A 56,431-nucleotide genomic window follows, 5' to 3' on the forward strand; every position below is an offset into this window, starting at 1 on the left:
TTGAACAGAATCTCCTGTTGGCGCTGGCTGAACGCGTCGTTGGACATGCCGACAATCACCCGGCCCAGGTAATCCGCCCGCGGCGCCTTGGGTTCGTTGAGATTGTCCTGGAAAAAGTCATTGCCCAGCTGGATATGTTGCAGACGGATCGGTGCCTGGAACACTTTCACCGACAGCGAATGGTCGTGCTTCTCCGACGGCTGTTCGACGTACAAGAGGATTTTCTCGGTGCTGTCCTGAATCTCCAGGAAGCGCACGTGCGGCGTGGCCAGTGTCGCGCGCAGCAAGCTGTCGAGCACATCGATGTTGCCGGAAATCACGCCGTATTCGGTGGCGGGGGCCAGTTGGTTGGCGATCAACTGACCGGTGTGGTCCAGCTCCTGGCGCAAATCCTGAATACGCACGAAGGTAAAGAAGCTGATCAGCAGCAGGGTCAGCAACAGCGCCGGGCCCAAGGTGATGAGCTGGGTGCGGGTATTGATGTCCCAACGACGACGCAAGGTCATGGGCGTTTTTCTCCTTCGGCCAGTCCGGCGGCGACGGCGACTTCGTCAACCTGTTCGATGCCCAGTGAGCGCGCGACTTGCGGGTTGCCCACGACTTTGAAGTGTTCCGGGTACAACGTGCGTGGCCAACTGGCCGGCGGATGGTTCAGCAGTCGGTCGAGCACGTCGAGCCAGTCAGCCTGGTCGCTGTAGGTGCTGGCCAGGCTGCCGGCCTTGACGAACCCGGCATTGGGGCCCACCAACGGCAGTTGCTGGGCATAGCTGCTGAGCAACAGGTTCTTCACGGTCTTGGGGTTGTACAACTGCGGGTCATCAAGGCCGAGCAACACATCACTGTTCTTGAACAGGTTCAGCAAGGGGCGACTGTCATTAATGTTGTCCCAGCGCTGCGGCACAATTTCCAGCCCCATGGGCGCCGCATACTGACGCAGCTCCTGCAGCAGGAATTCACTGTCGATGCCGTAAAGCACGCCGATGCGTCGGTATTGGGGCAGGATGCTGGCGATCAGCCTCAACTGGCGTTCCAGCGGCGGGTCGCTCCACAACAGGCTGATTCTGGCCGGATGTGTGCTGCCTAGCCGCTGGCGAGCTTGCAGGCGGCTGATGCGCAGCACCAGGGTCGGCGGGCCCTGAGCATCCTGCAGGCGCCAGTCAAGACCGGGCAGGTCCAACAGGATCAGGCGGGTGCTGGCTGGCAACTGGCTCGGCGCCGGCAAGTCTTTGAGCGGGGTGAAGGTCACATGGTCGTCGGGGCGGCGCTGGGCAAGGGCCTGGGCGAAGGCCTGGACGCCGGCACCGTCTTCGGCGGCGGTCAGCAGGATGTCGGCGCTCCACACCGGCGCACTCAGCAGCAGGCACGCCAACAGCACGCCTCGCCGCCAGAGCCGGGGAAAAAACCGCAGGGTCATCCGTGACTGATCGCCCATGTCAGAACTCTAACTCCGCGCTGAAGTAGAGCACGTGGCGACTGTCGTAATTGTTGTCGGCCCAGGTGGTGGGCTGGTTATCGAGGCGTTGTTGCAACATGCCGGCCAGCTCCACATTGGCGTTGCCCAAGGCAATGCGCTTGGCCACCCGCAGGTCGACCCGTTCGAAGCGATACCTGTTGAGCGCGTCGTCGCCATAGTAGAACAACGCACTGGACCAGCCCTGGCCCCATTCACGCAGCCAGCCGGCCGAGCCGCTGTTGCGTGCGGTTTGTGCCTTGTCCAGCGGGTTGCTTGAAGCGGCGTCGACGTAAGCATAGGTCAGCCGCAGGCGGTCGGCGTTGCTCATGCGCCAGTCGAACTGCGACTCGGCGCCGGTAAACCGTGCGCTGTTGGCGTTGCTGGCAATGTATTGGTTGTTGCGCAGTGGCGAGCTGATCATGTCGGTGATTTCGTCGTAGAACAGTTTCACGTCGACATTCAGCCCAAGGTCGGCAAAGAAGCCGTTGTAGCCCAGCTCGCGCGAGCGCATCAACTCTTTATCGAGGTTGCCGGGGCCTCGAGTCACCACAAAATATTGCCCGGAGTTTTGCCCATAGGCCGGGGAGCTGAGATTGGTGACGCGATAGCTCCAGTTGACGTTGTTCTCGAACATGTCCGGCGAGCGAATCGCCTCCGAATACACCGCGCGCAGGCCGTGGCGCGGGTTGATCAGGTAATTGACCGCCACCCGCGGCGTCAGCGAGTTGCCGCTCAAGTGGGTGTCTTCGTACATCGCGCCGCCTTGCAGCAGCCAGTGTTCGCTGGCGCGCCATTCCAGGTGGCCGAACAGGCGCCAGGTGGTGTCGTCGAGGGTGCCGTTGAAGTAAGTGTCGGAATCGGCGCGGTCGTAGCGATAATTCATGCCGCTGACCAGGCGCAGGCTGTCGGACAGGCTCAGGGTGTCCTGAAGCTCGATGTCATAGCGGCTTTCGCGGGTGCTTTGGTCGATATTGCCGCACACGCTCTGGCTGGCACCCTGGCGCCACTGGTCCAGCACCTGGTTGCCGAGTGCTTGTTCGGCGGCGGTGCCGGACGGGGCCGTGCCCTTGCTGTAGATGTCCATGTGGCGGGCCAACTGCTCGGCGTAGTTGGGGTTGAGCTGCCACAGTTGGGTCAGTTCCGGGCTGAACGACACCTTGGCGTCACAGGCTTTCCAGACCTGCTGGCGGTCCCATTGCTGGGCTGATCCCTGGATATACAGGCTGTGTTCGGGGTTGAACTCGACGTTCCAGCGCACGGAGCCGGCATAGTCCTTGGCCGTCACGTCGGAATTGGTGCCACCTTCGGTAATCCCGGCGAATACCGGGGTGTAGGTGTAAGGGCGCTGGTTGCTGCCTTCCTTGGCGTCGAGTTGCAAATCGAGGCTCTGCTGCGCGTTCAGGGTCTGGCTCACCGCCAGGCTGAAACGGCTGAGGCGGCGGCTGTCACGGCGGTCGGCGCCGACGGCGTCGCTGTCAAAACCATCGTCCTGTTGCCCGGACATCGACAGGCGCAAGTCACCGGTTTCCCAGCCCATGCCCTGGCTGGCATAGAAGTCGTTGATCCCACGTTCGCCACGGATCACTTTGACCCGCGAGCCGTGGCTGTTGGACGGCGAGCGCGTGAGGATATTGACCACCGCCATCAGCGCATTGGCGCCATAGCTGACTGTGTTGGGGCCGCGAAACACCTCGATACGCTCGATGTCTTCCATCGCCACCGGAATATCGCTCCAGTCCACCGTGGCCAGGCCCGCGCGGTACACCGAGCGCCCATCGATCAACACCTGCATGCGCCGCGCATCGCTGGCGCTGGTGCCGTGGTAGTTCACCGCCGCCTGGTTGCCGGTGGTGTAGCCGACCATCATCCCCGGCACCAGCCGCAGCAACTCGGCGATGTCCCGCGCGCCGCTGGCCTTGATCAGCTCGCTGTCGATCACGGTCATGCTGCCGGGCACGGCGGCGGCCGATTGCTTGAGACGCGTGGCCGTCAGCACCTGTGGCAGCGGCTGACTGTCCAGAAATAGGTCATCCGCCACGGCAGGCACACTGCACAACAGCATCAACCATAGAGATGAGCGAGGAGGAGGGCCCAGATACACGGCACGGCCTTGATAATTACGGATAGCCGCCCATGTTAACTGAGGTGGGGCCATTTGCCAGTCGTGGGCCGCGCAATTACTTCACCCAACGGTGGCATTTTCCGACAAGCGCGGGAATTGATACGGGGGCTGGCCGCAAGCGGGTCGCCCCGTATAATGCCGCCATCTCCACTGGTATGGATTAACGGATTGCATATGACTGAACAGCGCCCTATTGCGGTCCTGGGAGGCGGAAGTTTTGGTACCGCCGTGGCAAACCTGCTGGCCGAGAACGGCCACGCGGTGCGCCAATGGATGCGCGATCCCGAGCAGGCCGAGGCCATCCGCGTTCATCGGGAAAACCCCCGGTACCTTAAAGGCATCAAGATTCATGCGGCGGTCGAACCGGTGACCGATCTGCTGGCCACGCTGGCTGAATGTGACCTGTGCTTTGTTGCACTGCCTTCGAGCGCCTTGCGCTCAGTGCTGGCGCCTCACGCCGAACGCCTGGCGGGCAAGCTGCTGGTCAGCCTGACCAAGGGCATCGAGGCGCACACCTTCAAGCTGATGAGCGAAATCCTCGAAGAGATCGCCCCTCAGGCGCGCATTGGCGTGCTGTCCGGGCCGAACCTGGCGCGGGAAGTCGCCGAGCACGCGCTGACGGCTACCGTGGTCGCCAGTGAAGATGAAGCGTTATGTGAACGCGTCCAGGCGGTGTTGCATGGCCGCACCTTCCGCGTCTATGCCAGCGGCGACCGCTTTGGTGTCGAACTGGGCGGGGCGCTGAAAAACGTTTACGCGATCATCGCCGGCATGGCCGTGGCCCTGGGCATGGGCGAGAACACCAAGAGCATGCTGATCACTCGCGCACTGGCAGAGATGACCCGTTTTGCGGTGAACCAGGGCGCCAACCCGATGACTTTCCTGGGCCTGGCGGGCGTGGGTGATTTAATCGTGACCTGCTCGTCGCCGAAAAGCCGCAACTACCAGGTCGGTTTCGCGCTGGGCCAGGGCTTGAGCCTGGAAGACGCGGTCACGCGCCTGGGCGAAGTTGCCGAAGGCGTCAACACGCTTAAAGTGCTGAAGGCCAAGGCTCAGGAAGTCGGCGTGTACATGCCGCTGGTCGCCGGGCTGCACGCGATCCTGTTTGAAGGGCGCACCTTGAACCAAGTCATCGAGTTGCTGATGCGCGCCGAGCCCAAGACCGATGTCGACTTTATTTCCACCAGTGGTTTCAACTGAGGAACGCGCCATGAACGACCCCAAAGCGGCCCCGAAATACGAGTCCATTCTCCTGCGTATCCTGTGGATGCTGGTGTTTGCCCTGGTGTGGCAAGTCGCGCAGTTCCTGCTGGGCGCGCTGGTGGTGGTGCAGTTGGTGTACCGCCTGGTCTACGGCGCGCCGAACCTGGGCCTGATGAATTTTGGCGACAGCCTCAGCCAGTTCCTCGCGCAGATCGGCCGTTTCGGCAGCTTCCACACCGAGCAGAAACCCTGGCCCTTCGCCGATTGGCCAACCCCGCGTGCACCCGAGGGTGAAGCCGCCCACAGCGTGCCGCCGGCGCCGCACCCGGTGCGTGATGAAGAGCCAAAACTGTGAAGCTGTGGATTTTGCGTCACGGTGAAGCCCAAGGGCATGCGCGCACCGACGCCGAACGCAACCTCACCGAGCATGGCCGCGGCGAAGTGTTGCGCAGCGCCGCGCACCTGATCGGCCAGCCGATCAGCGCCATCCTCGCCAGTCCGTATGTGCGTGCGCAGCAAACTGCCCACTTGGTGCGTGACGCCTTGGGGTTTGAGCCGCAGATTCGTACCGTGCCGTGGTTGACGCCTGAAAGCAGTCCGTTGCAGGTCTTGGAAAAGCTCGACACCGATGACAACGTGCTGCTGGTCAGCCATCAGCCGTTGGTGGGCAGCTTGATCAGCTTTTTGCAGCATGGTCATTTGCGTCAGCCGCAACCGATGCACACTGCCAGCCTTGCGGAGCTTGAGGGGGATTTTCCGTTGGCGGGGTTGATGAGTCTGGTTGGTGTGAAGAACCCGTAGGGGCGGGGGGCATATCCGTTGCTGCGGTAACGGCTTCGTAGGGTTCCGCTCTTACAGCGTTCACTTTTGGCAAACGCCCGGAATGCCGGCCCAGCCAAAAGTAACCAAAAGGTCTGTGCCCCACCCCTGGGCACCTCGCCTGGGCTCGGCCAGCGTGTATCTGATGCTGAGATCCAAATGTGGGAGCGGGCTTGCTCGCGAAGGCGGCGTGTCAATGACACATAAGCTGCCTGACCCACCGCCTTCGCGAGCAAGCCCGCTCCCACAAGTTGACCGAGTGCATCTGCCGGCACCGCACGGCTTTGCCTTTCTGTAGGAGCTGGCTTGCCTGCGATGCAGGCACCTCGGTGTATCAGTGACACACAATAGATGCCATCGCAGGCAAGCCAGCTCCCACATTTGATTGAGTTCAGCTTCCAAGATCAGGTCGGCTGTCAGACCGCCTCGCTTCCGCTTTTGATCTAACCACTCAGGTCGGCTACCAGGCCGCCGTGCTTTTGCTTTTGATTTTGATCTTAGGCGCCCCGTTAAACCACGCTGGCCGAACGCAGGTTTTGGAGCGTGGGTAAACCGGCAGGACGCCGGTTTAGCCGTGTTGGGCCATGGATGGCCCATCGCGGCGGCCCACGCTCCAAAGCCTGCGTGAGGGCACACCGAGCCTAAGCGAGGTGCCGAGTGGTGGGGCAAGAGCCTTTTGGTTACTTTTGGGCTCTTTTCAAAAGTGACCCGCCGTAAGGGCGGAACCCATATCCGCCATCACCTAAATAACGGATATACCCCAGCAACCCGTAACAACCCCAAAAAAAACATGCGTAACCCCCAAAGGCTCCAAGGATAAATCACCCCCCAGTGTGTGCTATACAGTCAACCAAGCAAGTGCTTGGTTGGCTATGGCCGGATCACAAAGGAGCGCGTCCCATGCCCGTCGCTTTTCGTTTGCCGTTGCAGGTCTTCTTCGAACGTGAAGCGCGACACCCGCGCAAACCCTTTCTGGTGCAACCCATCGGCGCTGGCGAGGTGCAGACCCTCACCTGGGGCGAGGTCGGCCACCAGGCCCGTTGCGCCGCGCATTGGCTGCGTGCCCGCGAGCTGCCGCAAGGTTCGCACATCGCGCTGATCTCAAAAAACTGCGCACACTGGATTATCGCCGACCTCGCGACCTGGATGGCCGGGCACGTCTCGGTACCGCTGTACCCCAACCTCACCGCCGACTCCGTCGCCCATGTGCTGACCCATTCCGAGGCGGCGCTGGTATTGATCGGCAAGCTGGATGACTGGCCTGCGATGGCGCCGGGTATCCCCGCCGGGCTGCCGACCATCAGCCTGCCCCTGTGCCCGGCCGGCGACTTCGATTACCGCTGGGCCGACCTGCAAGCCTGCTCGCCGATCCAGGACAACCCTGAACCTGGCACCTCAAGCCTGGCCACCATCGTCTACACCTCCGGCACCACCGGCTTGCCCAAGGGCGTGATGCAGACCTTTGGCGCCTTGGGTTTTGCCGCCACCCGTGGCACCGAGTTGTTCGGCCTGGGGGAGGGCGACCGGTTGCTGTCCTACCTGCCGCTGTGCCATGTGGCCGAGCGCATGTTCGTGGAATTGGCCTCGATCTACACCGGGCAAACCGTGTATTTCGCCGAGAGCCTCGATACCTTTTTGGCGGATCTGCGTCGGGCCCGGCCAACGGCGCTGTTCGGCGTGCCGAGGATCTGGACCAAGTTCCAGATGGGCGTCTACAGCAAGATCCCGCAAAAGCGCCTCGACCGCCTGCTGCGCCTGCCATTTATCGGCAAGCGCGTCGGCCATAAGGTCCTTGCGGGGTTGGGCCTGGATGCCCTGCGCATTGCGTTGTCCGGGGCGGCGCCCGTGCCCGAAGCGTTGCTGCGTTGGTATCAGCGCCTGGGGCTGGATGTGCTGGAGGTGTATGGCATGACCGAAAGCTGCGGCTATTCCCATGTGTGTCGCCCCGGCCAGCAGACGCTCGGCTGGATCGGCCTGCCGTGCCCTGGCGTTGAAGTGCGTATCGATGCGTCGGGCGAAGTGCAGGTGCGCAGCGGCGCGACCATGCTCGGCTACTTCAAGGACCCGCAGAAAACCGCCGAGACCCTGACCGATGATGGCTTTCTGCGTACCGGCGACAAAGGCGAACAGGACGCCGACGGCCGCCTGCGCCTGACCGGGCGGCTCAAGGAAATCTTCAAGACCAGCAAGGGCAAATACGTGGCCCCGGCACCGATTGAAAACCGCCTGGCCGAACATGCACGCATTGAGCAAGTGTGCGTGGTGGGCGATGGCCTGACTGCGCCGATCGGCCTGTGCGTGTTGTCCGCCGGGCCTCAGGACCGAAACGCCCTGGGCAGCAGCCTCGAACGCTGGCTGGAACAGGTCAACCAGGCACTGGATAAACATGAGCGCTTGCGCCAGCTGGTGGTGGTGAAAGACAGTTGGGCGGTGGAAAACGGCTTTCTCACGCCGACCCTGAAAATCAAACGCACGGTGATCGAGTCGACCTACGGTGCCGAGCTTGCAGTTTGGAGCGCGCGCAAAGAAGCCATTGTGTGGCAGGATTAGGGTCGTAATAAAACCAATAAGGACACCTTCATGAGTTTGTGGCGCACCCAACCGAATATCGAGCAACTCAACGCGAGCCAGAAAAACACCATTGGTGAACTGCTGGACATCCGCTTCGAAAGCTTCGACGACGAGTCCCTGACCGCCAGCATGGTGGTCGACCATCGCACCCATCAACCCTACGGCCTGCTGCACGGCGGTGCGTCGGTGGTGCTGGCTGAAAGCGTCGGTTCCATGGCGGCTTACCTGTGTATCGATGCCAGCAAGTTTTATTGCGTGGGCCTGGAGGTCAATGCCAACCACCTGCGCGGTGTGCGCAGCGGGCGGGTTACGGCGGTGGCCCGGGCGATCCATATCGGCCGTACCACTCAAGTGTGGGACATTCGCTTGACCAGCGATGAGGGCAAAGCCAGCTGCGTGTCGCGCCTGACCATGGCCGTGGTACCGCTGGGCGAGAACCCGCCGGCGCGATAGGCGTGGCGTGAGTGTCATCATTCCTGGCGGTTACAGTCATTGCTGTAACGGCCGGGCATGGTGACAATCAACTTCTGTTTTTGCAGATGGATCCGGTATGTCGCAGCACGTGTTTTTTGCCCACGCCAATGGCTTCCCTTCGGCCACTTACGGCAAGTTGTTTGCCGCCCTGGCCCCGGAATATGCCGTGGCTCACCTGCCGCAACACGGTCACGACCCCAGGTTTCCGGTGGACGACAACTGGCAGAACCTGGTGGACGAGTTGATCCACCATCTGCAGTTGCAGCCGGAACCGGTGTGGGGTGTGGGCCATTCCCTGGGCGGTGTGTTGCATTTGCACGCGGCCATGCGCTGTCCGCAGCTGTACCGCGGCGTGGTGATGCTCGATTCGCCGGTGCTGACCCGCGCTGACCGCTGGGTGATCCGTGCCGCCAAGCGTTTCGGCTTTATCGACCGCCTGACCCCGGCCGGGCGTACGCTGGGCCGCCGTGAAGAATTTGCCGACCTGGAGGCCGCGCGCAGCTACTTTGCCGGCAAGACGCTGTTTCGCGGGTTCGATCCGGAATGCTTTGACGCGTACCTGCAACACGGCTTGCAACAGGTGGGCGATCGCCTGCGTCTGCGCTTTGATCCGGCCACTGAAATCAGCATCTACCGCGGCGTGCCTCACACCAGCCCTGGCCAGGTTCGTCAGCTGAAGGTGCCGCTGGCGGTGGTGCGCGGCCGTCAAAGCCGCGTGGTGATGCGTCACCATGCCAGCGGCGTCGACCGCCTGCCGATGGGCGAAATGCTCACCATGCCCGGCGGCCATATGTTCCCCCTCGAACGCCCGCAGGACACCGCGACCTTGATCAAGAACCTGTTTTCCCGCTGGGCAGCCCGCGAGCGCAGTTGCGCATGAGCACGCCCGTCGAAGAAGTCCGCCTGAGCCTGCCGCACATCGAGTTGGCGGCGCATCTGTTTGGTCCCGAAGACGGTTTGCCGGTGATCGCCCTGCATGGCTGGCTCGACAACGCCAACAGCTTTGCGCGGCTGGCGCCGAAGCTGCACGGTTTGCGTATCGTCGCCTTGGACATGGCCGGTCATGGGCATTCGGCGCACCGTCCTGCCGGCGCCGGTTATGCCCTGTGGGATTACGTCTTTGATGTGTTGCAAGTTGCCGAACAGCTGGGCTGGAAACGTTTTGCATTACTTGGCCACTCCCTCGGCGCCATCGTCTCGCTGGTGTTGGCCGGTGCCTTGCCGGAGCGAGTCACGCACCTGGGGTTGATCGACGGCGTGGTCCCGCCCACCGCCGCGGGCGAGAGCGCCGCCGAGCGGCTGGGCATGGCGCTGCAGGCGCAACTGAACCTGCAGGACAAGCGCAAACCGGTCTACACCTCGCTGGATCGCGCCGTGGAAGCACGCATGAAAGGCGTGGTGGCGGTCAGTCGCGAAGCCGCCGAGCTGTTGGCCCAGCGCGGTTTGATGCCGGTGCCGGGCGGTTACACCTGGCGTACGGACAGCCGCCTGACGCTCGCCTCGCCGATGCGCCTGACCGATGAGCAGGCGATGGCTTTCGTGCGGCGCGTGGGTTGCCCTACACAGCTGGTGGTCGCGGCTGACGGCATGCTGGCGAAACATCCAGAATTGCTTTCTCAGCTACCTTTTACGGTGAACACGCTGCCCGGCGGCCATCATTTACACCTTAATGATGAGCCCGGCGCGCTGCTTGTTGCAGACTGTTTCAATCGGTTCTTCCACGCGCCTTGACTTGACGCGGGCAACTGCCGAGGCTGGGCGGATTGAAAGGGAGTCAACCATGAACGCTATGAACACTGCTGCGACCTCTAATGGCCAGGGCTCACCGATCCGATGAGCCTGCGCAAAGGATGTATCCGTGCCCTCGGGCTGTGCTGTTTCAGCCCTTTGGTGTTCGCCGCCGACCTGCCGGGAAGCCAGGATTTACCTGCCGTGGCCCGTCAGACCGATGCGCAAATCGTCGATTACCGCCCCGCTGAAGAAAAGGAACGCATCTACCCGATGGGCGCGATCCGCAAGATCAGCGGCCAACTGCGTTACGAAGGCCAAGCCACAGCGCGTGGCCAGACCACCGCCATCACCTATGAGCTGCCCGCCGAGCACACTTCCAGTGCCGCGTTTACCGCGACGCGCGAAGCGTTGCAGGCCAAGGGCGCGCAGCTGTTGTTCTGGTGCCAGGCTCGCGATTGCGGCGAAAGCAGCCTGTGGGCCAACGAAGTGTTCGGCAACGCCAAACTGGTCGGCGCCGATGGGCAGCAGGAATACCTGCTGCTGCGTCTGGCGGCGCCGCAGGACAATTCCCTGGTAGCGCTGTACGGCATCACGCGCGGCAACCGTCGCGCCTATCTGCATGTTGAACAGCTCGACGCCAGCGCGCCGCTGGGGAGCTTGCTGCCCACCTCGGCCACCTTGCTGCGTGAGTTGAAAAGCACCGGCGAACTGGACTTCCCGGCGTTGGGCGCCGAACCCGACGCCACCTGGCTGACCCTGATTTCCCGTGGCTTGAACCTCGACGCCACCTTGCGCGTCAGCTTGACCGGGCCGACCGCCGAAGCCTGGCGCCAGGGCCTGATCGACAGTGGCGTGCGCGCTGCGCGCATGGAAACCGGCAGCGGTGACGCTAAGGGTTTGCACCTGCATCTGATACGCTGACCCGCAACAGGGCGAACGGACCCGCGCCGTTCGCCTAAGCTCTCTTCCTACAGCCTTATTCTCGAGATACCCGATGCTCAATAACGATCGCCTACTGGTGCAAATCCTGCTGCTGGTGTTGTTTGGTGCCAGCTTCTGGGTGATGGCGCCGTTCTGGTCGGCGCTGTTCTGGGGCGCGGTGCTGGCGTTTGCCAGCTGGCCGCTGATGCGTTTGCTGACCCGCTGGCTGGGCGGCCGGGAATCCCTGGCGGCGGGCATTCTGACCCTGGGCTGGATGCTGCTGGTGGCGGTGCCACTGGTGTGGCTGGGGTTCAACCTGGCCGACCATGTACGCGACGCGGTGGGCCTGATCAAGGATATCCAGGTTGACGGTCTGCCGGCCGCGCCAACGTGGCTGGGTTCGATTCCATTGGTCGGTGAGCGCCTGGTGGCCACCTGGGACAGTATCGACCAGCAGGGCGCGGCGTTGATGGTCAGCATCAAGCCGTACCTGGGCCAGGTCGGCAACTGGTTGCTGGCGCGCAGCGCGCAGATCGGCGGCGGTATCCTCGAACTGACCCTGAGCCTGGTGTTCGTGTTTTTCTTCTACCGCGACGGGCCGCGCCTGGCGACGTTCGTGCATCGCCTGCTGGAACGCTTGATCGGCGACCGTGCCGGTTACTACATCGAGTTGGTGGCCGGCACTGTGCAACGCGTGGTCAACGGCGTAATCGGTACCGCCGCCGCTCAGGCGTTGCTGGCGCTGATCGGCTTCCTGATCGCCGGCGTCCCGGGCGCACTGGTGCTGGGCATCGTCACCTTCCTGCTCAGCCTGATCCCCATGGGGCCGCCGCTGGTGTGGATCCCGGCCACGGCCTGGCTGGCCTGGAAGGGCGATTACACCTATGCGGTGTTTCTCGGTGTGTGGGGCACGTTCATCATCAGCGGCGTCGACAACGTGCTCAAGCCGTACCTGATCAGCCGCGGCGGCAACCTGCCGCTGGTGATTGTGCTGCTGGGCGTGTTTGGCGGGTTGATCGCCTTTGGCTTTATCGGCCTGTTTATCGGCCCGACCTTGCTGGCGGTGGCCTACAGCCTGCTGACGGATTGGAGCGCGACACAGGCGCAAGTGCGTCGCGAAGACAAACCCCTTTAAGCCCTCGGCAACCGCATCACGGCGGTCAGGCCGCCGCCTGGGGTTTCCTCCAGGCTCAGGCTGCCGCCGAGGCGTTCCACCGCTTCCTTGGAAATCGTCATGCCCAGGCCGACGCCGCCGGAGTTGCGGTTGCGTGAGCCTTCCAGGCGAAAGAACGGTTCGAATACGGCCTCACGTTTATCCGCCGCAATCCCCGGCCCGTGGTCGATCACACGGATGACCAAGGCTTCGCGGCTGTCGCTCAGTTCCACCCGCGCCGTACCGGCATAACGCAGTGCATTGTCGATCAGGTTGTTGAGGCACGAGCGCAGTGCCATCGGCTGCACCTGCAACGGCGCGCAATTGCCCGCGAACTGCACATCAGAGCCCTGGTCCTGGGCGTTTTCGCTGAGGGATTCGACCAGCGCCTGCACGTCGAGCCAGTGCCGGGTTTCGCTGGTGCGCTGTTCGTGCAAGTAGCTCAGGGTGGAGTCGAGCATGTCGATCATGTCGTCCAGGTCCTGGCGCATCTGACCTTGCAGCTTGGTGTCTTCGATCTGCTCCAGACGCAGCTTGAGGCGTGACAGCGGGGTGCGCAGGTCGTGAGAAACGGCGCCGAGCATGCGTGCACGCTGGCTGACTTGCTCGCGAATGCGTTTTTGCATCAGGTTGAAGGTCGATGCAGCCTGGCGCGCCTCGCGAGGCCCTGACTCATTGAGGGGTGGGCTGTCGAGGTCGAGGCTCAAGCGTTCGGCGGCTGCGCTCAGGCGCTGGATCGGCCGGCTCAGCAATTTGGCGCCATACCAGGCGGCAATGATCAGCGAGATAAACTGAAACGTCAGTGGCACCATCGGGCCGCCGAACCAGGGGCGATGGTGCTTGGGCAGCGGCTTCATCGTTCCATCCGGCTGCTCGACAAAGGTTTCCTGAGGCGGCGGCGGTGGCGAGCCATAGTGGTGAAACCAAAAGAACGCCAGCACGTGGGCCAGCACAATGGCCACCAGCAATACGCCGAACAGCCTGCCGAACAGCGTATTGAAGGTGGCGCGCATCAGCCGATATCCCGCGCGTCAAACAGGTAGCCTTCGCCGCGGACAGTCTTGATCAACTGCGGTGCCTTGGGGTCATCGCCCAGCTTCTGGCGCAGGCGCGAAACCAGCAAGTCGATGCTGCGATCAAACGCCTCGATGGAACGGCCGCGCGCGGCATCGAGCAATTGTTCACGGCTCAGCACGCGGCGCGGGCGTTCGATAAACACCCACAGCAGACGAAACTCGGCGTTGGACAGCGGCACCACAAGGCCGTCGTCGGCCACCAGCTGGCGCAGTACGCTGTTGAGGCGCCAGTTGTCGAAACGGATGTTGGCGCGCTGCTCGGTACGGTCATCGCGTACCCGGCGCAGGATGGTCTGGATGCGTGCCACCAGCTCGCGCGGTTCGAAGGGCTTGGACATGTAGTCATCGGCGCCCAGTTCCAGGCCGATAATGCGGTCGGTGGGTTCGCACCGCGCGGTGAGCATCAGGATCGGGATGTCTGATTCGGTGCGCAGCCAACGGCACAGTGACAGGCCGTCTTCGCCCGGCAGCATCAGGTCGAGCACCACCACATCAAAGGTTTCAGCTTGCATGGCCGTGCGCATGGCGGTGCCGTCGGTGACGCCGACGGCGAGAATATTGAAGCGCGCCAGGTAGTCGATCAGCAGTTCACGAATCGGTAGATCGTCATCGACGATCAGCGCACGGGTGTTCCAGCGCTTGTCTTCGGCGATCACCGCGCCTTTTTGCTCTTCGTTTACAGAGACGGTAGGGGTATGCATAGTGCGATCATCTGCCTGGGTTGTTGCTGTCAGCATAGGCGCCCAGCTCCATGGCTGGAAGTGCTGGACGGGCGGTCATGTGCGCGAGGCTAGACGTGGTGCGTGTTGAGGGCATGTCGTGAATGTATCAGCCTTGACACAATTGCGCTAAATGCCGGGTTACGGGCGCTCGATCAGTATTTTACCGATCATCGGATCCCGCAACGGCGCCGCTTGCGCTACAATCCGCGCCGATTTCGACTTGCCTGAGAGCCCATTCCAATGTCCGTCTGCCAGACTCCTATCATCGTCGCCCTGGATTACCCCACTCGTGACGCCGCACTGAAGCTGGCTGACCAGTTGGACCCCAAGCTTTGCCGGGTCAAGGTCGGCAAGGAACTGTTCACCAGTTGCGCCGCCGAAATTGTCGGCACCCTGCGTGACAAAGGCTTCGAAGTGTTCCTCGACCTGAAATTCCATGACATCCCCAACACCACCGCCATGGCAGTCAAGGCCGCGGCTGAAATGGGCGTGTGGATGGTCAATGTGCATTGCTCCGGCGGCCTGCGCATGATGACGGCCTGCCGTGAAGTGCTGGAACAGCGCAGCGGCCCGAAACCGCTGCTCATTGGTGTGACCGTGCTGACCAGCATGGAGCGCGAGGACCTGGCCGGCATCGGCCTGGATATCGAGCCTCAGGAGCAGGTATTGCGCTTGGCAGCGCTGGCGCAGAAGGCAGGTCTTGATGGTCTGGTGTGCTCGGCGCTGGAAGCCCAGGCCTTGAAGACCGCTCACCCGTCGCTGCAACTGGTCACTCCAGGCATTCGCCCGGCGGGCAGTGCCCAGGATGACCAGCGGCGCATTCTGACGCCGCGTCAGGCGCTGGATGCGGGTTCGGACTACCTGGTAATCGGTCGCCCGATCAGCCAGGCGGCGGACCCGGCGAAAGCCTTGGCGGCAGTGGTCGCCGAAATCGCCTGATGACGGTGATTTAAAGCAGGCACTGCCACGTGTGGGAGCTGGCTTGCCTGCGATGCGAGCGACTCGGTGTCTCAGTGATACCCAGTTGTTGCTATCGCAGGCAAGCCAGCTCCCACATTGACTGTGCCCACATTGGGTTTGATGGTGTGTCAGTTAACTTTCAGCACCAACTTCCCGAAGTTCTCGCCGTTGAACAGCTTCATCAGTGTTTCTGGGAACGTCTCCAGCCCCTCGACAATATCCTCCTTGCTCTTGAGCTTGCCCTGCGCCATCCAGCCGGCCATCTCCTGCCCGGCTGCGGCAAAGTTTGCCGCATGGTCCATCACCACAAAGCCTTCCATCCGCGCACGGTTGACCAGCAACGATAAGTAGTTGGCCGGGCCTTTCACGGCTTCTTTATTGTTGTACTGGCTGATGGCACCGCAAATCACCACCCGCGCCTTTAACGCGAGGCGGCTGAGTACGGCGTCGAGGATGTCGCCGCCGACGTTATCGAAATACACGTCCACGCCTTTAGGGCATTCGCGCTTGAGGGCGGCTGGCACGTCTTCGCTTTTGTAGTCGATGGCTGCGTCGAAGCCCAATTCATCCATGAGGAATTTGCACTTGTCGGCGCCGCCGGCGATGCCGACCACGCGGCAGCCTTTGATCTTGGCGATTTGCCCGGCAATGCTGCCCACCGCCCCGGCGGCGCCGGAGATCACCACGGTTTCGCCGGCCTTGGGCGCGCCCGTATCGAGCAGGGCGAAGTAGGCGGTCATGCCCGTCATGCCGAGGGCGGACAGGTAGCGCGGCAGCGGCGCGAGTTTGGGGTCCACCTTGTAGAAGCCGCGCGGTTCGCCGAGGAAGTAATCCTGCACGCCCAGCGCGCCATTGACGTAGTCACCGACTGCAAATTTCGGGTTGTTCGACGCAATCACCTTGCCCACGCCCAGCGCGCGCATCACTTCACCAATGCCGACGGGCGGAATGTAGGACTTGCCCTCGTTCATCCAGCCACGCATGGCCGGGTCCAGGGACAGGTATTCGTTGTGCACCAGCACTTGCCCATCCCCTGGCGTGCCCACCGGCACTTCCTGATAGGTGAAGGTCTCCCGTGTCGCCGCGCCGACCGGGCGTTTGGCGAGCAGGAACTGGCGGTTGGTCTGGGCAGTCATGGCAAAGGACTCTTTAGAAATGAACCCCAAGTGATAGACCTCTAACGGCCTGAGAGCAAGGTTGCGCGAGAGGCGCGAATGCCCGCCGATAGGCCTGGTTGATAGTGAGGCTGGTGGCCTTATCACTGCGATTCATACACAGCCAACCGGCCTTCTGATAGTGCTGACGCGCCCGTCCTGCGGTTGGCTAGACTCGGCCCACGGCTATTTTCCCCACAGGACATCCCCATGAGCATGACGTTTTCCGGCCAGGTCGCCCTGGTCACCGGCGCCGCCGCCGGTATTGGCCGCGCCACCGCGCTGGCATTTGCCGCCGAAGGCTTGAAAGTGGTGGTTGCCGACCTGGACGTGGCGGGCGGCGAGAGCACCGTTGCGCTGATTCAACAGGCGGGCGGCGAGGCGTTGTTTGTGCGCTGCAACGTCACGCTGGAAGCCGATGTGCAGCAGTTGATGGCGCAGACTGTCGCCGCCTATGGTCGGCTGGACTACGCCTTCAACAACGCCGGGATCGAGATCGAGAAGGGCAAGCTGGCCGACGGCAGCCTGGATGAGTTCGACGCGATCATGGGCGTTAACGTCAAGGGCGTGTGGCTGTGCATGAAGCACCAATTGCCGCTGCTGCTGGCCCAAGGCGGCGGGGCGATCGTCAACACCGCTTCGGTGGCGGGGTTGGGGGCAGCGCCGAAGATGAGCATTTATGCGGCGTCCAAACATGCCGTGATCGGCCTGACCAAATCGGCGGCCATCGAATACGCGAAAAAGAAAATCCGCGTGAATGCGGTGTGCCCTGCGGTGATCGACACCGACATGTTCCGGCGTGCCTATGAAGCCGACCCGCGCAAGGCTGAGTTTGCCGCCGCCATGCACCCGGTCGGGCGCATCGGCAAAGTCGAGGAAATCGCCAGTGCGGTGCTGTACCTGTGCAGCGACGGTGCCGCGTTCACCACGGGCCAGGCGTTGGCGGTGGACGGTGGCGCGACGGCCATCTAGGACTCGGCGCCACTGCCTATTCGAAAAGGCCAGGGGCGCTGTGGGGCGTTTCCAGGGCTGGCACAAGGCCTCGTCAGAATGTGTATCAGTAGGTAAATAATTCAATAAAATCAATACTTTAATAAATTTCGGCGACAGGTCGAACCCGGCTTCTGTGCTTAACTGTTTGGGGTTGAATAACAGACAGTTGAAGTGAGTGGCTCATGGATTTAGGCATCGATCGACAGGCCCTTGTACCGGTGGTGCAGCAAATCGTCAGCGCGGTGGCGCAATGGATTCGCACGAGTGGGGCGAGCCCCGGGACGCGCTTGCCGTCCATCCGGCAATTGGCCCTCGACAACCTGCTCAGTCAATCCAGCGTCATCGAAGCCTTTGAGCGAATGGTGGCGCAGGGGGTGTTGGTGGCAAAACAGGGCGCGGGGTTTGTAGTGGCCCAGCCGCCGGTTTCCCTTGAAAGCCACTGGTATGAAGGCGCCGAGCTGGGCTGGGGCGCCTATGTCGATGGCCCGTTGGGCGAGTTGAAACTGGGTTGCGGCTGGCTGCCGGACGCCTGGCGCGAAAGCGATGACATTTGTTACGCCATACGCGAGGTCAGCCGCACCGACACCGCCGGGCTGTTCAACTACAGCACGCCGCTGGGGTTGCCGGCACTGCGTGAGCAACTGCTCAAGCGCCTGACGCAGATGAAAGTGCCCAGCAGTCTCGACTGTATCCTCACCACCCATGGCGCCAGCCATGCACAGGACCTGCTCATACGGACGTTGCTCAAGGCCGGCGATACGGTGGTGGTCGAGACGCCCGGGTATGCCAACCTCTACCGTCAGTTGGAGCGCCATGGCGTCACGCTGCTGCACGTCCCGCGCACGCTGGGCGGCCCGAATATCCCGGTGTTGGAGACGCTGCTGAAAAGCCATCGCCCCAAGTGCCTGTTCATCAACTGCCTGTATCACAACCCGACCGGCACCAGCCTGTGCCGCGTCGTGGCCGAGCGCCTGCTGCAATTGGCGAGCAGCGAAGACTTCCTGATTGTCGAAGAGGATGTCTACGGCGACTTGCAGCACGCCAGTTGCACAAGGCTGTCGGCGCTGCCCCATGACGGTCGGGTGATTTATATCTCGAGTTTCTCCAAGACCCTCAGCAGTGCCCTGCGCGTGGGGTATCTGAGCGCCAGCGCGGCGATTATTGCGCCAATGGTGACGCTCAAAACGCTGACAGGCATCGGCACGTCGAGGTTTGCCGAGGCGGTGCTGGCCACGCTGCTGGCCAATGGCACCTACCGGAAGTGGGTGCAGCGCCTGCGCAAGCGCTTGAACACACAAATGGCCGCGACCCTGCAGGTGCTGGAGGACGAGGAGTGGGAGGTGTTCGCCGTGCCCGCCGGGGGCCTGTTTGTGTGGGCCCGGCCCGGCAGGGGCGATCATTCACGCTTGCTGGCCTGCGCCCGACGGCTCGGTGTGTTGTTGTCGCCAGGGGCGCTGTTCAATCCCAAAGGCGAACACAGCGACTGGCTGCGCATCAACGTGGCCTATGCTGCTGACCAGCGGGCGCTGGCGTTGTTCCGTGCCATGGGGCCTGCCAGATCGACCTCGACCATTCTGAAAACGACGGGCATGTAGCTTTTTGCCATTATTGTGGCGCCAACGTCTTGTGCCGCTGGCTCGTCGTTGCGAATCTCGCTGCATGGAAACCGGGCTCGATGGCATCTGCCATTGCAAGAGGATTCAAGTGCAATGATTTCAGGCGTGCAACGACGTTTCGCCAACCTCGGTATGGCGAAGAAACTGGGCTTGGGTTTCGCTTTGGTGCTGCTGTTGACGGCGCTGGTGGCGGCCATTGGCGTGTGGTCCCTGCAAACCGTTGGCCAGCGTTTTGAAGGCCTCAAGGCCATGTCATCGCTCAACAGCGGCTTGCTCAAAGTGCGCCTGATCGAGCAGGACTACGCGCTGCACGCCGACCCCAAGTCTGTCGATGCCCTGCATGAAAGTGTCGATGCGCTGGCGGCGATGGCCGCCAGCCTCAAGGCTCGGTCAGCCACGAATGTGCCAGTGATGGGCGATGTCGAGCAGGCGTTGGCGGCGTATCGCAAGGCATTCGACGAGTTTGTCGAACTGACCCAGACCAAGGACCTGGCGCTGGAAATGGCCAGTTGGTCGGTGTCCAGTGTGGCCAATAACCTCGATGTGCTGCAGGCCGGCCTGGCCGACGATGGCGCCTATGGCCTCAAGGAAAGCCAGGGCAAGGACGGCGCCGAGTTTATCGAACAGGCCGGGCAGGTCAGCCAGGTCTCGCGGCTGATGTTGCAAGCCATGAATGAAGCGCACGTGCGCCTGGATCAGAGCCGCAAGGCCGATGCCGACAACGCCGAGCAAGGCAAGATCGAACAGGCTGACCAGGCTTTGGCGCAAGTCGAGCAGTTGAAAACCTCGGTCAAGGATGCGGGTTACCAGACCGTGCTCAATGAAGTCTCCGGGCATATCGCGGCATTCAGCGAAAAACTCGGCGAGTACACCGGGCTGCTGGCCCAGGAAAAAGTCGTCTACAAGCAGTTGCATGACCGCGCCGACCAAGTGGTCAGCCGGGTCAACCAGGCGTACGACGCCGAAGACCAGTCCATGCAGGCGCAATTGAAGAAAAGCGCGTTGTTGATCATCGGCTCCTCAGCCCTGGCGCTGCTGGTGGGCTTGATCGCGGCGTGGGTGATTACCCGGTTGATCGTGGCGCCGCTGCGCACGGTGATCGCCGTGGCCCAGCAGATTGCGTCCGGCGACCTGAGCGGGCGGATGGAAGTCAGCCGCCGCGATGAAATCGGCCAGTTGATGCAGGCGATGCAGCAGATGGGCAGCGGCCTGAGCCAGATGGTCAGCGGGCTGCAAGCGGGCATCGAACAATTGGCCAGTTCGGCGCATTCACTGTCCAGCGTCACTGAGCAGACCAATGTTGAGGTCAGCAGCCAGAAGGAAGAGACCGAACAGGTTGCCACGGCAATGAACCAGATGACTGCCACGGTGCACGACGTGGCGCGTAACGCCGAAGAGGCCGCGCAAGCCGCGCAGACCGCCGATGACAAGGTCGACAGCGGTCAGCAAGTGTTGCGCCAGAGCCTGCAACGGATTGAATTGCTCGCGTCCTCCAGCACCAGTGCCAGCGCGAGTATCGAAAGCCTGAGCGCGGAAATCCAGAATATCGGCACGGTACTGGGCGTGATCAAAAGCGTGGCCGAACAAACCAATTTGCTGGCCCTTAACGCCGCCATCGAAGCCGCCCGCGCCGGCGAGCAGGGCCGAGGGTTTGCAGTGGTGGCCGATGAAGTGCGGGCGTTGGCCAAGCGCACGCAGCAATCGACCGAGGAAATCGAGCGTCTGGTCAGTACGTTGCGCAGCGCGGCGCAGTCGTCGGTGCAGCAGATCCAGCAGAGCGGCGAGCTGGTGAAGTTGGCGGTCAGCGATGCGCTGGAAACGGAGAGCGCGTTGGGCAGCATTGCTGCGGCGGTGTCATTGATCCAGCAAATGAATCAGCAGATTGCCGCGGCAGCCGAGGAGCAAAGCTCGGTAGCCGAAGAGATCAATCGCAGCGTGACCAGCATTCGTGCGAGCGCCGATCAGTCGGCGTTGAGCATGCAGGGCAATGCCGCGTCGAGTATCCAGCTGGCGCAGTTGGGGGCGGAGCTCAAGGGCATGGTGGGGCACTTCCGCCTTTGATCGCAGCGGGTGAGCCGCGATCAAAGGGCAGGGCGCCGATCAGGCGTGGTTGGCGAGGAAGGTCAGCAGCGCTTCATTGACGAAGTCCGGGTTTTCCCGGGCCGAGATATGCCCCGCGTCGGGAATCAGCGTGAGGCTGCAGCCAATCAGTTCAGCCATTTCCTGTGATTCGGCGGGCGGCCGCGGTTTGTCCTGCTCGCCGCACATCACCAGCGTGGTGTCCGAGTCCAGGCGGGGCAACTGGTCCAGAATGTTCTCGCGGCTGAAGATCAGGCGGCCCAGTGGCACGATGCTGTTCAGCAGGCGCTCTTTGGGTAAGGCCTGCAACGCCTTGCGAAAATCCTGGTACAGGGCCGACTCGCGGTCGATGCCAGGGCGGAAGAAAATCGGTGCAACCACATCCAGCAACGGCTCGGGGATGGCGCCGGCGTCTTCGATCATCTTGAACAGCGAGAAGTAATACTGGCGCGTGGCGTCGGGCTCGGTGCCCAGGTAGGTGTCCATCAGCACCACGCTGTTGATGCGCGCCGGTGCCAGCAACGCCAGGCGCGCGCCCCACATGCCGCCGACCGACAGGCCGACCAGATTGATTTGCGCGATATCCAGCTGATCCAGCAGCGCCAGGGCCTGGCGCGCGAGGTCGTCGAGGGAGCGGGTTTGCGTCGGCAGCGGGCCGGACTCACCGTGGCCCCACAGTTCGGGCACGATCACGCGGTACTGTTGCGACAGGGCTTCAATTTGCGGGGCCCACATGTCGCGGTCCCACAGGTAACTTGAACCCAGCAGGACGACCGGGCCGGTGCCCTGGTCGACATAGTGCAGCGGTTGTCCATCAATCACGGCAACAGGCATAGCAGGCCTCTAACTTCACGGAGTGAGGGGCACTTTTTTACGCTAGTCGGGGGCGGGCGGATAGATGCAAAGTGATGGCATGTGGCGACCCGAGGCCGCCACATGGGGCAGGGGATCAGTCGTAGATGACTTTCTTCTTCCATTCGGCGTCGGCGTCGACGACTTTCAGGCCTTCGGTCAGTTCGTTGACTTCGTCTTCGGCCGGCTTGCTGTTGGTCAGCACCGTGGAGTTGGCGCGGGCCAGTTGCGATTCCAGCAGTTGCAGCTGTGCACTGTAGAGCACCGGCTCCGGCTGTTTGCGCAAATACTGCACGCCACGCTCGAACGCCAGGCGTGCCTGGCCAGGCTGGCCTTGTTGCAGGGCGTGCTGACCCAGGTTGTTGAAGAACTCAATGTGCAGCAACACCAGGATATGGCGAATTTCCTTGATCCAGTGCTTGGCTTCGTTGGTCGGCAAAAAACCGTCCTGGGCGGCACGGGTCACTTGACCGTGCAGCGCCTCGAGCAGGAAACGCACGTCCTTGGCCTTGGCTTCGGTCTGGATCGGCGCGGGCGGGTTGGCCACCGGGATCGATTCGCCCTGGCCGATCAGCGCGTTCAGCTCAGCGATCCGCGCCTTGAGCGGCGCGCTGGACTTTCTGAGGTTCAACAGGCGCTGGGTGACGTTGAGTTCCAGGCGAGTCAGCAACAGTTTGAGTTTCGGGGTCATCAACTGGCCGGGGAACGTTTCGGTGATCTCACCGCAACGACGCAGCCGATCGTTAAGCTCGATTTCGGTGCGCTGCTTTTCCAGTTTGTTGTTTTCCACCACGTGGTTCATGTAGCCAATGGCGATCAGTATTACGATCCCGGCTATTACCAGCAGGGTGATCATGAGTGGTGTCACCGGTGTGACCTCTTTATAGGGTTTGCTGTGGAGTGTAGTGACTGGGCCATCCGACGGATAGGATTGTTCGACCAGTTGCCCAGGTAGTTTCTTCTATATAGGTAAGCGTTCCCTGCGTGGATGCACATTGCCATCATTTGCCTGGGCGAACTATAGCGCCTTGTCGGGCGCCAGAATATAGGCGTCAAAGCCCGGACGGGCACAATGCCCGCAAAGGCCTGGAAAGCAGGGCGAAGTCATTGATTTAAATAAATTTATCCTTGGGGGTTGACGACCTTTCAATCCATCCATAGAATGCGCGCCACTTACAGCGTAAAGCACACAGCGAAACGCGGTAGGGAGTGAATGTTGTACGTGTGTCCCCTTCGTCTAGTGGCCTAGGACACCGCCCTTTCACGGCGGTAACAGGGGTTCGAGTCCCCTAGGGGACGCCATATGCGGGAATAGCTCAGTTGGTAGAGCACGACCTTGCCAAGGTCGGGGTCGCGAGTTCGAGTCTCGTTTCCCGCTCCAAATTTAAGCAGTGTGGCCTTCGGGCGACACTGAGTGAAACCAGGGCATAATCTTCGGATTTAATCTCTGGGCACTGAAATACACACCATGTGTTTCAGTAGCGTGTCCCCTTCGTCTAGTGGCCTAGGACACCGCCCTTTCACGGCGGTAACAGGGGTTCGAGTCCCCTAGGGGACGCCATTTGCGGGAATAGCTCAGTTGGTAGAGCACGACCTTGCCAAGGTCGGGGTCGCGAGTTCGAGTCTCGTTTCCCGCTCCATATTTAACGAAAACGCCGATCAGTGATGATCGGCGTTTTTGTTCGTGTCGCTTTTTTGCCTGCAAAACACACCACGCGTGTAGGCCATGTGCTGATGTGCGTAGGAATAGTCTGTAATCAATGTCGGGTAGCTGTGTACCTGTTCCGCTGTCTCTACTCTGGCCAGCCCATTTTCCTTGTTTACTTCAAAGGACTGTCCAGATGCTTCAGCTCGATTTCTATTCAACCCTGGTCGCTGCCTCCCTGGTGCTTTTATTGGGCCGTTGGCTGGTGGCCCGGATTGGCTTTCTACGTGCCTACAGCATTCCGGAGCCGGTAGCCGGCGGCCTGTTGGTTGCCGCTCTGCTGCTGGCGTTGCGTGCGCTGGCGGATGTCGAGGTTCGCTTCGACACATCCTTACAAACCCCATTGATGCTGGCGTTTTTCGCCACGATTGGCCTGAACGCAGATTTCGCCAGCCTGAAGCGAGGCGGGCGCGTGCTGGGTATTTTCCTGCTGGTCGTGACGGCCCTGTTGGTGGTGCAAAACGCCATGGGCATCGCGTTGGCCAAGGCGCTGGGGCTTGATCCATTGATGGGCTTGCTGGCGGGTTCCATCACCCTGTCGGGCGGGCACGGCACGGGCGCCGCATGGGGCGCGGTGTTCAGTGAGAAGTACGGTGTTGCCTCCGCGTCTGAGCTGGCAATCGCTTCGGCGACCTTTGGTTTGGTGCTCGGGGGCTTGATTGGTGGCCCGGTCGCGCGCTTGTTGATCAAGCGCGTCCAGGTGCCTGGCGTTGAACACTCGCAGCCGCGGCGGCCCAAAGGCTTTGAGCGCCCCGATCAGGAACGCATGATCACCTCGTTTTCCTTTATCGAAACCCTGGCCCTGTTGGCGATCAGCCTGCAGGTTGGCACGTGCCTGAATGGTGTTATCCAGGGCACCGCCTTCGAGTTGCCCACCTTTGTCTGCGTGCTGTTTGTCGGCGTAGTGCTGCGCAATGGCTTGTCGGCGCTGGGTTGGCATCAGGTGTTTGAGCGCGAAGTGTCGCTGCTGGGTAACGTCAGCCTGTCGTTGTTCCTCGCGATTGCCCTGATGTCGCTCAAGCTCTGGGACCTGGCGGCGCTGGCGTTGCCGATCGTCATCCTGCTGGCTGCACAGGCGCTGTTAATGGCCCTTTTCGCGATTTTCGTAACGTTTCGGGTGATGGGCAGCAACTACGATGCGGCGGTGCTGGCGGCCGGGCATTGCGGTTTCGGATTGGGCGCGACACCCACCGCCATTGCCAATATGCAGGCGGTGACACAACGCTTCGGCCCCTCGCAGATTGCCTTTCTGGTGGTGCCGATGGTGGGGGCGTTTTTCATCGACATCACCAATGCGGTGGTAATCAAGCTGTTCCTCGCGCTGCCGTTTCTCGGCACGGCGGGCTGAGGGCCGCGCCTTCAGCTCACCGCGTAGACGTCCTGTTTTGGCATGAAGAAACGCGCAAAGAGTTCGGACTGGGACTTGATGTTCAGCTTGGTGTAAATGTTGCGCCGGTGCACTTTCACCGTTTCTGTCGACAGGGACAGTTTGCCGGCGATTTCTTTGTTGGAGAACCCGCTCAACAGCAACTTGAGCACGTCCTTTTCACGCGTTGTGATCTGGCTGCCCAGTTGAACAATTGCCTGCGACCAGGGCGGTGTCTCATTGAGGTTTTTTTCAACGTCGATCTCAAAGCACATACGCTGGTGCATCAATGCCAGCACCCAAGGCTTGATGATATCCAGTGTGGTGATCTGTTCCGGGCTGTAGCGCACGTTACTGCCAAATGAAATACACAGCGTCCTGTCCTCATCGAGCTGAACGTTGTACTGCACCTCATCCACCGAGACGTACTGGGCGAAATACTGATGGTAATACTCGGTGGTCAGAAAGTGCTCCGGCGCTATGTCTGACAGGTGAAAAAAGCCACTCTGCGGGTTTTCCCGGTTGGCGATGTAGAACGGGTCCAGCAGGTACAGCCCTTTGAGGTAGCGCTGAGTCAGGGCATCCACGTCCTCGGCATCGGCCACTTCAGTAAAGCTGATGACGTTGACTTGTTGGTCGCTGAAAACCAGGACAACCCAGTTGTCGATCTGCACATATTCATTCAACACGCGAACCAGCGAGCTCCAGAAAGCCGGGCGATTGAGCTCCATGATCAACTTGCCGGCCGATCGGTGCCAGGCCAGGTTATGAAGGTCGAGTGACATGTTCTACCCCTTTAGGGTTAGGCGTTCATAGGCGCGAGCTAAGTACTTGTAGGTATTTACTATTCGACGACGCCGGGTATATTCACCTCCCAGCGGATGCAGGCCATGAAGGCCTGTCGTTTTTGACAAGGATAGTTATATGAGTCAATCACATTTGCGAGCCATTTTTTTGGCCTCGCTTGTCTGTGCGGGTATCAGCGCGCCCGCAGCGGCGGCGCAACCTCAGGTGAATCTGTACAACTGGTTCGGGTTGATCGCGCCAGAGACGCCCAAGGAATTCGAGCAAAAAACCGGCGCGCGCATGCACGTGGATGCCTTCGACAGCGCCGAGATCATGCAGAGCAAAGTCATGGCCGGGCGCACGGGCTATGACGTGGTTGTCGCCACCTCCAATGTCCTGCCCGGCCTGATCAAGGCAGGCGTGCTTGCACCGCTGGACCGCAATCAACTGAGCAACTTCTCCCATATCGACCCAGAGATGTTGGCGCTGCTTTCGGTGAATGATCCGGGCAACCGCTACGCCGTGCCTTACCTGTGGGGCACCACCGGGATTGGCTATGACGTTGATAAAGTCAAAGCCGCGCTGGGTGACAACGCCCCGGTGGACAGCTGGGACCTGATCTTTAAAGAAGAAAACATCAGCAAGCTCAAGTCCTGCGGCGTGGCGATGCTCGACTCGCCCAGCGAGGTCATTTCGATCGCGTTGAATTACCTCGGCCTGCCGAGCAACAGCCAGAACCCTGAGGATTACCAGAAAGCCCAGGCGCTGCTGTTGAAAATCCGTCCCTATATCCTCTACTTCGACTCATCCAGAACCGACGCCGACTTTGCCGATGGCAATATTTGTGTGGTCGTGAGCTGGGCGAGCGGGGCGCTGACGGCGCAGGCCATCAATGAGAAAAACAACACCGGGCGCGAAATTGCCTACAGCCTGCCGCGAGAGGGTGGGTTGGTGTGGTCGGAAAACTTTGTGCTGCTCAAAGATGCGCCCCATGCCAAGGAAGGTCTGGCGTTCATCAATTACATGCTTGAACCGCAAGTGATTGCCAAGAGCTCGAACCACACGCTTTACCCGAACGCTAACAAGGACGCCACTGAGTTCGTCGAGCAGAAGCTGCGCGACAACCCGTGGATTTATCCTGACAAGCATACGGTTGCCACCCTTGTTCCGCTTGAACCACTACCGTTGAAGTTGGAACGAATCCGCACGCGCGTGTGGACCAAGGTCAAGAGCGGTACGTAACCCCGCTGGGTCTTCATCTTTATTGGCGGAGGGCTTACATGGCTATTTGCAAAAAAACCAAAGCCGACACTTATCAATTAGTGACGCTGATAAAGATGGTTGAGGCCTATGAGGCGCAAAGCACCCACGGCCTTACGTCACTGGGTAATCAAGAACAACTGCTGAACCGCATCGAGGCATTGCTCCATAAACATGATGGGGAGTCGCTCGACGAAAGTCGATCAGCGCCGGCGTATGCACGGGGTCATAACGTCCCAGCGTTATCCGTCGGCAGACCAAGGGGCTGTCGCAGCGTTTTCAGGGAGGAGAAAAATCATGCGCCAAGCGGCTGACCCATACGTTTTGAAGCCGGACGAATACCAGGCTTACAAGGACATCGAAGAACAGATCGGCCATTGCACGCCCGAGCAAGCCTGGGCGATGTATTACGTCTCGAGCGGGATGGTGCGCGAGTTCATCACGCTGGCGGTGATGGAGCATATCGGTCGCGGCAATCGGGCGCTGTTGCTCGAGTTTCCCGACCTTGCCCGGCTTCAAAACAGCGGCCATGGCGCGCTCTAGGTGGTGTTGATGCGTGCATGTGATCAACGCCTGCTCATCACCTTTGCCAACCGCAGTGTGGCTTCCCGGATCTCATCCCGATCAAGCGAGGCGAACCCCAGGCGCAGGGCATTTTCCGGCACATTCAGCGGTGAAAACTGACGCGCACTGCGCACCACCACGCCCTGGCCCGGGCTGCGGCGAGCAACTGATCGACGTCGGTTTCATCCTGGAAGCGAACCCAGAGGGCCAGGCCGCCTTCTGGCTCGCGCACCTGGATTCGATCGCCGAATGCGCTGTGCAAACAGCTGTGCAGCACCTCTCGACGCGCCACGTATTCTTTCGAAACACGGCGCAGGTGCTTCTTCAATTCCCCCTGATTGATCAGGTCCGCGAGCATTTTTTGTGCAACCGCGTCGGTGTCGCCTACCACCAGTGCTGCGCTGTTCTGCAGCACCTCAATCACGCTGGCCGGAGCCACCACATAACTGCAACGAAACGTCGACCCCAACGCCTTGGATAGCGAGCCGATGTAGATCACATGGCGTTGCGCGCCATCACTGGCCAGCGGCAAATAGGGCCGCCCGTTGAAGTGATATTCGTGGTCGTAGTCTTCTTCGATCACGCAGAAATTGTGCTGCGCCGCCAACGCCAGCAGGTGTTGCCGACGGGCCGCATGCAGGCTCACCGTGGTGGGAAACTGGTGGTGCGGCGTGAGGTAAATCATCCTTACATCATGTGCGTGACATAACTGCTCGATGTGGTCCGTGCGACAGCCTTCATCGTCCATATCGACGGTGATCAAATGCGCGCCGAGCTTGCGGAAAATTTCCCATGCCGGCGGGTAACTCAGGCGTTCCACCAACACCACATCACCGGGTTTGATCAGCAGGCTGGCCGTCAGGTACAGCGACACCTGTGTGCCGGGCGTGAGGCAGATATTCTCGGCGCTGACTGTCAACCCGCGATTGTTGCGCAGCATCTCTGCCAGCGCGCAACGCAATTCATAGCCGGTGCCTTCGCTGCCGTAGCGCACCGAGTTGGACGCAAAACTGCTGCGCAGGGCATTGCGGTAATAGCGGTGTAAAACGGCCTGGGGCAGCAAGCGGTGGTCGCAGGCACCGTTATCGAAAAACAGTGCGTCATGCCGATGCTGCAGCGCGATGACTTGGGCATTCTGCTCGAAATACGGCACCACTGGCTGCGCCAGCAGTGGTGGCGCAAAGGAGTGCTGCGCGCGGCTGGACGCGGGCGTTGGCGCCAATTGCGCATTGACGAACGTGCCCCGGCGCGGCTCGCTGATCAGCCAGCCTTTGGTCGATGCTTCCTCGTAAGCCAGGATCACCGTCTTGCGGTTGACGTCGAGTATCTGCGCCATTTCCCGTGTGCCCGGCAGCAGCGTGCCGGGCGGCAGCCGTCCTTCGAGGATGGCCTGCACCAGGCCTTCGGCAATCTTGCGATAGGACGCCTGGGGCGTGCGCTCGTCGAGCTTGAGCAGCGGGCGCCATTTACGCATCTGGACCATGTGAAGTATCCAAAACTGGAGGTTTTAATGGGCCTAGTCTAGCGCAACAATCAAGCCTCACTGACCCCCGAGGTGCTTATGAACACACGCCATGTCATCGAACTCGCCCCCTCGGGGAAAACTTTTGAAGCCGGAGATGAGCTGTTGCTGGACGCGATGCTCGCCAGCGGCCTGTCTGTGCCGTTCTCGTGCCGGCGCGGCGCCTGTGGTTCGTGCAAGGTGGTGGTCACGCAAGGCCACTACCGCGCCAAGCAGCTGGCGCCGGGCGCACCCGCGCCGTGCTACCCGCTGGCAGCGAATGAAATGCTCTTGTGCCAAAGCCACGCCTGCGCCGACATGCGCCTGGAGATTCCCGGTTGGTCGCTGGACACACCTGCGCTGGTGGTCGAGGCGACGGTGCTGAGCAAGCGTGCCCTGAGCCCCGACATTATTGAGTTGGTGGTGATGCCGGACAGGCCGTTGGCCGTGCGGCCGGGCCAGTACCTCAAGTTCCGCCTGGTCGATGGCGACTCGCGCTGTTTCTCGATCGCCAACCTGCCGGCCGACGGCGATGGGCGCCTGGTGTTTCAGATTCGTCGGGTGCGCGGCGGGCTTTTTTCCGAGACCCTCCTGGACAGCCTTGAGGCTGGCGATCTGTTGGCACTGGAGGGGCCTTTTGGCGCCTGCACCTGGCAGGACGATGACGATGCGCCTGTGGTGCTGTTCGCCACAGGCACCGGCTACGCGGGTATCAAACCAATCCTGCTGAGCGCGTTGAAGCAGGATGTGGAGGTGACGTTTTACTGGGGCGGCGCGCAGGCGGCAGACTTTTACGACCGCGTATTTCTGGATCAGGCGGTCATCGACCACCCGCGTTTTCACTGGCACCCGGTATTGGCGGCGCAGGGCAGGGTGCAGGAAGTGGCGCTCAGCCATGGGCACCGTTGGGAGTCGGCTCAGGTGTATGCCTGCGGTAACGGCGGCATGATCAGCCAGGCGCGTGCCGATTGCCTGGACGCGGGTTTGCCGAGCCATCGTTTTGTCGCCGAAGCGTTTGTACCCACTGGCCAGTCGAGCGCCGACACGCTGCTCAATGGACTGGATGAAACCTGGGAAAAAGTCGGCCCTCGGTACTCGCTGGACGGCATGCTCGCCGCGCGTGAAAAAACCATCCGCGCCCTGGCAGCGATTGCCAGCCAGCTCAAAGTCGGCATGACCACCGGGGAGGCCCTCGACATGGCCGCCGAGCAATTGCAGGCCATGGGCGCCTCCCACACCTGGCACCCGACGTACATTCGTTTTGGCGACGACACGGTTCGCCCGCCCAGGGAAGGCATTGACCCACTGCGCACGCTGCGTGCCACCGATATCGTGGTGGTCGACCTCGGCCCGGTGTGGGACGGCTACGAGGGCGACTATGGCGACACCTTCGTCTTCGGCGAGTCAGCGCTGCACCGCGATTGCTTCAAGGTCTTGCATGAAGTGTTCGATGAAACCCGCGAGGCCTGGATGCGCGGCATGACCGGCTGTGAGCTCTATGACTTTGCCGAGGAACGGGCCGTTTCCAAGGGCTGGCGGTTGTCGCGCAACCTGGCCGGCCACCGTATTGCGGATTTCCCCCACGCCTTGTTCGGCAACCAGGAATTGGCCGCGCTTGAGATCACGCCGAGTGAAATGGTGTGGGTGCTGGAGATCCAGCTCTGCCACCCCACCGAGCCGGTCGGTGGGTTCTTTGAAGATATCCTGATGCTTGAGGCTTGAAGGGCTACAGCGCAGCCCGCCATGGCCGCAGCCTGGGCATGCCCGAGAGCAACCGCCGGGTGGAGGCGCAAGGCTCGGTGCGTAGCGAACTGAAGGTGCCGGCGAACAAGCCTTTTGCCATGAACTTCCAGAGTGAGGGCTATGTGTCTGGCGGCAATGCCTATAGCTGCAGGCAAAGCTTTCACTTCACCCCCAAGGGCGGGGAGGATTACGAGCTGATCCTGCTGGACGGTGGCCAGTGCCTGATTGCGTTGCAGCGCCTGAACCCGACGGGCAAACCGGAGAACGTGCCGGTGGAGAAGGCCAAGCTGTGCAATGCGATGGATATGTTTTAGGCCGCAAGCCCGACCTGTTTAACCACAACGCCGATCAATCTTGATCGGCGTTGTGGTGTTTACCTTCGCGTATCAGAGCTTCGGCAGTTGCCCTACACGGCCCATCATTTCCGTGACGATCTGCAGGTCCAGCAAGAACTGCTCGACGGTCTTGAACTCACCGTCGGTGTGCCCGGTGTACTTCACGTCCGGCTTCGCCAGGCCGAATTGCACGCCATTGGGCAGTTCGTGTACAGAGGTAGCGCCGGCCGACGTGCCGAACTTGTGCTCCATGCCGAGGTTTTCGCTGGCCACCGCCAACAGGGCTTTGACCCACTCACCTTCAGGGTTGCGGTACATCGGCTCGGCCACCGAGTAGGTGACGTTCATCGCCACGTTGGTGTGCTTGTCCCAGGCGCTGATTTTCTCTTCGATTTCTGTCTTGAGCACCTCCGGCGATTTGCCTTTGGGGATGCGCAGGTTCACCGCCAGCTTGAAGGCTTTGTCATCCTGGCCGACAAACGTCAGCGAGGTGGTCAATGGCCCCATGAACGCGTCGGAGAAGCCCACACCCAACTTACCGCCCAGGTAATCCAGGCCCCAGTTGTCAGCCGCATAGTGTGCAGCGTCGGTGATGTGGTTGTGCTTCAGCGCGATCTTGCCGTCAATGCTGTGGATCAGCTCCAGCATGCGTGCGACCGGGTTGACGCCCGCTTCCGGCTCGGAGGAGTGAGCCGACACACCGGTGAGCGTCAACTTGACCTCTTTGCCGACCACCTTGGCCGTTACGTCGAAATTGCCGCCATTTTGCTTGACGTAGTCAGCACCGGCTTTTTGCAGGCTGGCGGCCAGTTCAGCAGGCTTGTCGCTGAGCAGGGTGGCGACCGAGGCCGACGGAATCTGGTTGGTGGCCATGCCGCCGGTCATCGAGATAATTTCCGCGCCTTTGCCAGTGCCTTTGCGCACCGGGAAGCTCGCCATGACGGTGCCGTAGCCTTTCTCGGCAATCACGACCGGGTAGCCGCCATCCAGCGCCAGGTTGTATTGCGGCACCGGGTTGTGTTCGAAGTAATAGGGGATCGCGTCGCCCATGGTTTCTTCAGTGGTGTCCACCAACAGCTTGAAGTTGCGCGCCAGCGGCAGCTTCTCTTCCTTGATCACCTTCATGGCATACAGGGCGACCACGATGCCGTTTTTGTCATCCTCGGTGCCGCGGCCATACATGCGATCGCCAATCAGCGTGACCTTGAACGGGTCGAGCTTGGTACCGTCCTTGAGCACCCAGTTTTCCGGGGTCACCGGCACCACGTCGGCGTGGGCGTGAATGCCGACGACTTCATCGCCGCTGCCTTCCAGCGAAATTTCGTACACGCGGTTGTCGATGTTGCGGAAGTTCAGGTTGAAGGCTTTGGCCAGGCTCTGGATCTTGTCGGCGATCTTGAGGAACTCCGGGTTCTTGTACTGCGGCAGGCCGTCGACGTTGAAGGTCGGAATTTCGACCAGCTCGCGCAGGGTTTCGAGCGCGGCTTTGCCGTATTTAACGCGGGTGTAAATACCCAGCAGGCGGTTGATTTCGTTCTGCTGGTCGGCGGTCAGGGTTTTGTTGGCCAGGAAGGCGTCGATGGCCGGGCCGACGTCATCGGTTTTCGCCAGGTCGCTCTTGGCCAGAGTGCCGAGGAAACCACGGAAATCGGTGGCTGGGGTTTCGCTGAAATGTTTGATAATGGTCGCGCTTTGTTCAGCGCTGATGTTGGCGAATGCGGGTGTGGAAATGGCCGAGAAGCTGGCCGCGAACAGGGTGGCAGCCACCAGTTTTTTCAGTGGGAAGTGCATGACTAGAGGCATTCCTTTGCAAAAGAGGAGTGGGGAAATTTCTGATCGAAATGTCAGAAACAATTTCACACACTACCATCACCAAGGAGTGGTAGGGGAGACCCGGATGAGGGAAATGTCCTACCTCGGTAGTTGAGCCACCAGGCATCAAACGTGGGAGCGGGCTTGTCCGCGAAGGCTGTGTGTCAGCCAGCGTCTATGTTGACTGACACGCCGCTATCGCGGGCAAGCCCGCTCCCACATTGTTTTTTTGCGTAGGAAAAACCGAGTTCAGCTCACGGCTTGCCAGGATGCGGCTCCGAGTACTGCGCCGCTACAGCCAGTGCCTTGGCATACGGCCCATCCCACAATTGCGCATGCATCACCACTTCCAATTTGAGCCACAAAAATTCAAATGTGGGAGCGGGCTTGCCCGCGAAGGCGGTGTGTCAGCCAGCGTCTATGTTGACTGACACGCCGCTATCGCGGGCAAGCCCGCTCCCACATTGTTTTTTTGCGTAGGGAGAACCGAGTTCAGCTCACGGCTTGCCAGGATGCGGGTCCGGGTACTGCGCCGCGACATCCAGTGCCTTGGCATACGGGCCATCCCACAATTGCGCATGCAGCTCGCCCACCCGCTTGGCCATCGATGCGTCATGCATCACCACTTCCAGGTTGCGCGAGTTATCCAGGTACCCGCCCAGCCAGTTGCTGGTGCCGATCCATGCTACTTGCCCGTCAATTTCCATGGTCTTGCTGTGGATCACTCGCGCGTAAGGGATAAACCCTTGCTTGGCCTGCGGCAGGGTGACGATTTTGACCTCTACGTTGGGCAGCACGGCCAGGCTTTTGAGGTAGGGCAGTTCCAGCGAGTCGGTGTTCCAGTTGGACACCATCAGCTTGATTGACACCCCACGCGCGGCGGCGGCGCGCACGGCGTTGTCGATCACCGCGTAGTAGGGGCGGGTTCGGTCCGGCCCGTAGGACAGCGGCGCGTAGTCGAGCAGTTGCACGCGCACTTCTTTCTTGGCCTCGCTCAACAGGCGCGGCAGTTCCAGCTGTGAATCGCCTACGCCGGGCGGGTTGTAGCGTTGCGGGCTGGCCACCAGATAGTTGCCGGTGCGTGCCGGCTCCTCGCCCGCAGCCGGCAGCGGCACGGCTTGCTTATCTGCAAGCGCGGCCTGGGCCTGCCAGTCCTGATTGAAGATCGCCTGCACTTGGTTGACCACGGTGGCATCACTGATGCGCAAGCCGGTCTCGTGGATATGTTCCAGCGAACGCCAGTCGAAATTCTGGCTGCCGATAAACGCCTGCTTGCCGTCCACCACCATGTACTTGGCGTGGATAATCCCGCCGCTCAGTTGCCCGTACGAGAGCACGCGAAAGGTCAGGTTAGGAATCGCGCGCAGGCGTTCCAGGGTAGAAGCCTCCGACAGCCGAAGGCCTTTTTCCTCAAGCAAAAAGCGAATCTTCACACCACGTTTACCAGCGGCTTCCAGGTGCTCAATCACCTTGTCCATCACCGAGCCGGGATGGTCGGCGGCGTAGAACTGACCGATATCAATGCTGTTTTTTGCGCCATCAAACAACGCGATCCACACCGGCCCCGGCTGGCGCAAATCGGCCGTGCCCAGCGTGGTATCCACCGGCACGGTATGCACCAGTTCAAAGCCTGGAATTGAAAAGTCCGCCTGGGCCAGCGGACTGAGGAGCAAGCCAGCGAGGCCTGCGATACGCAACTTTATCGATAGGGACATACACGTCTCACCGGACAAAAAGAATGGCGGGCGCATTGCGCGCCCGCCCAATGGTCACGCCGTGCGGCTGTGCAGTGGCGTGGGCACCAGGTGCGGCACTTCATTGTGTACGCGGGCACCGGTGGCGGCGCGGATCAGCAGGATTTTCAGCTGGTCGTTGATGCGCTCCAGGCTGTCCTGGAAGAAGTTGTGGAACACCACGCAGAACAGCGCGATGGCGATGCCCAAGCCGGTGGCGAACAACGCCGTCCCGATGCCACCGGAGATCTGGCCTGGGTCGGACACGCCGGCACTGGCCAGCGCCTTGAAGGTGTCGATGATGCCCAGGATGGTGCCCAACAGGCCGAGCAGCGGCGCGGCGGTGGTGATGGTCTCGATGATCCACAGGCTGCGCGACAGCGGCGCGCGGGTCTTCAGGTACTGGGTTTCGATCTCGTCGTCCAGGTCCTTGCGCGAACCCTGAGAAGCCTTTTGCGCCAGCACCGGCAGCACCATGTTCAGTGGCAGGCTGTCGCGACGGGTCAGGCTTTGCGGCAAGTCGCGCTCGCTGTGCACATTGGCGCCCAGCACCTCGGTCAAGGCCCGCGCCTGGCGGCGCACGTAGGCGAAGTAAATGCCGCGTTCGATGGTGATGAAAATCGCAATCGCCATGGCGGCGTACATCACATAAAAGGTGATGTCGTGAAGCAGGTTCATGTCCATGATCTATAGCCTCGCAGTTAGAAATTCGCTTCCAGGGAAACAGTGACTGTACGGTCCAGGCCAACGATGTAGGCCGGGTCGCCATCGCGGAAACCGCTGTAGTTCGCCGCGTTGGTTTTGGTGGTGTACACGCCGTCCAGGTACTTCTTGTCGAACAGGTTGTCGACGTTCAGGCGCAGGGTCGCGTCCTTGACGACTTTCTTGTCCACGGGCAGGTAGATACCGGCGCCGAGGTTGAAAATGGTGCGCGCAGAGATGGCTTCGTCGTTGGTCAGGTCGCCATAAAGTTTGCTGGTGAACTTGCCGCCGAAGGTGCCGTAGAAGCGCCCGTCGTCATAGCCGATGTTGGCCGCCAGCATGTTGGTCGGCACGTTGGCGAACTGCTTGCCGCTGGTGGGCAGCACGATGGGTCTGCCGGCGCTGAAGACAGTCAGGTCGTCCTGCTGCTTGGAGCTGGTGTAGGTGTAGGAGGTGTAGTAATTGAAGTTGTGCGCCAGCTTGCCGCTCCACTCCAGTTCCAGGCCTTTGTTGATCACGGTGCCGGCGTTGATGTCGGCCGAATCCCCGTTGCTGTCCAGGGACGTGAGCTGGCGGTTCTTGAACTGCATGTAGAACAAGGTGGCGGCGAGGGTCATGTCTTCGCCGGTGTAGCGCCAGCCCAGTTCCTGGTTCCAGCTCAGTTCCGGCTTGGAGTCCAGCGAGCCGACGCCTTTGTCGTACAGCACGTAGTTCTGCGGAATCCGCATGTTGCGCGACAGGCTGTAGAACAGCTGATCACGCTCGTCGAGCTGGTATTTCAGGCCGGCATTGGGCAGCAATTTGTTGTAGGTCTGGTCAGCTTTGCCCGGTTGCTCGGTGAGGCTGCCGTGGTTGGTGCCTTCGCGCTCGACATTCATGTAGGCAAGGCCGGCGATCAGGGTCCAGTCCGAATTGATGTACCAGGTGTCCTGGGCCCAGACTTTTTGCGCCGGCGTCACGGTGTAGCGGTCGCGGCCCTGTACGGTATTGCCGTTGGCATCGACCACCGAGTCGCCATCCGGCCAGGTGTCGCTCGGCTTGCCGCTGTTTTTGAGGGCAATGAACGGCTGGGTCTGGCTTTGGCGCGCGCGTTCGTACCAGTAGCCGAATTGCAGGCTGTGATCACCCAGGTCCCAGTTGAGTTTGGTGGTGATGCCAGGGCGCCAGGTCTGTGTGCGCGAAGGGCGGTAGTAGACGCCCGTGGTGGACGAACCGTCGGCGTTGTACTGGGCCTGCGTTGGCAGGTTGCCGAGGTCGAAAACGCCGCCCTTGTTCGAGCCGCTGTTGAGCGCATAAGCGGAGGAGCCCACGCCGCTGCCGTTGCCGTAGTAGTAATACGGGATCACCGACAGCGCCAGGTTGTCGCTCAGCTTGTACTGGGTGTTGAGCACGGCGGTAAAGGTCTGGAACGGGTTCTGCGCCAGGTCGTAGTAGCTGCTGATCTTGCCGTTGGCGCCCAGCGCCGGCTTGGCCGGGTACGGGTCATATTTGCGGCCGAACTGCTGGAACTGCGCCTTGGTCAGCTGGCTGTAACTGTTGTTGTCCTGCTCGTGGTACTTGAGGATCAGGTTGGCGGTGTTGCCGTTGCCGGCGTCGAAGAAACTGTTCCACTCCACCTTGTCCGCCCGCACGGCGCCCGAGCCACGCCACATCTGGCCTTCGGTGTGCGAGGCCGACAGCCAGTTGCTCAGGCCGTTGACCTCACCGGTGTTGAGGCGCGCAAAGGTCTTGCGCGTGGCATTGCTGCCCACCACTTGTTTGACGAAGGCCCCGGTTTCCTTGGTCGGGCGGATGGTCACAATGCCGATGTTGCCACCGCTGGAACCGATATGCGGGCCGTCGGCTTCCGACGAGCCTTGGGTGACGAAGATCTGGTCGATGTTTTCCGGATCGCCCAGCAGGTTGGAATACAGCGCGTAGTTGCCGGAGTCGTTGATCGGCATGCCATCGACCGACATGCCGACCTGGTCGGAGTTCATGCCGCGCATGGTGAAGCGAAAGCCCGACAGACCGGTGTTGTCCTCACTGGAAATGTTCAGGCCCGGCGTGTACTTGAGCTTGTCGATGGCGTTGCCGGTGGCGGTTTGCTTGTCCAGCGCTTCCTTGGTGATGGTCGAGCGGCCCTTGGCGCTCTCTTCCTGGACCATGTAACCGCCCCCCGCGGTTGCCTTGCCCCCCTGTATTCCAATCGTGCCGACGTCACTGTCATTGGTATCGGCCATGACCACTGCGTGGCTCATGCTAGTCGCGGCAACGAGTGCCAGATGAATACGGGTGAACCTCATCACTGTCGTCCTGGTGTCGGGTGCTTATTGCACGCTGTAGTTGAAGGTGGCGGTGAAGCGTTGCTCGTTACGTCCACCGAAGGCTTGTTCGGGGAACGGCTTGACCTGCTTGATGCGACGCAGGCTATTGGTAGCGGCTCGGTTGAGCAGCATGCTCGGCGCCGGGGTCTGGATTCCGGCATCGAGCACGCGGCCTTGTCGGTCCACCATCAACCAGACCACCACCTCGCCACTGGGGCGTTCGAGAGACGCCTGGCGCCCGGTGGGGTATTGCTTATACGTGTCCAGCTCGTTGCGCAGGCCTTTGAGGTAGCCGCCTTCCAGTGCCTGGCCATCTACTTTGGGCGGCGCCGGCGGGGCAGGTGGCGCAGGTGTCGGCGCAACGGCGGCCTGTACCGGCTTGGCAGCGACCGGCGCCACTGGCGCTGGCGTCGGTGTCGGTTTGGCGGCGACCACCGGCTTGGGTTTGGGCACCGGCTTGGGTTTGGGTTCAGGTTTTGGCAAGGGTTTGGGCGGTGGTGGCGGCGGGGCCGGTTCGGCCTCTTCATCCTCAATCACCGGCGGCGGTGGCTCCTGCTCCACCACGGGCTCGGGGACCACTTCGGGCTCGGGCTCGACCAGGGCAAGTTCAACCGCCGACTCGTCATACTGCGGCTGGATTTTCAGGGGTTGGGACTGGATACCCAGTGCAATCAGCACCAGGGCGATCAGGGCCGGGACACTGCCCAGCAGCCGACGCGCACGAAACAGGGCATACATGATCAGGACTTACGCGTGGCGATGGACACGGAGGTAAAGCCACCCAGGCGCAGGGTGTCCATGACTTCCACCAGGCGCGCAACTTCCACGCCTTTGTCGCTGTTGACGATGATGGTCGACTTGGTATCGGGCTTTTCAGCGGCTTTCAGCGCAGGGACCAGGGCGTCGACCGTGAGGTCCTTGCCGTCGAGTTGCAGCTGGCCTTGCAGGCCCAGGGTGAGGATGAATTTGTTCTGCGGCTTGAGTTGCTGCGAGCTGCTGGCGCTGGGCAGTTGAGTCTTCATGCCGAGTGCCGGAATCACGTTCAAACTCACCAGTACGAAAAACACCAGGAGGAACATCATCACGTCGATCATCGGGATCAGCTCGATGTGCGCCTTGCGTTTCTTGGGTTCATCCCAGGTTCTCATTCTGTTGCCCCGTCATTGAATTAGGGGCGACACGCTAACAACCAAAAATGACCGAATGGTTAACTTTAATTGACGTTTTGAAGGCTCTAGGACGAGTCTTTCAGGCGTTTTGCCTTGCGGTTTCATGACGTAATGAAACTGACACGAAGGGCGTACATTCTGAAAGAATTTACCTTGAGGGCTGCCCCGTATGCTGACTGCACTGCCTCAAATATCCACACCACGACTTCTATTGCAGGCGCTGGAAATGAGCCAGGCCGAGATACTTTTCAGCCTCGTCAACGAGCCCACCATTGCCGACAACACCGCGAACATTCCGTCGCCCTACACCTTGGAAGTCGCGCAGACGTTTATCGCGCAGATGCAGGAAAAATACCGTGCGGGCGGACTGCTGGGCCTGGGCATGCACCTGCGCGAAACCGGTGAATTGATCGGCATGGTCAGCCTGCGGATCAACGCCCGTCATCACTATGGTCACCTTGGCTACTGGGTGGCGGCCCATCGTCGCAACGCGGGCTACGCCGCAGAAGCGGCGCGTGCAGTGATGGACTTCGGCTTCACCGAACTGGGGTTGCAGCGCGTCGGCAGCCAGTGTTTTGGTCGCAACCAGGAATCGGCGCGGGTCATGCAGAAAATCGGCTTGTGCTACGAGGGCTGCATGCGCGAAGCGTTTCTCAAAAATGGCGTGTATGAGGACTTGCTGGGATTCGCCAGCGTGCGTGACGACTGGGAGCGTGCGTTGTGAAGGGCGGCGTGGACGCTGATCGGCGCCGCGTACTGAGCGGGCTGGCGGTTGCCACCGCGTTTTCGATCTTAAGCCCATTTGCGCGCAGTGCCGGGGTTGATTACCCGTTCACCCTCGGCGTGGCCTCCGGCGACCCGTTGCCCGATGGCTTTGTGATCTGGACGCGCCTGGCGCCGCTGTTCAATGCTGCGGACGGGCGCGGCGGGTTGAGCCGCGCCGTGCCGGTGCGTTGGCGCGTGGCCAGTGATGCGGCGATGACGCGTATCGTCAAGCAAGGCGATGTCATGGCGACTGAGCGGTTTGCCCATTCGGTGCATGTCGAGGTTGCCGGGTTGGAAGCGGGCAGGCCGTATTGGTATCAGTTCGACGGCCTCGGCGCACAGAGCCCGGTGGGCCAGGCACGTACCGCGCCGCCGCTGCACGCCATGGCGGCGGCCACCGTGGGGTTTGTCTCCTGCTCGCACTGGGAGCGTGGCTACTTCAGTGCCTACCGTCACCTGGCGGCGGAGCAACCCGATCTGGTGTTTTTTCTCGGCGATTACATCTACGACAGCTCGTATGCAGCGGACTCAGGCAAGATCATCCGCCCGCACGGCAGCGGCAATGCCGTGAGCCTGAGTGACTACCGCAACCGCTACGCGCTGTATAAAACCGACCCGGACCTGCAGGCTTTGCACGCGGCAGCACCCAGCGTGGCCACGTGGGACGACCATGAGGTGCAGAATGACTACGCCAACCGCTGGTCCCAGGACCCGAAGATTCCGGTTGAGCAGTTTTTAAGGCAACGGGCGGTGGCGTACCAGGCGTTTTACGAACATATGCCACTGCGTGTCAGCAGTGTGCCGAAAGGGCCGGACATGCGCATTTACCGGCGCCTCGATTATGGTCGGCTGGCGCGTTTTCATGTGCTTGATGGCCGTCAATACCGCTCCGAGCAGCCGTGTATTCAGGCTAACGGCAGTCACCAGGGGCATATCGCCGCCAACACCTGCAAGGACCTGCGCGACCCCGGCCGCACGATGCTTGGCTGGCAACAGGAAGCCTGGCTCGACCAGGGTTTTGCCCAGTCGAAAGCGCAGTGGAATGTGATCGCCCAGGACTTGCTGGTGGCGCCGCTGATCCAGCGTGACCTGACCAGCCATCAGGTCGGGCATTGGACCGATGGCTGGGACGGCTACATGGCCAACCGCTCACGCATGCTGGCGTCCATCACGCGCAATCAGGTCAAGAACCCGGTGTTCTGGGGCGGTGATATCCATTCGTTCTGGACCACCGACCTGCATGCCGACGGCAACAATCCGGACTCGCCCATCGTTGCCACCGAATTTGTCGGCAGCTCGGTGACCTCCGACGGCCCGCCCTTTGACGCCTTCAGCCAGATCTTGCCGCTCAATCCGCACGTGAAGTTCTTCGACAGTCGCCAGCGTGGGTACGTGTCGGTGAAGCTTGAGGCGTCGAAGATGCTGACGAACTTCCGGGTGATCACTGACCCACGTGACCCGGCGGCGACGGTGTCGACGCTCAAGTCGTTTGTGGTGGAGCCGGGGAGGGCGGGGGCGATTGCGGTTTGATGCACAGTGGGGGGCGTGCAGGTTGGGTGTGGCGAGCGGGCTTGGTGTGGCGAGCGGGCTTGCCCCGCGTTGGGCTGCGAAGCAGCCCCCAAAACCTGACAATTACCTCTTTCTGAAAAAATGCGGTGACTGTATTGGGGCCGCTTCGCGCCCCAACGCGGGGCAAGCCCGCTCGCCACAGGAGGCGCTGTCGCTGGGATTTTAGTCGAGGCTGTAACGCACCGACAGCGCGCCCTTTTTCTCCGACAGGGCCAGGATGGTCACCTTGCCCAGCTCGCTCAACGCTTGCACGTGCGTGCCGCCACAGGCGTAGGCCGGCAATGCACCGAAACCCACTTCGCGGGTGCCGTCTTCCAGTCTCATGTGGCGCGGGTAGTCGGCGGCGATCCATCGGTCGATTCGGGTTTGAAACGCCTCGGCGTCAACGGCTTGCGCCGCTTGCCCGCGGATAAAGGTGATTTTGCATTCGCCCGGCCAGTGATGGGCTTTGATCGGCATCCAGCCCAAGCTTTCCCCGGCATTGCCAATCAGATGCCCGGCCGAATGCAGGCGCGTGTACAGGGCGCGGCGCTGTTCATCGACCCGTGCGGTGATCAGGCCGGGCGCCACAGGGCGGTCAACATAGTGCACGACGCGATCGGCTTCCTGGGTGACGCGCACCACCTGGCTGTCGCCGAGCCAACCGGTGTCGAACGGTTGCCCGCCGCCCTGCGGATGGAAGAGGGTTGACTGCAGCGTGACGGCAAACTGGTCCTCGTGCGGCGTACAAGCCAGCACTTCAAGCTCGTCGGTCAGGTGGTCATGGGTGAAAAACAGGCGCTCGGTCATCATCTACATCCGCATCAGGGTTCTACGGGCAGTATAAATAGTGCGTAGATGGGTGATAATCCGTTCAATTATCAATGGACCTGTGCGTCATGAGCATCAATCTTCCTCTGCCTCTGCTGGGTGAAATGGCGATTTTCGTCAAAGTCGTGGAAACCGGCAGCTTCTCTGAAGCCGCGCGGCAACTGAGCGTTTCACCCTCGGCGGTGAGCCGCAGTATTTCGCGCCTCGAACAGGCCCTGGCCACGCGGTTGCTGCAACGCACTACACGCAAATTGCGCCTGAGCGAGGGGGGCGAAGAGGTGTTCAAGCGTTGCCAGGAAATGGTCAACGCGGCGCGTTCGGTGATGGAAATCAGCGGCCAGTTTACCCATGAGGCCGAAGGGCTGGTGCGGGTCAGCGTGCCCAAGGCGGTCGGGCGGTTCGTGGTGCATCCGCATATGCCGGAGTTCTTGCGCCGCTATCCCAAAGTGGATGTGCAGTTGATTCTTGAGGACCGGCACGTGGACTTGATCGATGACAATGTCGATCTGAGCATCCGCATCACCGACAGCCCACCGCCCGGGTTGGTCGGCCGACAATTGTTGCCCATCGAACATTTGCTGTGCGCGACGCCGCAGTACCTGGCCGAGCACGGCACGCCGGGCCATCCGCATGATTTGCTCGAACACAGTTGCATTTACCTGGGCGAAACCCCGGGCGATTCGCGCTGGAAATTCCGCCAGGGCGGCAAAGCGGTGACGGTTGGCGTGCGCGGACGGTATGCGGCGAATCACACCGGGGTCCGGCTGGATGCGGTGTTGCAGCATGTGGGCATTGGCAGCTTGCCGTACTTCACTGCGCGGCATGCGTTGGAGGAGGGGCGTTTGGTGCAGGTGCTGCCGGCGTGGGATTTTATTGCCTCTTATCATGGCGAGGCGTGGTTGCTGCATTCGCCGACGCGGTATCTGCCGCCGAAGTTGCGGGTGTTTATTGATTATCTGGTCGAGTGTATGGCACGCGAACCGACACTGCGTCGAAGGTAGGGAACGCGGTTAAAAGGTGGGAGCGGGCTTGCTCGTGAATGCGGTGTGTCAGTCGCCAAACATGTTGACTGATCCGCCGTATTCGCGAGCAAGCCCGCTCCCACATTTAGTTCGGTTGTGGCCTGCAGATCAGTGCTTGCTCTGGTCTTGCGGCATGGCCAGCAGCTGCTTTTCCTGGTTCCAGTCGAACGGTTCGTCGTTCTGTTCGGCCTCGAAGCGACGCTCTTCCAGGGCTTGGTACAGGTCCAGTTCTTCATCCGGCATGAAGTGCAGGCAATCACCGCCAAAAAACCACAGCAGGTCGCGCGGCACCAGGTGGGCGATCTGCGGGTAGCGCAGGATGACTTGGCTCATCAGGTCCTGGCCCAGGTACTGGCTCTCGATCGGGTCGATCGGCAGCAGGGCGCGCAATTCGTCGAAGCGCTCCAGAAACAGGGTGTGGCTTTCCTCGGGCACCTGTTCGGCTTCGCCGACGGCAACCAGGATGCTGCGCAAGTGGTCGAGCAAGACGAGATGATCGGCAACGACGTTGGACACGAGATAAGTCCTCTAAAGCAAAAACGGGCGCGAGAGTATATAGCTCAAGCGCCCGTTTTTATATGACCGCTGGTATCAGCGGACTTTACCCTCAGCCTGGGTCAGCTCTTCCTTGCTGAAATCATCCACGTCGATCACCTTGCGCCGTGCAGCTTCGGCGTCGCGCAGGGTTTGCGCTTCGCCCGGTTGCAGCACGCCGGCATGCAGGGCAGCGTCGATGGCGTGTTCGCCAGCGGTGGGTTTGACCTGACCGCTTTTGAGCGCCGCGTGGAGTTTTTTCTGCAGCGGGTGGCTGGCACCGAGCAGGTCGTAAGCGTGTTGCAGGGCGCCGACCGGATCTTCTGCCGATTGCGGGCGGTAGCAGCCCGCCAGCAGCTCTTCGAGGGTCGGGTCGCCTTTGGCACGCCCAATCACCGCGGCCACCTCGGCGTCCAGTGCATCGGAAGGCCCGGTGTGGCGGCGCCCGAACGGGAACACAATGACCCGCAGCAGGCAACCGAGCACCCTGTTAGGGAAGTTGCTCAGCAGCTCATCCAGCGCACGCTCCGACTCGCCAAGGCTTTCTTCCATGGCCCAGGCGAACAGCGGTTCCAGATGATCCGGCGAATCCAGGTCGTGGTAACGCTTGAGCGCCGCCGACGCCAGGTACATATGGCTCAGCACATCGCCCAGGCGTGCCGACAGGCGTTCGCGACGTTTCAACTCGCCGCCCAGCAGCATCATGCTCAAGTCAGCGAGCAGGGCGAACGCAGCAGCCTGACGGTTCAGTGCGCGGAAGTAACCCTGGCTCAGGCGGTTGCCCGGCGCTTTCTCGAAGTGACCCACGCCCAGGTTCAACACCAGCGTACTGGCGGCATTGCTCACGGCAAAGCCGATGTGTTGCATCAGCAGGCCGTCGAATTCCTTCAACGCCTGATCGCGGTCTTCGCGGCCGGCCAGGGCCATTTCCTTGAGCACGAACGGATGGCAGCGAATCGCGCCCTGGCCAAAGATCATCAGGTTGCGCGAAAGAATATTCGCGCCTTCCACGGTGATGAAGATCGGCGCGCCTTGCCAGTTACGGCCCAGGTAGTTGTTCGGGCCCATGATGATGCCCTTGCCGCCATGCACGTCCATGGCGTGGCTGATGCATTCGCGGCCGCGCTCGGTGAGGTGGTACTTGAGAATGGCCGACAGCACCGAGGGTTTCTCCCCCAGGTCGACTGCATTGGCGGTGAGCATGCGTGCGCTGTCCATCAGCCAGGCGTTGCCGCCGATGCGCGCCAGGGCTTCCTGGATACCTTCGAACGCCGACAGCGGCACGTTGAACTGCTCACGCACCTGGGCGTATTGGCCCGTTACCAGGCTGGTGAACTTGGCTGCACCGGTACCGACCGCAGGCAGGGAGATCGAACGGCCCACCGACAGGCAGTTCATCAGCATCATCCAGCCCTTGCCGAGCATTTCCTGGCCGCCGATGAGGAACTCCAGGGGGATGAACACGTCTTTGCCGGAGTTGGGGCCGTTCATGAACGCAGCGCCCAGCGGCAAGTGACGACGGCCGATTTCGACGCCGGGGGTGTCGGTCGGGATCAGCGCCAGGCTGATGCCCAAGTCTTCTTTATCGCCCAGCAGGTGGTCCGGGTCATGCGCCTTGAACGCCAGCCCCAGCAGGGTCGCGACCGGGCCGAGGGTGATGTAGCGTTTTTCCCAGTTCAGGCGCAGGCCAAGGGTTTCCTTGCCTTCCCATTCACCTTTGCAGATCACGCCGGTGTCGGGCATGGCGCCGGCGTCGGAGCCGGCCAGTGGGCCTGTCAGCGCAAAGCATGGGATGTCATCGCCACGCGCCAGGCGCGGCAGGTAGTGATTGCGTTGCTCGTCGGTGCCGTAATGCAGCAGCAGCTCGGCCGGGCCGAGGGAGTTGGGCACCATCACGGTGGACGCCAGGTCGCCGCTGCGGGTGGCGAGTTTCATCGCGACCTGCGAGTGGGCATAGGCCGAGAAGCCCTTGCCGCCGTATTCCTTGGGAATGATCAGGGCGAAGAAGCCGTGGGTCTTGATGTGCTCCCAGGCGGCGGGCGGCAGGTCCATGGCCTGGCCGATTTCCCAGTCGCTGACCATCGCGCAGAGTTCTTCGGTGGGGCCGTCGATGAAGGCCTGTTCTTCTTCGGTCAGTTGCGCCTTGGGGTAGGCCAGCAACTTGTCCCAATCGGGGCGGCCGCTGAACAGTTCGCCATCCCACCACACGGTGCCGGCATCAATCGCGTCGCGCTCAGTCTCGGACATCGGCGGCAGGACTTTCTGGAACCAGCTGAACAGCGGCTTGGTGAAGTATTGACGACGCAGGTCGGGCAGCAGCAAGGGCAGGGCCACGGCGGCGATCAATACCCAGAAGATCAGCAGCAGCCAACCCGGTGCGTGGCTCCAGGCACCCATCGCCAGCAGGTAAACGGCGACCACGCCCAGGGCGGGCAGGGGCGCGGTGCGGCGGTGTGCCAAGTAGGCAATGCCGACCACCAGAACCAGTATCCACAACAACAGCATATTCAATCCTCCGTGAAACCAGGGGCGAAACCACCATGGAGCTTAGTCGGCATCCGAAAAAGCGCGGTGATCAGGGTGTAACGAGTTGTACGCGAAGCACCGACCACCAGGCGCCGACATTTGGCCGAATCGTCGTTATCTCTGCGCCAGACCAGTCGTTAGACTCAAGGCTTCCTTCGGAGATAACGCGCATGGATACGTACCTGAGTCCCAGCCGCTTCATCGATAGTGACCACCCTGCGGTGGTGGAGTTCGCCGAAAAACATCGCGGCCCGAGCGCGGATTTACGTGACCAGGCAGTCAGTCTTTATTACGCCGTGCGTGAGGCGATTCGTTACAACCCTTACACCTTTAGCCGTGACCCAGGCACCTTGAGCGCCAGCTTTGCCCTCGCCGCCGGTGAGAGCTATTGCGTGCCCAAGGCCACCCTGCTGGCCGCCTGTGCCCGCCACTGCGGCATCCCGGCACGCATCGGCCTGGCGGACGTGCGCAATCACCTTTCGACACCGCGCCTGATCGCCCTGCTCAAAAGCGATGTGTTCGCCATGCACGGCTACACCGAGTTGTACCTGCGTGGCCGTTGGGTCAAGGCCACGCCGGCGTTCAACCAGCAGCTGTGCGAGGTGTTTGATGTACCGCCGCTGGAATTCGACGGTATCAACGACAGCGTGTTTCACGCCTTCAACCGCAAGGGCCGGCGCTCGATGGAGTACGTGCGGGACCACGGGCAGTTTTCCGACGTGCCGGAGGGGTTTTTCTTCGCGCATATTCAGCAGTGTTACCCGCACCTGTTTGCCGAGGACATGCCGACCCTGCTGGGGGACATGCAGAGCGATTTAAGCCGCGCCTGAACCGGCGTATGCTGCTGCGTTCATCAAGCCATGTTCATCAACGATAAGGCGCGGTCATGCTGAAAATCTGGGGTCGTAAAAATTCATCAAACGTCAGGAAAGCACTGTGGTGCGCCGAGGAACTCGGCCTGGACTATGAAGCAATTGATGCGGGCGGGGCATTTGGTGTGGTCGATACACCGCAATACCGCGCGCTGAACCCCAATGGCCGGGTGCCGATGATCGAAGATGGCGACTTTGTGCTGTGGGAGTCCAACACCATCGTGCGTTATCTCTGCGCCAAGCAGGCGTCGAGCTGGTACCCAAGCGACCTGCAAGCCCGGGCCAATGCCGAGAAGTGGATGGACTGGACCACCTCGACCCTCGCCGAACCGTTCAAGGCGGTGTTCTGGGGCATCCTGCGCACCCCGCCGGAAAAACAGAACTGGGACAGCATCAATGCCGGGCGCCAGGCCTGTATCGACGCATTGAGCACCGTGGATAAAGCCCTGGCAGAGCAGCCTTACCTGTCGGGCAACGAAATTGGCATGGGCGATATCCCGCTCGGCAGCTTTATTTATGCCTGGTTCGAAATGCCCATCGAACGGCCTTCGATGCCCCATCTAGAGGCCTGGTATCACCGTCTGCAGCAACGGCCGGCGTACCGTAAAGCGGTGATGACCGCGTTGACTTAATACCCACTATTAATACGGGTGACTGTACTTGTGCGGCGCGGGCAAGCACCATGCCTGTCATGCGCCGCCGTTGAACTACCTGGGCTGCGCCCTCATCTACTGTTTCTATTCCCTTCTTTGGTGCGTATTCCGATATGAGTTCCGCTCTGTCCATCCGGCAGCTAACCAAAACCTACGGCAACGGTTTCCAGGCCCTGAGTGGTATCGATCTGGATGTTGCTGAAGGTGACTTCTTCGCTTTGCTCGGCCCTAACGGCGCCGGCAAATCCACCACCATCGGTATCCTCTCCACCTTGGTCAACAAGACCAGCGGCACGGTGAATATCTTTGGTCATGACCTGGACAAATCCCCGGCGGCGCTCAAGCGTTCCATCGGCGTAGTGCCCCAGGAATTCAACTTCAACCAGTTTGAAAAGACGTTCGACATCGTCGTGACCCAGGCTGGCTACTACGGCATCCCGGCGAAAGTCGCCAAGGAGCGCGCCGAGCAGTACCTGACCCAGCTGGGCCTGTGGGACAAGCGCGACGTGCCTTCGCGTTCGCTGTCCGGCGGCATGAAGCGCCGCCTGATGATCGCCCGTGCGCTGGTGCACGAACCGCGCCTGCTGATCCTCGACGAGCCCACCGCAGGTGTGGACATTGAGTTGCGTCGCTCGATGTGGACCTTCCTCACCGAGCTGAACGAGAAGGGCATCACCATCATCCTCACCACCCATTACCTGGAAGAGGCTGAGCAGCTGTGCCGCAACATCGGCATCATCGACCACGGCACCATTGTCGAGAACACCAGCATGCGTAACCTGCTGGGCCAGCTGCATGTGGAAACCTTCCTGCTCGACCTGAAAAACAACCTGTCGGTGGCGCCGCAGCTGCTTGGCTACCCAAGCCGACTGGTCGATGGTCATACCCTGGAAGTCCAGGTGGACAAAGCCATGGGCATCACGGCGTTGTTCACCCAATTGGCCGCGCAGAACATCGAAGTGCTGAGCCTGCGTAATAAAACCAATCGCCTTGAGGAGTTGTTCGTGTCCCTGGTGGAGAAAAATCTGGCGAAGGTGGCGGTATGAGTTCCGAACTGCAACCCAACCTTGTCGCGCTGCAGACCATCGTCTACCGCGAAGTGAAGCGCTTTACCCGGATCTGGCCGCAGACGCTGCTGCCGCCGGCGATCACCATGGTCCTGTACTTCGTGATCTTCGGTAACCTGATCGGCCGCCAGATCGGCGACATGGGTGGCTTCACTTACATGGAATACATCGTGCCGGGCCTGATCATGATGTCGGTGATCACCAACTCCTACGGCAACGTGGTCTCCAGCTTTTTCGGCAGCAAATTCCAGCGTTCCATCGAAGAACTGATGGTGTCGCCGGTGTCGCCACACACCATCCTGATCGGCTACACCCTGGGCGGTGTGCTGCGTGGCTTGATGGTGGGCGTGATCGTGACCTTGCTGTCGCTGTTCTTCACTCACCTGCAAGTGCATCACCTGGGCGTCACCATTTTGGTGGTGGTGCTGACGGCGACGATCTTTTCGCTGCTGGGCTTTATCAACGCGGTGTTCGCGCGCAACTTCGATGATATTTCGATCATCCCGACCTTCGTGCTGACGCCACTGACCTACCTGGGTGGGGTGTTCTACTCCATCACTTTGCTGCCGCCGTTTTGGCAGACCGTGTCGCTGGCCAACCCGGTGCTGCACATGGTCAACGCCTTCCGCTACGGCATACTGGGCGTGTCGGATATCAAGATCAGCGTGGCGATCACCTTCATGCTGGTGGCCACCGTGGTGCTGTATGTCGGCTGCGCGCGGTTGCTGGTGAGCGGGCGCGGGATGCGTACGTAAGCAGTCAGTTGGAATAAAAAAAGGCCTCTTTATGAGGCCTTTTTTATGGAGTGCACGAAAACCGTGTGGGAGCTGGCTTGCCTGAGATGGCGGGCTTTAGGTACTTGTTTAGGTGGATATGAGTAAATATCCGTTGCTGCGGTAACGGCGGCTGGCGGTTCCGCTCTTACAGCGGGTCACTTTTGGCAAACGCCCCAAAAGTAACCAAAAGGTCTTTGCCCCACCACTCGGCACCTCGCCTAGGCTCGGTGTGCCCTCACGCAGGCTTGAATCCGTGGGCCGCCGCGACGGGCCATCCATGGCCCAACGCGGCTAACCCGGCGTCCTGCCGGGTTACCCACGGATTCAAGCCTGCGTTCGGCCAGCGTGGTTGACGGGGCCTGTCAGATCAAAGTCAAGAGCAAGATCAAAAGCTGAGCACGGCGGCCTGAAAGCCGACCTGAGTGGTAGAAGCAAAAGCAGGGCAAAAGCACAGCAACACATTTCTATCTGAAGTACAGAGATCCAAATGTGGGAGCGGGCTTGCCCGCGAAAGCGGTGTGTCAGCTACACATGAGTTGACTGACCCACCGCCTTCGCGAGCAAGCCCGCTCCCACAAGTTGATCGAGTTTAGCTCTCAAGATCGGGTGGTCTGTCAGACTGCCAAGCGCTGCTTTTCTGCAGGCGCTGGGCCCTTAGCCTTTAAGTGCCAGCTCGATCAGTTCATGCAGTTCTTCAACCGGCAGCGGCGCACTGGCAAACAGGCTGCGGTACACCGTGGGCGCGGCGATCAGGTTGAGCAACCGGTCCAGGCTCGGCAGTACGTCGTGGGTGCTCTGGTAGCGGTCGAGAATGACCTGCATCTGGCCCATCAGGATGTTGCTGCAGTAGTCCCGGGGATGGCTGCACTGCACGTCGCGCATCATGTTGCGCCCAAGCTCGGAACTCATTTCGTCCAGGTATTGCTCGCCCCACGCACGCAAATCGCCGCGCAGGCTGCCGGTGTTGGCGGGTTCACTGTCTGGGCGCAGGCGTTCCAGCGCCACGTCGGCGAGCAGCGCAGACAAGTCGCCCCAGCGGCGGTAGATGGTCGACGGCGTGACGCCCGCGCGAGCAGCGATCATCGGCACGGTAACGCTGGAACGCTCATGGGCTTCCAGCAATTCGCGAGCGGCGTTATGCACTGATTCTTGAACCCGGGCACTGCGGCCCCCGGGCGAAGGCCTTCTTTAATCGCCATGCGTAAAACCTTAACACAAAGAATTTGCTTTAAGCGCTTGCGAGTAGCACACTCTGCAAAAGCAAAATATTAGCTTTAGCGGAGTGTGCACATGTCTAGCGTCATTTCTCAACGTTCCAGCCTGGCGTTCCTGGTCATCACGATGTTGACCTTCCTGGCTGCGTCCAGCGCGCCGACGCCGTTGTATCAGGTGTATCAGGACAACCTGCATTTCTCCGCAGCAATGCTGACGGTGATCTTCGGGGTATACGCCGTGAGCTTGCTGGCGGCGCTGTTGACCGTCGGTTCGCTGTCGGACCACGTGGGGCGCAAGCCGGTGATTTTCGCCGCGCTGTTGCTGAATATTGTGGCGATGCTGCTGTTTATCAATGCTGACAGCACCGCCTACCTGATTGCCGCCCGGGCGCTGCAAGGTTTCGCCACGGGCACGGCAACCGCGGTGCTGGCGGCGACGCTGTTGGACACCGACCGCCTGCGCGGGCCGATGCTCAATAGCCTCGCGCCGCTGTTGGGCATGGCCTGCGGTGCCTTGGGCAGTGGCTTGCTGGTGGAATACGCGCCACGCCCGACCCAATTGATTTACTTCACGCTGCTGGGCCTGATGGTGCTTCAGGCGCTTTATGTGTGGCGCTTGCCGGAAACCGTCAGCCGCCTACCGGGTGCCTTGAGGTCGCTGGCGCCCACCCTGCATGTCCCCGCGCAGGCGCGTCGGGCCTTGTGGCTGGCGATGCCGCTGAATGTAGCGGTGTGGGCGCTGGGCGGGTTCTTTTCATCCCTGGCGCCTTCGCTGGTGCGGGCGGCAACTGGTTCGACCTCGCATTTGATCGGCGGCGGCCTGGTTGCAGTCGTGACCTTGAGCGGTGCGGTGATGATTTACAGCCTGCGCGAGCACCCGGCAGACAAGGTCATGCGTCTCTCCGCGGTCCTGCTGGCGGTGGGCGTGGCGTTGTTGCTGGTTGCGGTGCAGAGCGCCAGCCTGTGGCTGTTCTTTGTTGCCAGTGTGATTGCAGGCTTCGGTTTCGGCGGCGGGTTCATGGGCAGTGTGCGCAGTATCGTCAGCCTGGCGTTACCCCATGAGCGGGCCGGGCTGATGTCGGCTTTTTATGTGCTGAGCTACCTGGCGTTCTGCGTGCCGGCCCTGCTGGCGGGCAACCTGAGCCGCGTGTTTGGCCTGATCGCCACCACCGATGGTTATGGCGCAGTGCTCATCGTATTGGCGCTCGGCGCGCTGGCAGGCTTGCTGATCCAGGGGGCGGCGCGAGCCAAGGCAACGGTTTAGCTCGAGTGTCTATATTGGCAAAGTAGATAACAGATAGAGATATTACCCGTTATATAGATATTCAATCCGGTTCTATGATGGTCTCAACCTCATGCGAGGAAGAGGATTGCCAACATGACCTGCTCAACTGCCATTACCTACAAACCCTTCAGTCACCTGGCCCGTCCACGGGAAGTGATTCGTCAGTTCACGCCCAACTGGTTTGCCGCCACCATGGGCACCGGCGTCCTGGCCCTTGCGCTGGCCCAAGTGCCGACCCGCTTGCCCGGCTTGCACACCATTGCCGAAGGGCTGTGGATGTTCACCGTCGGCCTGTTCGTGCTGTTCAGCGTGTTGTACGCGGCCCGCTGGCTGATGTTTTTCCACGAGGCGCGGCGGATTTTCGGGCACTCCACCGTCTCGATGTTCTTTGGCACCATCCCCATGGGCCTGGCGACGATTATCAACGGCTTGCTGCTGTTTGGGCTGCCGCGCTGGGGCGCCGATGTGGTGCCGTTGGCCGAAGCCTTATGGTGGCTGGACGTGGCGATGGCCCTGGCCTGCGGCGTGCTGATCCCATTCATGATGTTCACGCGTCAGCAGCACAGCATCGATCAGATGACCGCCGTGTGGCTGTTGCCGGTGGTCGCCGCTGAAGTCGCTGCCGCCAGCGGTGGCCTGCTGGCGCCGCACCTGGCCGACGCTCACTCGCAACTGGTGATGCTGGTGACCAGCTATGTGCTGTGGGCGTTTTCCCTGCCGGTAGCCTTCAGCATCCTGACCATCCTGATGCTGCGCATGGCCTTGCACAAACTGCCTCACGCCAACATGGCCGCGTCCAGCTGGCTGGCCCTCGGCCCTATCGGCACCGGTGCATTGGGCATGTTGCTGCTGGGCGGCGACGCACCGGCGATCTTCGCGGCCAATGGTTTGCCAGGCGCAGGGGAGATGGCCAACGGCCTCGGCCTGGTGGCCGGCATTACCCTGTGGGGCTTTGGCCTGTGGTGGATGCTGATCGCCGTGTTGATCACCCTGCGTTACCTGCGCGCCGGCATTCCGTTCAATCTGGGCTGGTGGGGTTTTACCTTCCCGCTGGGGGTTTATGCCTTGGCCACACTGAAGCTTGCGAACCTGCTGCACCTGGGTTTCTTCAGTGTGTTCGGGTGCGTGCTGGTGGTGGCGTTGGCACTGATGTGGCTGATCGTTGCCACGCGCACTGTGCAGGGCGCCTATAAAGGGGAGCTTTTTGTATCGCCATGCATTGCAGGACTAGGGAATAAGTAAGCGGGATTAGGTAAAGTCCGTGGCCTGTCTTTTTTATAAAAAAACCGGCAATCAAGCCTACCAGGCCCACGCAGGAACACGGACGATGAGCCACCCCTCACAATTTTACCTTGCTGCGCACACGGCGCTTTCCTGCCGTTTTTTCATCACCCAGTTTGCTGGGCGCTTTTCAACGACAACATCTTCAAGCAATCGCTGATCCTGGCCATTCTCTACAAGCTCACCATCGACGGTGACCGCTCGATCTGGGTCAACCTGTGCGCGTTGTTGTTTATCCTGCCGTTCTTCCTGTTCTCGGCGCTGGCCGGGCAATTCGGCGAGAAATTCAACAAGGACGCGTTGATCCGCGCGATCAAGATCGGTGAGATTGTGATCATGAGCGTCGGCGCCACCGGGTTCCTGTTCAATCACCTGGAGCTGATGCTGCTGGCGCTGTTTGCCATGGGCACGCACTCGGCGCTGTTCGGGCCGGTGAAGTATTCGATCATGCCCCAGGCCCTGCACGACGATGAATTGGTGGGCGGTAACGGTCTGGTGGAAATGGGCACGTTTCTGGCGATCCTGGCCGGCACCATTGGCGCCGGGATCATGATGTCTTCGACCCATTACGCACCGGTCGTGGCCGTGGCAATTGTCGGTGTGGCAGTGCTGGGTTACTTGGCCAGCCGCAGCATTCCGCGCGCGGCGGCGTCTACCCCAGGACTGCGCCTGAACTGGAACATATTCAGCGAATCGTGGGCCACCCTGCGCCTTGGCCTGGGGCAGACCCCGGCGGTGTCGCGTTCGATTGTCGGCAACTCGTGGTTCTGGTTTGTCGGCGCGATCTACCTGACGCAAATCCCGGCCTACGCCAAGGAGTGGTTGTACGGCGACGAAACTGTGGTGACCTTGATCCTCACGGTGTTCTCGGTCGGTATCGCCCTGGGCTCGATGCTCTGTGAAAAGCTCTCCGGGCGTAAGGTGGAAATCGGCCTGGTGCCCTTTGGCTCATTTGGCCTGACAGTGTTCGGGCTGCTGCTGTGGTGGCACTCCGGCGGCTTCCCGCAGAGTGCTCAGGAGCATGACTGGCTCGGCGTACTCGGCTACGGCCAGGCCTGGTGGGTGTTGTTCGATATCCTCGGCCTGGGCGTGTTCGGCGGCTTTTATATCGTGCCGCTGTATGCGCTGATCCAGTCGCGCACCGCCGAAAACGAGCGTGCGCGGGTGATCGCGGCCAACAACATTCTCAATGCGCTGTTCATGGTGGTGTCGGCCATCGTGTCGATCCTGCTGTTGAGCGTGGCCAAGCTGTCGATTCCCGAGTTGTTCCTGGTGGTGTCGCTGCTCAATATCGCGGTCAACACCTACATCTTCAGGATCGTCCCCGAGTTCACCATGCGTTTCATGATCTGGCTGCTCAGCCATTCCATGTACCGCGTGGAGCACCGCAACCTCGAGCTGATTCCGGATGAGGGCGCGGCGTTGCTGGTGTGCAACCACGTGTCGTTTGTCGATGCGCTGTTGATCGGCGGTGCCGTGCGTCGGCCGATTCGCTTTGTCATGTACTACAAGATCTACCGTTTGCCGGTGCTCAATTTTATCTTTCGCACTGCGGGGGCGATTCCGATTGCCGGGCGTCACGAGGATATCCAGATCTACGAAAAGGCCTTCGCGCGGATTGCTCAGTACTTGAAGGAGGGCGAGTTGGTGTGCATTTTTCCGGAAGGCAAGCTCACCGGGGACGGTGAGATGAATGAGTTCCGCGGGGGCGTGACGCGCATTCTGGAAGAGACGCCGGTGCCGGTGATTCCCATGGCGTTGCAGGGCTTGTGGGGGAGTTTTTTCAGTCGCGATCCGAACAAGGGGTTCTTTCACCGGATCTGGTCGCGGGTGGTGCTGGTGGCGGGTGAGCCGGTGACGGTCGAGGCGGCGACGCCTGCGCAGTTGCAGGAACGGGTGGGGGTGTTGCGCGGGAGTGTCAGGTAGTTTTTTACTGACTGTCCGGGCCTCTTCGCGAGCAAGCCCGCTCCCACAGTTGACCGAGTTGTTCAAGCGAACGCGGTTTAATGTGGGAGCGGGCTTGCCTGCGATAGCGACAGTGAATTAGGCGCTAATCTTAAGGCCAATCAGCCCGCAGATAATCAACGCCACACTGGCCAGTCGGAACAACGCCATGGACTCGCCAAACAGGATGATCCCGGCGATCACCGTGCCCACCGCGCCGACACCGGTCCAGATGGCATAGGCGGTGCCCAGCGGCAGTTCTTTCATGGCAAGGCCCAGCAGGCCGAGGCTGATGGCCATGGCGGCAATCGTCAGGGCGGTGGGCAATGGCTTGCTGAAACCATCGGTGTACTTCAAACCGACCGCCCAGCCCACTTCAAACAGCCCGGCAAAAAACAGGATGATCCAGGACATGATGACCTCTCTTCTAAAAGTGGGGTCGTCCCCTGGAATAGCGCTCGACAGCGTCGCGGGGTCGTCCCCGCGAAGCTCGGTAGAGTGCCCAATATCGATCTGGTGATCAAGTTTGCGGCGTGTTTTCCAGTACGCGGCGGTCTTCCTTTTCGCTCATGCGGCGGAAGTAAGTCGACAGCAACGCCCCGGAAATATTGTGCCAGACGCTGAACAGCGCACTGGGTACCGCCGCCAATGGCGAAAAATGCGCACTGGCCAACGCGGCGCCCAGCCCGGAGTTCTGCATGCCGACTTCCAGTGCCAGCGACTTGCGCTGGGCCAGTGGCAGTTTGAACAACCGGCCGGTGAAGTAACCCAGCAAGTAGCCGAAGCTGTTGTGCAGCATCACCACGGCCATGATCAACAGGCCTGATTCAGCGATCTTGGCCTGACTCGCCGCCACCACGGCCGCAACGATGATCACGATGCTCACCACCGACACCAATGGCAGCACGTCCACCGCATGGCGCACGCGTTCGCCGAGCACCCGTTGCGCGACCACGCCGAGCACGATCGGCAGCAGCACCACTTGCAGGATCGACCAGAACAACTCCATGAACGACACCGGCAGCCAGGCCGACGCCAGCAGCCAGATCAGCGCCGGCGTGAGCAGTGGGGCGAGAAGGGTGGTAACGGCGGCAATCGCCACCGACAACGCCAGGTCACCACGGGCCAGCCAGGTCATCACGTTGGACGAGGTGCCGCTTGGGCAGCACCCGACGAGGATCACGCCGACGGCAATTTCCGCCGGCAGGTGGAAGGCCTGGCACAGCAACCAC

General features: G+C 61.2%; 48 protein-coding genes, 4 tRNA genes and 4 pseudogenes (2 of these 56 only partly in view). 34 read left to right on the forward strand and 22 right to left on the reverse strand.

Features of this window, described 5'->3' with window-relative positions; all coding sequences use genetic code 11:
• The 3 genes in view from AB5I78_RS09540 to AB5I78_RS09550 are tightly spaced (at most 1 nt apart) and all read right to left on the reverse strand, a layout consistent with a single transcriptional unit that may run on beyond the window.
• Positions 1-506 carry the 5' portion of an ATP-binding protein gene (locus tag AB5I78_RS09540; RefSeq protein ID WP_369300463.1) on the reverse strand. Its footprint begins 1,396 nt before the window's first position, so 506 of the gene's 1,902 nt are visible here — the first part of the coding sequence; it begins with the start codon at positions 504-506; its stop codon lies beyond the left edge, outside the window.
• Positions 503-1,432 (reverse strand): ABC transporter substrate-binding protein, encoded by a 930-nt coding sequence (locus AB5I78_RS09545; protein WP_369300461.1) that lies wholly within the window; start codon positions 1,430-1,432, stop codon positions 503-505. The genes AB5I78_RS09540 and AB5I78_RS09545 overlap by 4 nt, the downstream gene beginning before the upstream one ends.
• A gap of 1 nt (position 1,433) precedes the next feature.
• Positions 1,434-3,554, reverse strand: coding sequence for a TonB-dependent receptor domain-containing protein (locus tag AB5I78_RS09550; RefSeq protein ID WP_347340984.1), 2,121 nt, complete (start codon positions 3,552-3,554; stop codon positions 1,434-1,436).
• Positions 3,555-3,749: 195 nt separating this feature from the next.
• Here AB5I78_RS09550 and AB5I78_RS09555 point away from each other — a divergent pair, with 195 nt between their 5' ends.
• The 9 genes from AB5I78_RS09555 to AB5I78_RS09595 all read left to right on the forward strand — a co-directional run bounded on the left by AB5I78_RS09555 (position 3,750) and on the right by AB5I78_RS09595 (position 12,429).
• On the forward strand, positions 3,750-4,775 hold the full coding sequence (locus AB5I78_RS09555) for an NAD(P)H-dependent glycerol-3-phosphate dehydrogenase (protein WP_145164958.1): 1,026 nt from the start codon (positions 3,750-3,752) through the stop codon (positions 4,773-4,775).
• A 10-nt stretch (positions 4,776-4,785) separates the two neighbouring features.
• On the forward strand, positions 4,786-5,133 hold the full coding sequence (locus AB5I78_RS09560) for a DUF4389 domain-containing protein (protein ID WP_119739584.1): 348 nt from the start codon (positions 4,786-4,788) through the stop codon (positions 5,131-5,133).
• Positions 5,130-5,579, forward strand: coding sequence for a phosphohistidine phosphatase SixA (sixA, locus tag AB5I78_RS09565; protein ID WP_145164956.1), 450 nt, complete (start codon positions 5,130-5,132; stop codon positions 5,577-5,579). The genes AB5I78_RS09560 and sixA overlap by 4 nt, the downstream gene beginning before the upstream one ends.
• Positions 5,580-6,497: 918 nt before the next feature.
• A complete protein-coding gene (locus AB5I78_RS09570; RefSeq protein ID WP_369303427.1) occupies positions 6,498-8,147 on the forward strand; it encodes an AMP-binding protein in 1,650 nt (549 codons plus the stop codon).
• Between the two features lie 30 nt (positions 8,148-8,177).
• A complete protein-coding gene (locus AB5I78_RS09575) occupies positions 8,178-8,621 on the forward strand; it encodes a hotdog fold thioesterase (RefSeq protein WP_262206911.1) in 444 nt (147 codons plus the stop codon).
• A 97-nt stretch (positions 8,622-8,718) separates the two neighbouring features.
• Positions 8,719-9,522 (forward strand): alpha/beta fold hydrolase, encoded by an 804-nt coding sequence (locus tag AB5I78_RS09580; RefSeq protein WP_145164950.1) that lies wholly within the window; start codon positions 8,719-8,721, stop codon positions 9,520-9,522.
• Positions 9,519-10,373 carry an alpha/beta hydrolase gene (locus AB5I78_RS09585; protein ID WP_369303426.1) on the forward strand — a complete coding sequence of 285 codons (855 nt, stop codon included), beginning with the start codon at positions 9,519-9,521 and terminating at the stop codon, positions 10,371-10,373. Before AB5I78_RS09580 ends, AB5I78_RS09585 begins: the two co-directional genes overlap by 4 nt.
• A 102-nt stretch (positions 10,374-10,475) precedes the next feature.
• Positions 10,476-11,294 carry a DUF4892 domain-containing protein gene (locus AB5I78_RS09590; RefSeq protein ID WP_369303425.1) on the forward strand — a complete coding sequence of 273 codons (819 nt, stop codon included), beginning with the start codon at positions 10,476-10,478 and terminating at the stop codon, positions 11,292-11,294.
• Between the two features lie 73 nt (positions 11,295-11,367).
• On the forward strand, positions 11,368-12,429 hold the full coding sequence (locus AB5I78_RS09595) for an AI-2E family transporter (protein WP_145164944.1): 1,062 nt from the start codon (positions 11,368-11,370) through the stop codon (positions 12,427-12,429).
• On the opposite strand, the gene AB5I78_RS09600 is transcribed toward AB5I78_RS09595, so the two are convergent.
• Together AB5I78_RS09600 and AB5I78_RS09605 are read right to left on the reverse strand one after the other, a co-directional pair.
• Entirely contained in the window at positions 12,426-13,460 is a 1,035-nt protein-coding gene (locus AB5I78_RS09600) for a HAMP domain-containing sensor histidine kinase (protein WP_145164942.1), read from the reverse strand. The two genes, AB5I78_RS09595 and AB5I78_RS09600, sit on opposite strands and share 4 nt — an antisense overlap.
• Positions 13,460-14,224 carry a response regulator gene (locus AB5I78_RS09605; protein ID WP_106580678.1) on the reverse strand — a complete coding sequence of 255 codons (765 nt, stop codon included), beginning with the start codon at positions 14,222-14,224 and terminating at the stop codon, positions 13,460-13,462. The genes AB5I78_RS09600 and AB5I78_RS09605 overlap by 1 nt, the downstream gene beginning before the upstream one ends.
• Before the next feature lie 261 nt (positions 14,225-14,485).
• Here AB5I78_RS09605 and pyrF point away from each other — a divergent pair, with 261 nt between their 5' ends.
• Positions 14,486-15,184, forward strand: coding sequence for an orotidine-5'-phosphate decarboxylase (pyrF, locus tag AB5I78_RS09610; RefSeq protein WP_017734306.1), 699 nt, complete (start codon positions 14,486-14,488; stop codon positions 15,182-15,184).
• 149 nt (positions 15,185-15,333) lie between these two features.
• Here the strand turns inward: pyrF and AB5I78_RS09615 are convergent, their stop codons facing one another.
• Complete coding sequence (locus AB5I78_RS09615; protein ID WP_369303424.1) at positions 15,334-16,341, reverse strand: NADP-dependent oxidoreductase; 1,008 nt, start codon at positions 16,339-16,341, stop codon at positions 15,334-15,336.
• Between the two features lie 228 nt (positions 16,342-16,569).
• On the opposite strand from AB5I78_RS09615, the gene AB5I78_RS09620 reads away from it, so the two are divergent.
• From AB5I78_RS09620 to AB5I78_RS09635, 4 genes and pseudogenes are all read left to right on the forward strand, one after another.
• Entirely contained in the window at positions 16,570-17,331 is a 762-nt protein-coding gene (locus AB5I78_RS09620) for an SDR family oxidoreductase (RefSeq protein WP_145164936.1), read from the forward strand.
• Positions 17,332-17,534: 203 nt separating this feature from the next.
• Positions 17,535-18,947, forward strand: a complete 1,413-nt coding sequence (locus AB5I78_RS09625; RefSeq protein WP_369303423.1) for a PLP-dependent aminotransferase family protein — start codon at positions 17,535-17,537, stop codon at positions 18,945-18,947.
• Positions 18,948-19,943: 996 nt separating this feature from the next.
• Positions 19,944-20,168: pseudogene (locus AB5I78_RS09630) on the forward strand (HAMP domain-containing protein); the annotation flags it as partial.
• 18 nt (positions 20,169-20,186) lie between these two features.
• Positions 20,187-21,029, forward strand: a complete 843-nt coding sequence (locus AB5I78_RS09635; RefSeq protein ID WP_370004739.1) for a methyl-accepting chemotaxis protein — start codon at positions 20,187-20,189, stop codon at positions 21,027-21,029.
• Between the two features lie 39 nt (positions 21,030-21,068).
• Here AB5I78_RS09635 and AB5I78_RS09640 read toward each other — a convergent pair whose 3' ends face one another.
• Together AB5I78_RS09640 and AB5I78_RS09645 are read right to left on the reverse strand one after the other, a co-directional pair.
• Positions 21,069-21,881 carry an alpha/beta fold hydrolase gene (locus AB5I78_RS09640; RefSeq protein ID WP_369303421.1) on the reverse strand — a complete coding sequence of 271 codons (813 nt, stop codon included), beginning with the start codon at positions 21,879-21,881 and terminating at the stop codon, positions 21,069-21,071.
• Between the two features lie 115 nt (positions 21,882-21,996).
• Positions 21,997-22,767 (reverse strand): hypothetical protein, encoded by a 771-nt coding sequence (locus AB5I78_RS09645; RefSeq protein ID WP_370004417.1) that lies wholly within the window; start codon positions 22,765-22,767, stop codon positions 21,997-21,999.
• Positions 22,768-23,125: 358 nt separating this feature from the next.
• Here AB5I78_RS09645 and AB5I78_RS09650 point away from each other — a divergent pair.
• From AB5I78_RS09650 to gltS, 5 genes are all read left to right on the forward strand, one after another.
• Positions 23,126-23,201 (forward strand) — tRNA-Glu (locus AB5I78_RS09650).
• 3 nt (positions 23,202-23,204) lie between these two features.
• Positions 23,205-23,280: transfer RNA gene (locus tag AB5I78_RS09655), tRNA-Gly, on the forward strand.
• 104 nt (positions 23,281-23,384) lie between these two features.
• Positions 23,385-23,460: transfer RNA gene (locus AB5I78_RS09660), tRNA-Glu, on the forward strand.
• A 3-nt stretch (positions 23,461-23,463) separates the two neighbouring features.
• Positions 23,464-23,539: transfer RNA gene (locus AB5I78_RS09665), tRNA-Gly, on the forward strand.
• Positions 23,540-23,740: 201 nt separating this feature from the next.
• Positions 23,741-24,952 (forward strand): sodium/glutamate symporter, encoded by a 1,212-nt coding sequence (gene gltS, locus AB5I78_RS09670; protein ID WP_369303420.1) that lies wholly within the window; start codon positions 23,741-23,743, stop codon positions 24,950-24,952.
• 11 nt (positions 24,953-24,963) lie between these two features.
• On the opposite strand, the gene AB5I78_RS09675 is transcribed toward gltS, so the two are convergent.
• Positions 24,964-25,755 (reverse strand): LuxR C-terminal-related transcriptional regulator, encoded by a 792-nt coding sequence (locus AB5I78_RS09675; protein WP_369303419.1) that lies wholly within the window; start codon positions 25,753-25,755, stop codon positions 24,964-24,966.
• A 139-nt stretch (positions 25,756-25,894) separates the two neighbouring features.
• Here AB5I78_RS09675 and AB5I78_RS09680 point away from each other — a divergent pair, with 139 nt between their 5' ends.
• Genes AB5I78_RS09680 through AB5I78_RS09690 form a run of 3 tightly spaced genes read left to right on the forward strand, consistent with a single transcriptional unit; the run spans position 25,895 to position 27,559 of the window.
• Positions 25,895-26,998 (forward strand): polyamine ABC transporter substrate-binding protein, encoded by a 1,104-nt coding sequence (locus AB5I78_RS09680; protein ID WP_369303418.1) that lies wholly within the window; start codon positions 25,895-25,897, stop codon positions 26,996-26,998.
• A 38-nt stretch (positions 26,999-27,036) separates the two neighbouring features.
• Positions 27,037-27,330 carry a hypothetical protein gene (locus AB5I78_RS09685; protein WP_370004420.1) on the forward strand — a complete coding sequence of 98 codons (294 nt, stop codon included), beginning with the start codon at positions 27,037-27,039 and terminating at the stop codon, positions 27,328-27,330.
• Positions 27,314-27,559, forward strand: a complete 246-nt coding sequence (locus AB5I78_RS09690; protein WP_145166078.1) for a hypothetical protein — start codon at positions 27,314-27,316, stop codon at positions 27,557-27,559. Before AB5I78_RS09685 ends, AB5I78_RS09690 begins: the two co-directional genes overlap by 17 nt.
• Positions 27,560-27,582: 23 nt before the next feature.
• On the opposite strand, the pseudogene AB5I78_RS09695 reads toward AB5I78_RS09690, so the two are convergent.
• A pseudogene (locus tag AB5I78_RS09695) lies at positions 27,583-29,063 on the reverse strand (PLP-dependent aminotransferase family protein).
• A gap of 78 nt (positions 29,064-29,141) precedes the next feature.
• Here AB5I78_RS09695 and AB5I78_RS09700 point away from each other — a divergent pair.
• Both AB5I78_RS09700 and AB5I78_RS09705 read left to right on the forward strand, forming a co-directional pair.
• Positions 29,142-30,803: a M24 family metallopeptidase gene (locus AB5I78_RS09700; RefSeq protein ID WP_369303415.1), complete on the forward strand. Its 1,662-nt coding sequence runs from the start codon at positions 29,142-29,144 to the stop codon at positions 30,801-30,803.
• On the forward strand, positions 30,800-31,138 hold the full coding sequence (locus tag AB5I78_RS09705; protein WP_369303414.1) for a hypothetical protein: 339 nt from the start codon (positions 30,800-30,802) through the stop codon (positions 31,136-31,138). The genes AB5I78_RS09700 and AB5I78_RS09705 overlap by 4 nt, the downstream gene beginning before the upstream one ends.
• Positions 31,139-31,210: 72 nt before the next feature.
• Here AB5I78_RS09705 and AB5I78_RS09710 read toward each other — a convergent pair whose 3' ends face one another.
• The 6 genes from AB5I78_RS09710 to AB5I78_RS09735 form a co-directional block, all read right to left on the reverse strand.
• The gene (locus AB5I78_RS09710) at positions 31,211-32,950 is read right to left on the reverse strand and encodes a dipeptidase (protein WP_369303413.1); all 1,740 of its coding nucleotides are present in this window, start codon (positions 32,948-32,950) and stop codon (positions 31,211-31,213) included.
• Positions 32,951-33,468: 518 nt separating this feature from the next.
• Entirely contained in the window at positions 33,469-34,686 is a 1,218-nt protein-coding gene (locus AB5I78_RS09715) for a phospholipase D-like domain-containing protein (RefSeq protein ID WP_369303412.1), read from the reverse strand.
• Positions 34,687-34,740: 54 nt separating this feature from the next.
• Complete coding sequence (locus tag AB5I78_RS09720) at positions 34,741-35,388, reverse strand: MotA/TolQ/ExbB proton channel family protein (protein ID WP_145166071.1); 648 nt, start codon at positions 35,386-35,388, stop codon at positions 34,741-34,743.
• Positions 35,389-35,405: 17 nt separating this feature from the next.
• A complete protein-coding gene (locus tag AB5I78_RS09725; RefSeq protein ID WP_369303411.1) occupies positions 35,406-37,691 on the reverse strand; it encodes a TonB-dependent receptor in 2,286 nt (761 codons plus the stop codon).
• Between the two features lie 24 nt (positions 37,692-37,715).
• Complete coding sequence (locus tag AB5I78_RS09730; protein WP_119735549.1) at positions 37,716-38,450, reverse strand: energy transducer TonB; 735 nt, start codon at positions 38,448-38,450, stop codon at positions 37,716-37,718.
• 2 nt (positions 38,451-38,452) lie between these two features.
• Positions 38,453-38,860 carry a biopolymer transporter ExbD gene (locus AB5I78_RS09735; RefSeq protein ID WP_145166068.1) on the reverse strand — a complete coding sequence of 136 codons (408 nt, stop codon included), beginning with the start codon at positions 38,858-38,860 and terminating at the stop codon, positions 38,453-38,455.
• Positions 38,861-39,050: 190 nt separating this feature from the next.
• On the opposite strand from AB5I78_RS09735, the gene AB5I78_RS09740 reads away from it, so the two are divergent.
• The gene (locus AB5I78_RS09740; RefSeq protein ID WP_369303410.1) at positions 39,051-39,605 is read left to right on the forward strand and encodes a GNAT family N-acetyltransferase; all 555 of its coding nucleotides are present in this window, start codon (positions 39,051-39,053) and stop codon (positions 39,603-39,605) included.
• A complete protein-coding gene (locus AB5I78_RS09745; RefSeq protein WP_369303409.1) occupies positions 39,602-41,176 on the forward strand; it encodes an alkaline phosphatase in 1,575 nt (524 codons plus the stop codon). Before AB5I78_RS09740 ends, AB5I78_RS09745 begins: the two co-directional genes overlap by 4 nt.
• Before the next feature lie 201 nt (positions 41,177-41,377).
• Here the strand turns inward: AB5I78_RS09745 and AB5I78_RS09750 are convergent, their stop codons facing one another.
• Positions 41,378-42,004, reverse strand: a complete 627-nt coding sequence (locus tag AB5I78_RS09750) for an alanyl-tRNA editing protein (RefSeq protein ID WP_369303408.1) — start codon at positions 42,002-42,004, stop codon at positions 41,378-41,380.
• An 89-nt stretch (positions 42,005-42,093) separates the two neighbouring features.
• On the opposite strand from AB5I78_RS09750, the gene AB5I78_RS09755 reads away from it, so the two are divergent.
• The gene (locus AB5I78_RS09755; RefSeq protein ID WP_262206861.1) at positions 42,094-43,026 is read left to right on the forward strand and encodes a LysR family transcriptional regulator; all 933 of its coding nucleotides are present in this window, start codon (positions 42,094-42,096) and stop codon (positions 43,024-43,026) included.
• Between the two features lie 129 nt (positions 43,027-43,155).
• Here the strand turns inward: AB5I78_RS09755 and AB5I78_RS09760 are convergent, their stop codons facing one another.
• Positions 43,156-43,563 (reverse strand): PA2817 family protein, encoded by a 408-nt coding sequence (locus AB5I78_RS09760; protein ID WP_010567536.1) that lies wholly within the window; start codon positions 43,561-43,563, stop codon positions 43,156-43,158.
• A gap of 75 nt (positions 43,564-43,638) precedes the next feature.
• Positions 43,639-46,086: an acyl-CoA dehydrogenase gene (locus tag AB5I78_RS09765; RefSeq protein ID WP_262210726.1), complete on the reverse strand. Its 2,448-nt coding sequence runs from the start codon at positions 46,084-46,086 to the stop codon at positions 43,639-43,641.
• A gap of 191 nt (positions 46,087-46,277) precedes the next feature.
• Here AB5I78_RS09765 and AB5I78_RS09770 point away from each other — a divergent pair, with 191 nt between their 5' ends.
• The 4 genes from AB5I78_RS09770 to AB5I78_RS09785 all read left to right on the forward strand — a co-directional run bounded on the left by AB5I78_RS09770 (position 46,278) and on the right by AB5I78_RS09785 (position 49,454).
• On the forward strand, positions 46,278-46,937 hold the full coding sequence (locus AB5I78_RS09770; protein WP_369303407.1) for a transglutaminase family protein: 660 nt from the start codon (positions 46,278-46,280) through the stop codon (positions 46,935-46,937).
• Between the two features lie 56 nt (positions 46,938-46,993).
• Positions 46,994-47,611 (forward strand): glutathione S-transferase family protein, encoded by a 618-nt coding sequence (locus AB5I78_RS09775; RefSeq protein ID WP_369303406.1) that lies wholly within the window; start codon positions 46,994-46,996, stop codon positions 47,609-47,611.
• A 134-nt stretch (positions 47,612-47,745) separates the two neighbouring features.
• Positions 47,746-48,678, forward strand: a complete 933-nt coding sequence (locus AB5I78_RS09780) for an ABC transporter ATP-binding protein (protein ID WP_145166060.1) — start codon at positions 47,746-47,748, stop codon at positions 48,676-48,678.
• Positions 48,675-49,454 carry an ABC transporter permease gene (locus AB5I78_RS09785; protein ID WP_058420148.1) on the forward strand — a complete coding sequence of 260 codons (780 nt, stop codon included), beginning with the start codon at positions 48,675-48,677 and terminating at the stop codon, positions 49,452-49,454. Before AB5I78_RS09780 ends, AB5I78_RS09785 begins: the two co-directional genes overlap by 4 nt.
• A 675-nt stretch (positions 49,455-50,129) precedes the next feature.
• Here the strand turns inward: AB5I78_RS09785 and AB5I78_RS09790 are convergent.
• Positions 50,130-50,674: pseudogene (locus AB5I78_RS09790) on the reverse strand (TetR/AcrR family transcriptional regulator).
• 91 nt (positions 50,675-50,765) lie between these two features.
• On the opposite strand from AB5I78_RS09790, the gene AB5I78_RS09795 reads away from it, so the two are divergent.
• From AB5I78_RS09795 to AB5I78_RS09805, 3 genes and pseudogenes are all read left to right on the forward strand, one after another.
• Positions 50,766-51,953 carry an MFS transporter gene (locus AB5I78_RS09795; protein WP_369302653.1) on the forward strand — a complete coding sequence of 396 codons (1,188 nt, stop codon included), beginning with the start codon at positions 50,766-50,768 and terminating at the stop codon, positions 51,951-51,953.
• Positions 51,954-52,067: 114 nt separating this feature from the next.
• On the forward strand, positions 52,068-53,216 hold the full coding sequence (locus AB5I78_RS09800; RefSeq protein WP_369302652.1) for a TDT family transporter: 1,149 nt from the start codon (positions 52,068-52,070) through the stop codon (positions 53,214-53,216).
• A gap of 110 nt (positions 53,217-53,326) precedes the next feature.
• Positions 53,327-55,181: pseudogene (locus AB5I78_RS09805) on the forward strand (MFS transporter).
• A gap of 117 nt (positions 55,182-55,298) precedes the next feature.
• On the opposite strand, the gene sugE reads toward AB5I78_RS09805, so the two are convergent.
• A complete protein-coding gene (gene sugE / locus AB5I78_RS09810) occupies positions 55,299-55,613 on the reverse strand; it encodes a quaternary ammonium compound efflux SMR transporter SugE (RefSeq protein WP_010166396.1) in 315 nt (104 codons plus the stop codon).
• A 106-nt stretch (positions 55,614-55,719) separates the two neighbouring features.
• A protein-coding gene (locus AB5I78_RS09815) for a bile acid:sodium symporter family protein (protein ID WP_145166055.1) crosses the window boundary here: on the reverse strand, positions 55,720-56,431 show its 3' portion. Its footprint extends 254 nt past the window's final position; 712 of the gene's 966 nt are visible here — the last part of the coding sequence; its start codon lies off the right edge, out of view; it ends in the stop codon at positions 55,720-55,722.

Origin of the sequence: Pseudomonas sp. N2-3-1-14 (assembly GCF_041228395.1) — a bacterium.
Classification (GTDB): Bacteria; Pseudomonadota; Gammaproteobacteria; order Pseudomonadales; family Pseudomonadaceae; genus Aquipseudomonas.

Bases quoted from the DNA above. Each gene is read 5' to 3' on its own strand.
- AB5I78_RS09545 (WP_369300461.1), bottom strand. From the start codon at position 1,432: ATGGGCGATCAGTCACGGATGACCCTGCGGTTTTTTCCCCGGCTCTGG.
- AB5I78_RS09555 (WP_145164958.1), top strand. From the start codon at position 3,750: ATGACTGAACAGCGCCCTATTGCGGTCCTGGGAGGCGGAAGTTTTGGT.
- AB5I78_RS09560 (WP_119739584.1), top strand. From the start codon at position 4,786: ATGAACGACCCCAAAGCGGCCCCGAAATACGAGTCCATTCTCCTGCGT.
- AB5I78_RS09570 (WP_369303427.1), top strand. From the start codon at position 6,498: ATGCCCGTCGCTTTTCGTTTGCCGTTGCAGGTCTTCTTCGAACGTGAA.
- AB5I78_RS09575 (WP_262206911.1), top strand. From the start codon at position 8,178: ATGAGTTTGTGGCGCACCCAACCGAATATCGAGCAACTCAACGCGAGC.
- AB5I78_RS09580 (WP_145164950.1), top strand. From the start codon at position 8,719: ATGTCGCAGCACGTGTTTTTTGCCCACGCCAATGGCTTCCCTTCGGCC.
- AB5I78_RS09585 (WP_369303426.1), top strand. From the start codon at position 9,519: ATGAGCACGCCCGTCGAAGAAGTCCGCCTGAGCCTGCCGCACATCGAG.
- AB5I78_RS09590 (WP_369303425.1), top strand. From the start codon at position 10,476: ATGAGCCTGCGCAAAGGATGTATCCGTGCCCTCGGGCTGTGCTGTTTC.
- AB5I78_RS09595 (WP_145164944.1), top strand. From the start codon at position 11,368: ATGCTCAATAACGATCGCCTACTGGTGCAAATCCTGCTGCTGGTGTTG.
- AB5I78_RS09600 (WP_145164942.1), bottom strand. From the start codon at position 13,460: ATGCGCGCCACCTTCAATACGCTGTTCGGCAGGCTGTTCGGCGTATTG.
- AB5I78_RS09605 (WP_106580678.1), bottom strand. From the start codon at position 14,224: ATGCATACCCCTACCGTCTCTGTAAACGAAGAGCAAAAAGGCGCGGTG.
- pyrF (WP_017734306.1), top strand. From the start codon at position 14,486: ATGTCCGTCTGCCAGACTCCTATCATCGTCGCCCTGGATTACCCCACT.
- AB5I78_RS09615 (WP_369303424.1), bottom strand. From the start codon at position 16,341: ATGACTGCCCAGACCAACCGCCAGTTCCTGCTCGCCAAACGCCCGGTC.
- AB5I78_RS09620 (WP_145164936.1), top strand. From the start codon at position 16,570: ATGAGCATGACGTTTTCCGGCCAGGTCGCCCTGGTCACCGGCGCCGCC.
- AB5I78_RS09625 (WP_369303423.1), top strand. From the start codon at position 17,535: ATGGATTTAGGCATCGATCGACAGGCCCTTGTACCGGTGGTGCAGCAA.
- AB5I78_RS09635 (WP_370004739.1), top strand. From the start codon at position 20,187: ATGGTCAGCGGGCTGCAAGCGGGCATCGAACAATTGGCCAGTTCGGCG.
- AB5I78_RS09640 (WP_369303421.1), bottom strand. From the start codon at position 21,881: ATGCCTGTTGCCGTGATTGATGGACAACCGCTGCACTATGTCGACCAG.
- gltS (WP_369303420.1), top strand. From the start codon at position 23,741: ATGCTTCAGCTCGATTTCTATTCAACCCTGGTCGCTGCCTCCCTGGTG.
- AB5I78_RS09675 (WP_369303419.1), bottom strand. From the start codon at position 25,755: ATGTCACTCGACCTTCATAACCTGGCCTGGCACCGATCGGCCGGCAAG.
- AB5I78_RS09680 (WP_369303418.1), top strand. From the start codon at position 25,895: ATGAGTCAATCACATTTGCGAGCCATTTTTTTGGCCTCGCTTGTCTGT.
- AB5I78_RS09685 (WP_370004420.1), top strand. From the start codon at position 27,037: ATGGCTATTTGCAAAAAAACCAAAGCCGACACTTATCAATTAGTGACG.
- AB5I78_RS09690 (WP_145166078.1), top strand. From the start codon at position 27,314: ATGCGCCAAGCGGCTGACCCATACGTTTTGAAGCCGGACGAATACCAG.
- AB5I78_RS09700 (WP_369303415.1), top strand. From the start codon at position 29,142: ATGAACACACGCCATGTCATCGAACTCGCCCCCTCGGGGAAAACTTTT.
- AB5I78_RS09710 (WP_369303413.1), bottom strand. From the start codon at position 32,950: ATGCACTTCCCACTGAAAAAACTGGTGGCTGCCACCCTGTTCGCGGCC.
- AB5I78_RS09715 (WP_369303412.1), bottom strand. From the start codon at position 34,686: ATGTCCCTATCGATAAAGTTGCGTATCGCAGGCCTCGCTGGCTTGCTC.
- AB5I78_RS09720 (WP_145166071.1), bottom strand. From the start codon at position 35,388: ATGGACATGAACCTGCTTCACGACATCACCTTTTATGTGATGTACGCC.
- AB5I78_RS09725 (WP_369303411.1), bottom strand. From the start codon at position 37,691: ATGAGGTTCACCCGTATTCATCTGGCACTCGTTGCCGCGACTAGCATG.
- AB5I78_RS09730 (WP_119735549.1), bottom strand. From the start codon at position 38,450: ATGTATGCCCTGTTTCGTGCGCGTCGGCTGCTGGGCAGTGTCCCGGCC.
- AB5I78_RS09735 (WP_145166068.1), bottom strand. From the start codon at position 38,860: ATGAGAACCTGGGATGAACCCAAGAAACGCAAGGCGCACATCGAGCTG.
- AB5I78_RS09740 (WP_369303410.1), top strand. From the start codon at position 39,051: ATGCTGACTGCACTGCCTCAAATATCCACACCACGACTTCTATTGCAG.
- AB5I78_RS09750 (WP_369303408.1), bottom strand. From the start codon at position 42,004: ATGACCGAGCGCCTGTTTTTCACCCATGACCACCTGACCGACGAGCTT.
- AB5I78_RS09755 (WP_262206861.1), top strand. From the start codon at position 42,094: ATGAGCATCAATCTTCCTCTGCCTCTGCTGGGTGAAATGGCGATTTTC.
- AB5I78_RS09765 (WP_262210726.1), bottom strand. From the start codon at position 46,086: ATGCTGTTGTTGTGGATACTGGTTCTGGTGGTCGGCATTGCCTACTTG.
- AB5I78_RS09770 (WP_369303407.1), top strand. From the start codon at position 46,278: ATGGATACGTACCTGAGTCCCAGCCGCTTCATCGATAGTGACCACCCT.
- AB5I78_RS09775 (WP_369303406.1), top strand. From the start codon at position 46,994: ATGCTGAAAATCTGGGGTCGTAAAAATTCATCAAACGTCAGGAAAGCA.
- AB5I78_RS09780 (WP_145166060.1), top strand. From the start codon at position 47,746: ATGAGTTCCGCTCTGTCCATCCGGCAGCTAACCAAAACCTACGGCAAC.
- AB5I78_RS09785 (WP_058420148.1), top strand. From the start codon at position 48,675: ATGAGTTCCGAACTGCAACCCAACCTTGTCGCGCTGCAGACCATCGTC.
- AB5I78_RS09795 (WP_369302653.1), top strand. From the start codon at position 50,766: ATGTCTAGCGTCATTTCTCAACGTTCCAGCCTGGCGTTCCTGGTCATC.
- AB5I78_RS09800 (WP_369302652.1), top strand. From the start codon at position 52,068: ATGACCTGCTCAACTGCCATTACCTACAAACCCTTCAGTCACCTGGCC.
- sugE (WP_010166396.1), bottom strand. From the start codon at position 55,613: ATGTCCTGGATCATCCTGTTTTTTGCCGGGCTGTTTGAAGTGGGCTGG.